At 72.4% G+C, this 57,671-nt stretch carries 45 protein-coding genes and 2 pseudogenes (1 of these 47 cut by a window edge); 27 read left to right on the top strand and 20 right to left on the bottom strand.

Annotated elements, in window-relative coordinates; genetic code table 11:
* The first annotated feature begins 173 nt into the window (after positions 1-173).
* From GQF42_RS40170 to GQF42_RS40155, 4 genes are all read left to right on the top strand, one after another.
* Positions 174-1,982 carry a phospholipase C gene (locus GQF42_RS40170; RefSeq protein WP_233273645.1) on the top strand — a complete coding sequence of 603 codons (1,809 nt, stop codon included), beginning with the start codon at positions 174-176 and terminating at the stop codon, positions 1,980-1,982.
* Positions 1,983-2,095: 113 nt separating this feature from the next.
* Positions 2,096-3,100, top strand: a complete 1,005-nt coding sequence (locus tag GQF42_RS40165; protein WP_158928281.1) for a phosphotransferase — start codon at positions 2,096-2,098, stop codon at positions 3,098-3,100.
* 127 nt (positions 3,101-3,227) lie between these two features.
* Positions 3,228-4,250: a hypothetical protein gene (locus GQF42_RS40160; protein ID WP_158928279.1), complete on the top strand. Its 1,023-nt coding sequence runs from the start codon at positions 3,228-3,230 to the stop codon at positions 4,248-4,250.
* A 120-nt stretch (positions 4,251-4,370) separates the two neighbouring features.
* Positions 4,371-5,933 (top strand): N,N-dimethylformamidase beta subunit family domain-containing protein, encoded by a 1,563-nt coding sequence (locus GQF42_RS40155; RefSeq protein ID WP_233273644.1) that lies wholly within the window; start codon positions 4,371-4,373, stop codon positions 5,931-5,933.
* An 18-nt stretch (positions 5,934-5,951) separates the two neighbouring features.
* Here the strand turns inward: GQF42_RS40155 and GQF42_RS40150 are convergent, their stop codons facing one another.
* Both GQF42_RS40150 and GQF42_RS40145 read right to left on the bottom strand, forming a co-directional pair.
* On the bottom strand, positions 5,952-6,134 hold the full coding sequence (locus GQF42_RS40150; protein WP_158928277.1) for a hypothetical protein: 183 nt from the start codon (positions 6,132-6,134) through the stop codon (positions 5,952-5,954).
* 130 nt (positions 6,135-6,264) lie between these two features.
* On the bottom strand, positions 6,265-6,873 hold the full coding sequence (locus GQF42_RS40145; RefSeq protein WP_158928275.1) for a TetR/AcrR family transcriptional regulator: 609 nt from the start codon (positions 6,871-6,873) through the stop codon (positions 6,265-6,267).
* 234 nt (positions 6,874-7,107) lie between these two features.
* Here GQF42_RS40145 and GQF42_RS40140 point away from each other — a divergent pair, with 234 nt between their 5' ends.
* From GQF42_RS40140 to GQF42_RS40125, 4 genes are all read left to right on the top strand, one after another.
* Complete coding sequence (locus tag GQF42_RS40140) at positions 7,108-8,568, top strand: APC family permease (protein WP_158928273.1); 1,461 nt, start codon at positions 7,108-7,110, stop codon at positions 8,566-8,568.
* Between the two features lie 36 nt (positions 8,569-8,604).
* Complete coding sequence (locus GQF42_RS40135) at positions 8,605-10,176, top strand: amidohydrolase (RefSeq protein WP_158928271.1); 1,572 nt, start codon at positions 8,605-8,607, stop codon at positions 10,174-10,176.
* Between the two features lie 44 nt (positions 10,177-10,220).
* The gene (locus GQF42_RS40130) at positions 10,221-10,949 is read left to right on the top strand and encodes a hypothetical protein (protein ID WP_233273643.1); all 729 of its coding nucleotides are present in this window, start codon (positions 10,221-10,223) and stop codon (positions 10,947-10,949) included.
* 118 nt (positions 10,950-11,067) lie between these two features.
* Positions 11,068-11,457: a VOC family protein gene (locus GQF42_RS40125; RefSeq protein WP_158928269.1), complete on the top strand. Its 390-nt coding sequence runs from the start codon at positions 11,068-11,070 to the stop codon at positions 11,455-11,457.
* Between the two features lie 9 nt (positions 11,458-11,466).
* Here GQF42_RS40125 and GQF42_RS40120 read toward each other — a convergent pair whose 3' ends face one another.
* Positions 11,467-12,159: an NAD(P)-dependent oxidoreductase gene (locus GQF42_RS40120; RefSeq protein WP_158928267.1), complete on the bottom strand. Its 693-nt coding sequence runs from the start codon at positions 12,157-12,159 to the stop codon at positions 11,467-11,469.
* A gap of 170 nt (positions 12,160-12,329) precedes the next feature.
* Between GQF42_RS40120 and sigJ the strand changes: the two genes are divergently transcribed.
* Positions 12,330-13,289, top strand: coding sequence for an RNA polymerase sigma factor SigJ (gene sigJ / locus GQF42_RS40115; RefSeq protein ID WP_158928265.1), 960 nt, complete (start codon positions 12,330-12,332; stop codon positions 13,287-13,289).
* A gap of 26 nt (positions 13,290-13,315) precedes the next feature.
* Here sigJ and GQF42_RS46420 read toward each other — a convergent pair.
* Both GQF42_RS46420 and bla read right to left on the bottom strand, forming a co-directional pair.
* Positions 13,316-13,593 (bottom strand): annotated as a pseudogene (locus tag GQF42_RS46420) (hypothetical protein); the annotation flags it as partial.
* Between the two features lie 215 nt (positions 13,594-13,808).
* The gene (gene bla / locus GQF42_RS40110; RefSeq protein ID WP_158928263.1) at positions 13,809-14,738 is read right to left on the bottom strand and encodes a class A beta-lactamase; all 930 of its coding nucleotides are present in this window, start codon (positions 14,736-14,738) and stop codon (positions 13,809-13,811) included.
* Between the two features lie 130 nt (positions 14,739-14,868).
* Between bla and GQF42_RS40105 the strand changes: the two genes are divergently transcribed.
* Both GQF42_RS40105 and GQF42_RS40100 read left to right on the top strand, forming a co-directional pair.
* Positions 14,869-15,846, top strand: a complete 978-nt coding sequence (locus GQF42_RS40105; RefSeq protein WP_158928261.1) for a LysR family transcriptional regulator — start codon at positions 14,869-14,871, stop codon at positions 15,844-15,846.
* Positions 15,843-16,772: a serine hydrolase gene (locus tag GQF42_RS40100; RefSeq protein WP_158928259.1), complete on the top strand. Its 930-nt coding sequence runs from the start codon at positions 15,843-15,845 to the stop codon at positions 16,770-16,772. Before GQF42_RS40105 ends, GQF42_RS40100 begins: the two co-directional genes overlap by 4 nt.
* Positions 16,773-16,912: 140 nt before the next feature.
* Here GQF42_RS40100 and GQF42_RS40095 read toward each other — a convergent pair whose 3' ends face one another.
* Both GQF42_RS40095 and GQF42_RS40090 read right to left on the bottom strand, forming a co-directional pair.
* Positions 16,913-17,566, bottom strand: a complete 654-nt coding sequence (locus GQF42_RS40095; protein WP_158928257.1) for a response regulator — start codon at positions 17,564-17,566, stop codon at positions 16,913-16,915.
* Positions 17,563-18,699: a sensor histidine kinase gene (locus GQF42_RS40090; RefSeq protein WP_158931158.1), complete on the bottom strand. Its 1,137-nt coding sequence runs from the start codon at positions 18,697-18,699 to the stop codon at positions 17,563-17,565. The genes GQF42_RS40095 and GQF42_RS40090 overlap by 4 nt, the downstream gene beginning before the upstream one ends.
* Before the next feature lie 242 nt (positions 18,700-18,941).
* On the opposite strand from GQF42_RS40090, the gene GQF42_RS40085 reads away from it, so the two are divergent.
* The gene (locus GQF42_RS40085; protein ID WP_158928255.1) at positions 18,942-19,508 is read left to right on the top strand and encodes a GlcG/HbpS family heme-binding protein; all 567 of its coding nucleotides are present in this window, start codon (positions 18,942-18,944) and stop codon (positions 19,506-19,508) included.
* A gap of 110 nt (positions 19,509-19,618) precedes the next feature.
* Here GQF42_RS40085 and katG read toward each other — a convergent pair whose 3' ends face one another.
* From katG to GQF42_RS40070, 3 genes are all read right to left on the bottom strand, one after another.
* Positions 19,619-21,829 (bottom strand): catalase/peroxidase HPI, encoded by a 2,211-nt coding sequence (katG, locus tag GQF42_RS40080; protein WP_158928253.1) that lies wholly within the window; start codon positions 21,827-21,829, stop codon positions 19,619-19,621.
* A gap of 33 nt (positions 21,830-21,862) precedes the next feature.
* Positions 21,863-22,300 (bottom strand): Fur family transcriptional regulator, encoded by a 438-nt coding sequence (locus tag GQF42_RS40075; protein WP_158928251.1) that lies wholly within the window; start codon positions 22,298-22,300, stop codon positions 21,863-21,865.
* 422 nt (positions 22,301-22,722) lie between these two features.
* On the bottom strand, positions 22,723-22,875 hold the full coding sequence (locus GQF42_RS40070) for a hypothetical protein (protein ID WP_158928249.1): 153 nt from the start codon (positions 22,873-22,875) through the stop codon (positions 22,723-22,725).
* A gap of 667 nt (positions 22,876-23,542) precedes the next feature.
* Between GQF42_RS40070 and GQF42_RS40065 the strand changes: the two genes are divergently transcribed.
* Both GQF42_RS40065 and GQF42_RS40060 read left to right on the top strand, forming a co-directional pair.
* Entirely contained in the window at positions 23,543-25,159 is a 1,617-nt protein-coding gene (locus tag GQF42_RS40065) for an amidohydrolase (RefSeq protein ID WP_158928247.1), read from the top strand.
* A 726-nt stretch (positions 25,160-25,885) separates the two neighbouring features.
* Entirely contained in the window at positions 25,886-27,061 is a 1,176-nt protein-coding gene (locus tag GQF42_RS40060) for an acyltransferase family protein (protein ID WP_158928245.1), read from the top strand.
* A gap of 64 nt (positions 27,062-27,125) precedes the next feature.
* Here GQF42_RS40060 and GQF42_RS40055 read toward each other — a convergent pair whose 3' ends face one another.
* From GQF42_RS40055 to GQF42_RS40030, 6 genes are all read right to left on the bottom strand, one after another.
* Complete coding sequence (locus GQF42_RS40055; RefSeq protein ID WP_158928243.1) at positions 27,126-27,365, bottom strand: chaplin; 240 nt, start codon at positions 27,363-27,365, stop codon at positions 27,126-27,128.
* Positions 27,366-27,465: 100 nt separating this feature from the next.
* Positions 27,466-29,640 (bottom strand): discoidin domain-containing protein, encoded by a 2,175-nt coding sequence (locus GQF42_RS40050; RefSeq protein ID WP_158928241.1) that lies wholly within the window; start codon positions 29,638-29,640, stop codon positions 27,466-27,468.
* Positions 29,641-29,801: 161 nt separating this feature from the next.
* Entirely contained in the window at positions 29,802-31,160 is a 1,359-nt protein-coding gene (locus tag GQF42_RS40045) for an FAD-binding protein (RefSeq protein ID WP_158928239.1), read from the bottom strand.
* Positions 31,161-31,204: 44 nt separating this feature from the next.
* Positions 31,205-32,017 carry an inositol monophosphatase family protein gene (locus tag GQF42_RS40040; RefSeq protein WP_407699539.1) on the bottom strand — a complete coding sequence of 271 codons (813 nt, stop codon included), beginning with the start codon at positions 32,015-32,017 and terminating at the stop codon, positions 31,205-31,207.
* Between the two features lie 177 nt (positions 32,018-32,194).
* Positions 32,195-33,997 carry an RICIN domain-containing protein gene (locus tag GQF42_RS40035; RefSeq protein WP_233273642.1) on the bottom strand — a complete coding sequence of 601 codons (1,803 nt, stop codon included), beginning with the start codon at positions 33,995-33,997 and terminating at the stop codon, positions 32,195-32,197.
* A gap of 144 nt (positions 33,998-34,141) precedes the next feature.
* Positions 34,142-35,323 (bottom strand): FAD-dependent oxidoreductase, encoded by a 1,182-nt coding sequence (locus GQF42_RS40030; RefSeq protein WP_407699519.1) that lies wholly within the window; start codon positions 35,321-35,323, stop codon positions 34,142-34,144.
* Positions 35,324-35,528: 205 nt separating this feature from the next.
* Here GQF42_RS40030 and GQF42_RS40025 point away from each other — a divergent pair, with 205 nt between their 5' ends.
* Entirely contained in the window at positions 35,529-36,536 is a 1,008-nt protein-coding gene (locus GQF42_RS40025; protein ID WP_199272961.1) for a Ppx/GppA phosphatase family protein, read from the top strand.
* Positions 36,537-36,689: 153 nt separating this feature from the next.
* Positions 36,690-36,929: a hypothetical protein gene (locus GQF42_RS40020; protein ID WP_158928231.1), complete on the top strand. Its 240-nt coding sequence runs from the start codon at positions 36,690-36,692 to the stop codon at positions 36,927-36,929.
* A 74-nt stretch (positions 36,930-37,003) separates the two neighbouring features.
* On the opposite strand, the gene GQF42_RS40015 is transcribed toward GQF42_RS40020, so the two are convergent.
* A complete protein-coding gene (locus tag GQF42_RS40015; protein WP_158928229.1) occupies positions 37,004-39,643 on the bottom strand; it encodes a WD40/YVTN/BNR-like repeat-containing protein in 2,640 nt (879 codons plus the stop codon).
* 107 nt (positions 39,644-39,750) lie between these two features.
* Positions 39,751-40,884: a GNAT family N-acetyltransferase gene (locus GQF42_RS40010; protein WP_158928227.1), complete on the bottom strand. Its 1,134-nt coding sequence runs from the start codon at positions 40,882-40,884 to the stop codon at positions 39,751-39,753.
* Positions 40,885-41,289: 405 nt separating this feature from the next.
* Here GQF42_RS40010 and GQF42_RS40005 point away from each other — a divergent pair, with 405 nt between their 5' ends.
* The 6 genes and pseudogenes from GQF42_RS40005 to GQF42_RS39980 all read left to right on the top strand — a co-directional run bounded on the left by GQF42_RS40005 (position 41,290) and on the right by GQF42_RS39980 (position 48,544).
* The gene (locus GQF42_RS40005) at positions 41,290-41,727 is read left to right on the top strand and encodes a PaaI family thioesterase (protein WP_158928225.1); all 438 of its coding nucleotides are present in this window, start codon (positions 41,290-41,292) and stop codon (positions 41,725-41,727) included.
* 708 nt (positions 41,728-42,435) lie between these two features.
* Positions 42,436-44,592, top strand: a pseudogene (locus tag GQF42_RS40000) (TIM-barrel domain-containing protein); the annotation flags it as partial.
* Positions 44,593-44,735: 143 nt separating this feature from the next.
* Positions 44,736-45,950, top strand: coding sequence for a carbohydrate-binding protein (locus GQF42_RS39995; RefSeq protein WP_158928223.1), 1,215 nt, complete (start codon positions 44,736-44,738; stop codon positions 45,948-45,950).
* 112 nt (positions 45,951-46,062) lie between these two features.
* Positions 46,063-46,839, top strand: a complete 777-nt coding sequence (locus GQF42_RS39990) for a polysaccharide lyase family 7 protein (protein WP_158928221.1) — start codon at positions 46,063-46,065, stop codon at positions 46,837-46,839.
* 93 nt (positions 46,840-46,932) lie between these two features.
* Positions 46,933-47,394, top strand: a complete 462-nt coding sequence (locus tag GQF42_RS39985; protein ID WP_158928219.1) for a hypothetical protein — start codon at positions 46,933-46,935, stop codon at positions 47,392-47,394.
* Between the two features lie 172 nt (positions 47,395-47,566).
* Complete coding sequence (locus GQF42_RS39980) at positions 47,567-48,544, top strand: SMP-30/gluconolactonase/LRE family protein (protein WP_158928217.1); 978 nt, start codon at positions 47,567-47,569, stop codon at positions 48,542-48,544.
* 58 nt (positions 48,545-48,602) lie between these two features.
* Here GQF42_RS39980 and GQF42_RS39975 read toward each other — a convergent pair whose 3' ends face one another.
* Both GQF42_RS39975 and GQF42_RS39970 read right to left on the bottom strand, forming a co-directional pair.
* Positions 48,603-51,977, bottom strand: a complete 3,375-nt coding sequence (locus GQF42_RS39975; protein ID WP_158928215.1) for a pyruvate carboxylase — start codon at positions 51,975-51,977, stop codon at positions 48,603-48,605.
* Positions 51,978-52,150: 173 nt separating this feature from the next.
* Positions 52,151-53,242 (bottom strand): hypothetical protein, encoded by a 1,092-nt coding sequence (locus GQF42_RS39970; RefSeq protein WP_375994746.1) that lies wholly within the window; start codon positions 53,240-53,242, stop codon positions 52,151-52,153.
* A 644-nt stretch (positions 53,243-53,886) separates the two neighbouring features.
* On the opposite strand from GQF42_RS39970, the gene GQF42_RS39965 reads away from it, so the two are divergent.
* The 5 genes in view from GQF42_RS39965 to GQF42_RS39945 are tightly spaced (at most 14 nt apart) and all read left to right on the top strand, a layout consistent with a single transcriptional unit that may run on beyond the window.
* Positions 53,887-55,968 (top strand): sensor histidine kinase, encoded by a 2,082-nt coding sequence (locus GQF42_RS39965; protein WP_158928207.1) that lies wholly within the window; start codon positions 53,887-53,889, stop codon positions 55,966-55,968.
* Complete coding sequence (locus GQF42_RS39960; RefSeq protein ID WP_158928205.1) at positions 55,965-56,372, top strand: roadblock/LC7 domain-containing protein; 408 nt, start codon at positions 55,965-55,967, stop codon at positions 56,370-56,372. Before GQF42_RS39965 ends, GQF42_RS39960 begins: the two co-directional genes overlap by 4 nt.
* Positions 56,373-56,386: 14 nt before the next feature.
* Positions 56,387-56,734, top strand: coding sequence for a DUF742 domain-containing protein (locus GQF42_RS39955; protein ID WP_158928203.1), 348 nt, complete (start codon positions 56,387-56,389; stop codon positions 56,732-56,734).
* Positions 56,715-57,341: a GTP-binding protein gene (locus GQF42_RS39950; protein WP_375994751.1), complete on the top strand. Its 627-nt coding sequence runs from the start codon at positions 56,715-56,717 to the stop codon at positions 57,339-57,341. The genes GQF42_RS39955 and GQF42_RS39950 overlap by 20 nt, the downstream gene beginning before the upstream one ends.
* Positions 57,338-57,671: the beginning of a cytochrome P450 gene (locus GQF42_RS39945; protein ID WP_158928201.1), read on the top strand. Its footprint extends 878 nt past the window's final position; 334 of the gene's 1,212 nt are visible here — the first part of the coding sequence; the start codon lies at positions 57,338-57,340; the stop codon falls past the right edge of the window. The genes GQF42_RS39950 and GQF42_RS39945 overlap by 4 nt, the downstream gene beginning before the upstream one ends.

The following is a 57,671-nucleotide window of genomic DNA, read 5'->3' as shown; positions in this document are numbered from 1 at the left end:
GTCAACACACAGTCAAGTTTTACCCCAGCATCCATGACTCGGTGTTCACTCGCGCGCCATCATGGCTCCGCACTCACGCCGCGCTGTGGGCACAGCATCCGTGCTCGTACGACGTACAGACGTTCTGTCCGGAGGGGTTGACCAACATGGCCAGCAGAGGAAGACGAGCCGCTATGCGGAGCCTGGGCGCGCTCGCGGGTGCCGCCGCGCTCACGGTGCTCGGCAGCAACGCGCCCGGCTGGGCCGCGGCGCCCGCGGCACACGGCGGGCATTCCTCGACCGCCACGCCGATCAAGCACGTCGTCGTGCTGTTCGACGAGAACATCTCGTTCGACCACTACTTCGCGACCTACCCGAAGGCCGCCAACACCGACGGCACGAAGTTCACGGCGTCGAAGAACACCCCGAAGGACATCGACACCCTCGCCCACGCGGGCCTGCTGAAGCACAACCCGAACCAGTACGCACCCAAGCGGCTCTCCCCCGCGCAGGCCATGACCTGCGACCAGAACCACTCCTACGGGGCCGAGCAGTACGCGTACAACGGCGGCAAGGCCGACCAGTTCGTGCAGAACACCGAGGTCGACAAGTGCAGCGGCGGCCTGTTCGGCGAGCCGGGCCTGGCGATGGACTACTACGACGGCAACACCGTCACCGCGCTGTGGAACTACGCCCAGCACTACACGCTGAGCGACCGCGCCTACAGCTCGACCTACGGCCCGTCCACGCCCGGCGCCCTGAACCTGGTCTCCGGCCAGACGCACGGCGTCATCTCCGTGGACCCGTCCACCGGCACCGAGAACCCCAAGCAGACCTCGAAGCCGGACTCGTACACGGTCCAGTCGCCCGACGCCAAGGGGGTCGGCACGGTCATCAACGACCCCGACCCGGCCTTCGACGACTGCTCGGGCAAGGACCACACCAGCACCAACGCGCTGGCGGAGATGCAGGGCAAGAACATCGGTGACCTGCTCAACAGCAAGCAGGTGACCTGGGGCTGGTTCCAGGGCGGCTTCCGTCCGTCGACCGCGTGGAACGGCACGTCCGGCTCGTACGCCAAGTGCGACACCACGCACCCCAACACGGGCGGCGCGGCCACGGTGGACTACAGCCCGCACCACAACCCGTTCTCGTACTACAAGTCGACGGCCAACCCGCACCACCTGGCGCCCAGGTCCGTCGCGGAGATCGGCCACAACGGGCAGGCCAACCACAACTACGACCTGACCGACTTCTCCGCCGCGCTCAAGGCGGGCAAGCTCCCGGCCGTCAGCTTCCTCAAGGCCGGCGAGTACCAGGACGGCCACGCGGGCTACTCGGACCCGGTGGACGAGCAGCACTTCCTGGTCAACGAGATCAACGCGATCCAGAGTTCGCCGCAGTGGAAGTCCACCGCGATCGTGGTCGCCTACGACGACTCCGACGGCTGGTACGACCACGCCTTCGTCACCCCGAAGAACGGCTCGCAGGACTCCGCGCTCGGCTCCAACGGCAAGGCGACCGACAGCCCGGCCTGCCAGAAGGGCCCGAAGGCGGCGGGCGGCTACGCCGACCGCTGCGGCCCCGGCACCCGTCAGCCGCTGATCGTCGTCTCGCCGTACAGCAAGGTGAACAAGGTCGACCACACGCTGACGAACCAGGCGTCCATCACCCGGTTCATCGAGGACAACTGGCACACCGGCCGGGTCGGTGACCACTCCTTCGACGCGACGGCCGGCTCGCTGTCGGGCATGTTCGACTTCCGGCACCCGAACGACAAGCAGGTGCTGCTGAACGCCGACGGTTCGGTCAAGCACGTCGGCCCGATCAAGCACGTCGCCCCGGTGTCCACGAGCATCACCGGCGGCGCGATGCAGAACACGGCCGCGACGACCGACGCCTCCGGCTTCCCGACCCTGCCGGTGGGCCTCGGCGTGGGTGCCCTGCTGGCCGCGGGCGCGACCGGTACGTACCTGACGATGCGCCGCAAGCAGCGCGCCTGATCCCTGCGCACAGCGACGCGCCCCCGGTCGGTGACCGGGGGCGCGTTCGTTCGTCCGCCGCCGGGGATCGAAATGGACTGGCCACGGGGCGTTCGCGCTGGTGGGATGGTGCGATGCGGCACGATTCGATCACCGTGGACCGGGGCGCCTACCCGGACGCGGTGACCCCATGGGAACAGGAGTCCTGGCGGGCCTCGGCGCTCGGCTGGGTGGCGGAACAACTCGCCGTGCGCGGGCTGCGGGTGGACGGTGCCCTCCGGGTACGGCTGCGGCCGTGGTCCGTACTGGTGCGGGTGCCCGTGCAGGGGCGAAGTGCCCTCTGGTTCAAAGCGAATCCGCCGGCCAGCGCGTTCGAGGGGCCACTGACCGCCGCGCTCGCCCGCTGGGTGCCGGAGCATGTGCTGGAGCCGCTGGCGGTCGACGCCGATCGGGCATGGGTGCTGCTGCCCGACGGAGGGGACCTGTTCCGCACCGTGCTCTGCCGGGAGGTGGTCGAACCGCGCGCCTGGGAGCGGCTGTTGGCCCAGTACGCGGACATGCAGCGGGCGCTGGTCCCGTACGCGGGCGAGATCGAGGGACTCGGGGTGCCGTCCGCCCGGACCCGCGACCTGCCCGAGGTGTTCGACGCACTCCTCGCCGGGTCGGCCGCGCCGGCCCCGCAGGCGCGCGCCCGGCTGGAGCGGCTGCGCCCCCGCCTGGTGGACTGGTGTGCCGAACTCGCGTCCCTGGGCATCGAGGACACGCTCGACCATGCGGACCTGCACGACGGCCAGTTGCTGCGCCCCGCCCCGGACAGGTTCACGTTCTTCGACTGGGGCGATGCCGCCGTCTCGCACCCCTTCTGCAGCCTGCGGATCCCCGCAGACAAGGCCTGCGAGCGGTACGGGCCGGGGGTTCTGCCCCGGCTGCTCGACGCCTATCTGGAGCCGTGGACGGATGCCGGCCGCACCGTGCCGGACCTGCGGCGGGCCGCCCGTCTCGGCTGGCGCCTGAGCGCCCTGAGCCGCGCCGCAGCCTGGGGCCGCACGTTCCCCGACCCGTCGGGCCCACCCCCCATCGGCGCCCGGGGCGCCGAGACCCTGCTGCAGCTCCTCGACGAGCCGCCGTTCACAAGGTGACGCAGGGTTCCGTGCATTGAGCGGCAATCACCGTTCGGCGCACGGACGCCGCATTCGGCCAGGGGCCGCTTCGCCGTCGTTGGCCTCCCACTCGCCTCCCACGTCCTGTGCGGCGGAGACTGGGTTCATGCCCCGCACTCCCGCGCTCTCGGCTCCCCCGCCCGGCCGCCGGGCCGTGCTCGTGTCCCTGGCCGGCCTCGCGCTCGGCACGGCGGGCTGCTCCGGCGGCACAGCGGCCCCGTCCCGCTCCTCCCCGGCCCGGCCTGCCTCGTCCCTGCCCTCCGCGTCCCGCTCCTCCGTCCCGGCATCGCCCTCCTCGGGCCTGCCGCACACCACCCCCTGGCGTCCGACCTCCGCCGAGGTGCAGCCGGCCGCGAAGCTGCGGGCCGTGCAGCTGGTCGAGGCGATCGGTGCCTGGCCCGGCGGGCACGGCGGAACGGCGGCGGCCCGCGCTCGAGTCGCGGCGCTCGGACTGGCGACCGGCCTCGTGAGCCGGGCCGGGCCCTTGCTGCCGACGGCCGACCAGGCGGCGCTGCAGGTCGTGGATGCGCAGTACGGCGGGATCCTCACCCGGACGGCCAGTGTGCTGGTGGTCTACCGGCAGTGGATCCGGCGCGGCGGCGCGGTGGTGTCCGGCGGGACGACGGTCGACGTGCGGCTCTCCCGCTCGGGGGACGGCTGGACGGTCGACGCTCTGCATCCGGCGCAGCCGGGACCGGCCGCGACATCACTCGCCGCGGACGTCCGGGCGGCGCTCGGCGACGAGCGGATCGTGCTGCCGCCCGCCGCCGCGGCGGACCTGCGCAGCGGTCAGGTGCACACCAGCGTGGCGCGGGCGATGCTGGCGCTGGCACGGACGTACCGGCTGGAGGTGAGTGTCGTGCGCTCCGGGCATCCGCTGGACGTGTTCGGCACCAGCCGGCCCAGCGACCATCCGCGCGGCCGGGCCTTCGACGTGTGGCGGATCGACGGCCATGCGGTCGTCGATCCGGCGACCCCGCGCACCCTGATCGAGCGGTTCATGCGGGACGCTGCGGCCGCCGGCTCGTACAACGTGGGCGGTCCGGTGCTGCTGTCGGGCGGCGGCGCCGACCAGTTCTTCAGCGACGCCACGCACCACGACCACGTGCACGCCGGTTTCCGCACCTGACGCCGTCACCCGTTCGGCCGTACCCCGGGCGGCCGTACTCCCGTGCCGTCGCCGCTGTGCGGTTGCGCCGCAGGAGTGGGCGTCGCGACGCTGGAGCACAGAACGCATCCGGGAGGTGACATGGCTGCGGTGCCCGACCCCACGCCATCGCGCGGCGGCCCCGGTCTCGGCCGTCGGCGCTTTGTCACCGTGTGCGCCGGCCTGGGCCTCGGTACGGCCGCCGCCTGCACGGCGGCCCCGTCGCACCCGCACTCCCCCGCCGCCCGCGACGGGCGGCTGCGGCCGGAGTCGGAGCGGGACGCGCCGGGCAGCGCCGACTGGCGGCTGGGCCCGACCGGCCCCGCGGACGCGGTGGCCGGGTACACGGACCGGGTGAGCGTGATCCCGGGCGAGCACTTCGGGCTCCATGTGTCGACCACCGCCGCCTCGTTCCGGGTGTCCGCGTTCCGGGTCGGCTGGTACGGCGGCAGGCAGGCCCGCAGGATCTGGACCTCGCAGCGCGTACCCGGCCGGGCCCGCCCGGCCGCGCGCATCCTGGGCGCCACCCGCACCGTGCGCGCCGACTGGCCGCTGACGCTGACCGTGGACAGCGCCGGCTGGCCCGAGGGCGCCTATCTGCTGCGTCTGGAGGCGGACGGCGGCCACCAGCGGTACGTGCCGCTGATCGTCCGCTCCGCCGAGGGTGCCGGCCGTACCGTGCTGCTGCACGCCCCGGCGACCTGGCAGGCGTACAACCGCTGGGGCGGCAGCAGCCTGTACGCCGGCGCGTCGGGGGCGTACGCGACGCGCTCCCTGGCGGTGAGCTTCGACCGGCCCTACGACGGTGTGGGCGCCGAGAAGTTCCTGGTGTACGAGTGGGCGCTGGTGGTGCTGGCCGAGCGCCTGGGCATCCCTCTCGCCTACAGCACCGGCGTCGACGTCCACCGGGATCCGGGTGTGCTGCGGGGCGCCCGCGCGGTCGTCTGCCTGGGGCACGACGAGTACTGGACGCCGCAGCAGCGCGCCCGGGTGACCGCTGCCCGGGACGCCGGGACGAACATCGCCTTCCTGGGCGCGAACACATGCTTCCGGCGGGTCCGGCTGGAGGACGGTGAGGATGCGGGTGACCGCACGGTGGTCTGCTACAAGTCCGACAGCCGTGCCGACCCCCTGTACGGCTCGCGGCCGGCCCAGGTCACCACCGACTACCGGCTGCCGCCGGCGCCCGACCCCGAGTCCTCCCTGACCGGCGTGCTCTACGAGGGCTATCCGGTGGACGCGCCCCTGGTCGTACGAACCGCCGACCACTGGCTGTACGAGGGCACGGGCGTGCGCTCCGGCGAGGGCTTCGCCCATCTCGTCGGCGTCGAGTACGACCGGGTGACGCCCGGTGCCCCCACCCCCGGCCCGCTGGAGATCACCGCGCACTCCCCGCTGGTGTGCGGCGGACGGCCCGGTCACAGCGACTCGGCGTACTACACGACCCCCGCAGGGGCGGGTGTCTTCGCGACCGGCACCATGCGCTGGGTGGAGGGCCTGGTGGCCGGGACGGGGCTGCTCGGCCGCGACCACGGGATGGACGTCCGTACCCGCGCGTTCGTCACCCGTACCACGGAGAACCTCCTGCGGACCTTCGCCCAGGGGCCGGCGGCCCGGCACGCCCCGCCGGCGCGCGCCAATGTACCTGAGGTGTACGGCACCTGACGGGCCGTCACACCGGATTCAGCCCCTCGTGGCGCCCTGTCCTCCCGACCGCATGTACTCCCTGCGGGCGTTGTTGTAGGCCCGCAGGTGAAGCTTGGCCACGGCACAGGCCGCACCGTCGGCCTGGCACTGACGGCACGTCCGCACGTGCTGCTCGTAGGTGAGGCGCGCGCTTTCCAGCGCTTCGTGGGAAGAAGACATGGAGATCTCCGGGCAGGGCGCGTCGCGACGGACGGCGCCTGGTTGACTGGCTGGTAACATCCGGAGCCAAGGTGATCATGTTACTGGCGGTACTGGGAAACTCGCCGGTAACCGCTCTCCCGGAACCTCCTCAACCGTCCTCGCGCAGCGCCCGCGCGTGGTTCATGAACGCCGTCAGACCCACCTCGAAGGCTCGGTCGGCCCGGCCCTCGCCCACCGCGGCGAGCGCCTGCGCCAGGTGCGGGGTCGGCACACTGTCCGTCAGCTCCCACATGGCCTCGGGGGCGGCGAGGTCGAGGGCGGAGCCGAGCACCAGGTTCTCCAGAGCGATGATCAGCGGCATGATCCCGGCACGCTCGAAGCCGGCCTCGAGCAGCAGGCTCACCGCGCACTCGTACTGCTCCAGGACCCGGGGGGCGCGCACGGGTGAGGTCATCAGCAGCGGGATGACCCGGGGATGGGCGGCGAAGGCGGCGCGGTAGGAGCGGGCCCAGGCCTCCAGGGCCGTGTCCCACGGGGTCAGCTCCAGGGTCCCCGGGTCGATGGCCGCGCAGACACGCTCGCGCAGCAGTTCCACTATGCCGTCGCGGCCCTCCACATGGTGGTACACCGACCCGGTCTGGGCGCCGAGCCGCCGGGCGACCTGCGGGACGCTGAAGTCGCCCGTCTCGTCGATCAGTTGCAGCGCCGTGGTGGTGATGCGCTCGCGGTCGAGGAGCGGTGTGCGCGGCCGTCCCATGGTCGTCGTTTCTCCCTGAGGTCCGCCCGAGGCCTTCCCGGATGCCCAACGGCAGGTTACATTGCCAAAACCGAAAGCCTTTAGGTTTATGGCTCCGGGCACCCGACACCCCGCCTGGGCACCCGGAGGACACCGGCCTGCCCCGCCCACCCCGGCCCGGCCCGCCGGCGCCCGCGCCCCCGGCTGCCCCACCTCCGGGACCCCCTCTCCTCCGCCGCCAGAAGGGCTTCCCGCATGTCCGTGTCCACCTCCGAACTCCCGGAGGAGAAAGTGCCGTCCGGCTCGGCCGGCCTCCGGTCCGGTTCCCTCGGCACCGCCGACATCGCCTTCTTCGTCGTCTCCGCCGCCGCTCCCCTGACCGTCATGGCCGGGGTCGCGCCCCTCGCCATCGTGCTGGGCGGCATCGGCGCGCCCGTCGGCTATCTGCTCGCCGGGGTGACCCTCGCGGTCTTCGCCGTCGGCTTCACCACCATGACCCGCCATGTGACCAGCGGCGGCGCCTTCTACGCCTACATCACCCAGGGCCTGGGCCGGCCGGTCGGCATCGGCGCCGCCCTGCTCGCGCTCATCGGCTACAACGGCATGGAGATCGGCGTCTACGGCCTGCTCGCCACCACCGCCCGCGACACCCTGCACTCCCTCGTCGGCACCGACGTGCCCTGGCTGCCCATCTCGCTGGCCGGTCTGGTGCTGATCGGCTACGGCGGCTACCGGTCGATCGACTTCGGCGCCAAGGTGCTCGGCGTGCTGCTGGTCGCCGAGACCGGGATACTCGTACTGCTCGCCGGCGGGGTGCTGGTGAAGGGCGGCGCGCACGGGCTGTCCCTGGCGTCGCTGGCGCCGTCGCACGTGCTGGTGCCCGGGATGGCGGCCGTGCTCGCCTTCGCCTTCGCGGCGTTCACCGGCTTCGAGTCGACCGTAATCTACCGCCGGGAGGCCCGCGACCCCGCGCGCACGGTCCCGCGCGCCACCTACGTCGCCGTCGGATTCCTCGGCCTGTTCTACGCGTTCGTCGTCTGGATCGCGGTCCAGGCGTTCGGCGACGACCAGGTCGTACGGGCCGCGGGGAAGGACCCGGCCGGGCTGTTCTTCACCGCGATCACCACCTATGCGGGCGGCTGGGCCGCCGACCTGATGCACGTCTTCATCGTCACCAGCGTCATCGCCTCCCTGCTCGCCTTCCACAACGCCATCAACCGCTACGCCCTCGCCCTGGCCGAGGAGGGCGTCCTGCCGCACCGGCTCGGCCGCATCCATCCCCGCCACCGTTCCCCCTACCTCGCAGGCATCGCCCAGACCGTGCTCGGCGCGCTCGTCGTCCTGGCGTTCTGGGCCGCGCACGCCGACCCGTACCAGCAGCTTCTGCTGTGGGTGAACACCCCTGGGATGATCGGCCTGTTGCTGCTCCAGCTGCTCGCCGCACTCGCGGTGCCCTGCTACTTCCGGCGGGTGCGCCACACGGAGGGCAGGGTGCGCACACTGGTGGCGCCGTTGCTCGCCGCCGCCCTGCTGACGACCGCGATCGTGCTGGTGGTGACCCACATCGACCTGTTCACCGGCGCGTCCCCCGCGGTGAACACCCTCCTCGTCGTGGTGGCCCCCGCCGTCTTCGTCCTCGGCCTGCCGCTGGCGTGGTGGCTGCGCCGGTCCCGCCCGGACGTCTACGCCCGGTTCGCCACCGAGCCCACCGACTGACCCCCAACGCCCCTGCTCTGTACAGGAGTTGCCGACATGCCCGCTGCCGACCTCGTCCTCACCGGCGCCCAGGTCCGCACCCTCGATCCCGCGCGCCCCACGGCCTCGGCCGTCGCCGTGCACGACGCAGTGATCACGGCGGTCGGCGAGGCCGACGACGTGCGGGACTGGCGCGGCTCCGGCACCGAGGTCGTGGACCTGCACGGCGCGCACCTCGTGCCCGGCCTGGTCGACTCCCACAGCCACCCGGTGTGGGGGCTGGACATGGCGACGGGCACGGACCTGTCCGGTGTGACGGACCTGGCCGGGCTGCGCGCGGCGCTCGCCGGGGCCGAGCGGATCGAGGGCTGGGTCCTCGGACACGGCCTGGACCACAACGCGTTCGAGGGCCGGCCGGTCCACCACGACCTGATCGCGGACGCGCTCGACGGCGCCCCGGCCTTCCTGCGCCTCTACGACGGCCACTCCGCCCTCGCCGATGCCGCCGCGCTGGCCGCCGCCGGGGTGAGCGGGCCGCGCGCCTTCGCGCAGCACGCGGAGGTGGTGTGCGACGCGGCGGGCCGGCCCACCGGTCACCTGCTCGAGCATGCCGCGATGGACCTGGTGGCGCAGATCGTGCCCCGGCCCACGTACTCCCAACGGCGGGCCCGGCTGCTGGAGTTGCTGGGCTCCATGGCAGCGACCGGCCTCACCGGCGCTCATGTGATGGACGGCTGCGATCTGGATCTGGTGGAGGCGGTGGCACGTGAGACGGTCCTGCCGGTACGGCTGCGCTTTGCGCCCTGGTGCATGCCGGGCGCCGACGCGGACGCGCTGCGTGAACTGGTGCGGCTGCAGGGCAGGGGCGGGCGGCACTGGCAGGTCGGCGGCGTGAAGTTCTTCATGGACGGCACCGTCGAGGGCGGTACGGCCTGGCTGGAGCACCCCGACTGCCACGGCCGGGGCAGCGCCGCGTTCTGGCCGGATCCGCAGCACTACGCCGAGGCCGTCCGTGCCCTGCACGCAGCCGGTGTCCGCACCGCCACGCACGCCATCGGCGACGCGGCCGTACGCCACGTGCTGGACACCGTCGCCTCGCTCGGCCCGAGCGGGCGCGGGGCCCACCGGATCGAGCACATCGAGACCGCTCCGGACGAACTGCTCTTCCGGTTCGCCGAGTTGGGGGTCGCGGCCTCGCTGCAGCCGCCGCACACCGGGTACACGCGTGCCGACGGCAGCGACGAGTGGTCCCGCCGGCTGGGCGGTGAGCGGGCGGCGCGCGCCTGGCGGCTGCGGGACCTGCGGGAGGCGGGCGCGACGGTCGCCCTCGGCTCGGACTGGCCCATCGCGCACTACGACGTCCGGGCCGTACTGGCAACGGCCCGCCGGCCCAAGGGCGCCGCGGCCCACCGGCCGGGCCTGACGCCGCTGCAGGCGCTGGAGGGCTGCACCAGCCATGCGGCAGCGGCGGCCGGCGAGTCGGGCGTCGCCGGCCGCGTCGCGCCCGGCCGGCGCGCCGACCTGACCGCGCTGACCGTGGACCCCGTGCACTGTTCGGGCGACGAACTGGCCGGCGCCCCGGTCGCGTTGACGGTGACCGGCGGACACGTGGTGCACCGGGGCGGGTGAGATGCGTGCGTCATCGGTGTCGCCCCACCCGGCACACCGAGTGCATGAACGACCTCCGGCCGGTGCACCGGCTCCCCGCGCCGACGTGGTACGGACGCCTGCGCGTGTGCGGCGACGACCTCTCCCCCGCCGACTGGCTGACGCCGTGCGCGCCGGGGCACGGAGCCTTCGGCACGGTGGCCGGCGTCGCCGTCGGGGGCTTCGCGGCGTACGCCCGGATCCTGCATCCGGCCTTCCTGGACGAGCGACCGGTGCGCTGGTCGGCGGTGGCCGCCGCACGCGGAACCCGGGTCGTGCCGGGCTCGCGCTGGTACGAGGTCGCCGGCCTGGACAGCGGCTACCACGGCGTGACCGAGTACGGCCTGCCCGGCGTCCGGGACGAGCATCCGGCGGAGGGTCCGACCCCGCCCGACGTCGCCCGCGCCCTCGTCCCCGTGCTGACCCGGCACACGACGACCCCGGACCGGTGCTGGTTCGGGCTGTGGGACGGGTACGGTCGCCGGGACTTCGGCCACGTGCCCGCCTTCGAGACCCCCGGGCCGCAAGGAGGTACTGCTCGGTGGCGCCCTGCCCGACGTGCTCTCGCCGACGTCCCTCGACGAGTTCGCCGAACTGCCCGATCTGTGGTGGCCCGCGGGCCGGGCCTGGATCCTGGGCGGGGACGTGGACCTGACCAGCACCTATGTCGGAGGGTCCGCCGAGTGATCGCCGATCTGCTCGCCGCCGGGGGCCTGGAGGCGCACCCGGTGGCGGCGGGCGCCCTGCTGGCGTGATCCGCTCGGCGGACGTCGACCGCCTTCGCGTCCCGGACTAAGATCGAAAGTGGCATCGCGTGTCGGTCACCGACCGGGTGAGACATGGAGGTGCCAGGAGATGCCCCGGAGGCATTCCTTGTCGGTCCAGCTGAATCACACCATCGTCTACGCCCGGGACAAGCGGGAGTCCGCCGAGTTCTTCACCCAACTGCTCGGCCTCGAGATCACCGGGGAGTGGGGCCCGTTCGTCGCGGTCGCCCTGAGCAACGGAGTCACCCTGGACTTCGCCACCATGCCCGAGGGCCGGATCGCCTCGCAGCACTACGCGTTCCTGGTCTCCGAGGAGGAGTTCGACGCGGCGTACGCGCTCATCAAGGAGCGCGGCATCGAGCACTACGCCGACCCGCACCGCGAGCAGCCGGGCGCGATCAACCACAACGACGGCGGCCGCGGGGTGTACTTCATGGACCCCGCGGGCCACGCCATGGAGCTGATCACCGTCCCCTACGGCGGCTGGCCGGCGTAACGGTCCGGTTCACTTGCCGAAGGCCTCCTTCCTGATGAGATCGACCAGGCTCGGGGTCCCCTCGGTGGTGCGTACGTCGAGAAACGTGCGCGGATGTCCTTCGGTGACGGCCTCGTGCACCAGCGCGTGCGCGAGGTCCGCCCGGGCGGTGAAGCGTCCGGGCAGCCGGGCCGGGGCCAGCCGGTAGTCGCTGACCTCGCCGGTGTCGAAGAGGCCTGCGGGCCGCAGCACCGTCCAGTCGTGGTCGCTCGCGCGGACGATCTCCTCCATGCGGCGCATGTCGTCGTAGACCGTGCGCCCGACGATCCGCGCGAAGAAGGGCTCCAGCACCGTCCGGAACAGGACGCCCTCGCCAGGTGCCGGCACGTCGAACAGGATGGTGGAGGACACGCACACCAGGCGGCGGATGCCCTGGTGGGTCATGGCCCGGGTGATGTGGGTGAGGCCCGTCGAGTACACCGTGACGGGCCTGCGACCGTACGGGACGCCGAGGGCGGAGATCACCGCGTCGTGACCGGCGACGACCCGCTGCACCGCGGGCCCGTCCAGGACGTCGGCCTGCTCGACCCGGAGCCGGGGCCGGCCGGACGGGAAGGCATCGGGGTTGCGGGTCACGGCGGTGACGGTGTGACCGGCGGCGGTCGCCTGCTCGGTGACCTGCCGTCCGGTCGGCCCGTTCGCGCCGAACACGACGAGTCGCATGGGGTTCTCCTTCGCTGCGAAGTGCTGCTGCCGTGGACCGAGAGGGCCCGGACGGCGGCGGGTGTGACGGCGTCGGTCCGGGATGAGAGGTACGGCACACGCCCGCCCCCCGATGTCACACTCCGGGGGTCTCCCACTCTCTGGGTGGCGAGACGTCGTGAGGAGATGCCATGACCGAACACCGGACGCCCGCGGGGACGGCCGCCGCCACCCAGGCGTTCCTCGACCACCGTGAGCTGCTGTTCGCGGTGGCGTACAACATGCTGGGCAGCGTCGCCGATGCCGAGGACGTGCTGCAGGAGACCTGGCTGGCCTGGGCGGGCCGGACCGGAGCCGAAGGTGCCGGGCAGCCGCCGGAGATCCGCCGTCCGCGGGCCTATCTGGTGCGGATCACCGTGCGGCAGGCGCTGGCGCGGCGGGCGCGTATCGCCCGGCGCCGCGAGACCTACACCGGCCCGTGGCTGCCCGAACCCCTCCTCACGGACGGCCCCGACGGCCCGGCGGCCGGTGCGGACGCCGCCGAGCGGGCGCTGCGCACCGAGTCGGTGTCCCTGGCGCTGCTGGTCGTCCTGGAGACCCTGACCCCGCTGGAGCGGGCGGTGTTCGTCCTGCACGAGGTGTTCGGCTACGCGCACACCGAGATCGCGGACGTCCTCGGCCGCAGCCCCGCGGCCGTACGGCAGCTCGCACACCGCGCGCGGGCCCGTGTGCGTGCCCGGCGCCCCCGCTACGAGGCCCGTCCCCGGGTCCGGCGGCAGGCGACGCAGCGGTTCGTGGCCGCGGCCCTCGGCGGGGACCTCGCAGCGCTGCTGGAGATCCTGGCACCGCAGGTGACGCTGTGGACGGACGGCGGCGGCAAGGCTCAGGCGGCGCTCCGTCCGGTCCGCGGCCGGGACAAGGTGGCACGGGCGCTGACCGGCTACGCGACACGCTCGGCGGCGGGCCTGCGGTTCGAGCACCGGGACGTCAACGGCGACGCGGCCGTGGTCGTGTTCGAGGACGGCGCCCCGCACGCGGTGATGGTCATGGACCTCGACCCGGACGGAGAGCGGGTCCGCGAGGTCTACCTCGTCACGAACCCGGACAAGCTCCCGGCGGTGGCGCCGGACGGGACACGCCCGCAGGTCTGACGGCACGCGCGAGCGGGACACCGCCGCTTCGAGGCGAAGCCGTCGGCGTCCTCGCCCGTGGAGTCCTCGTTGTCGTGCGGCTCCGAGCTGACGATGAGGTTGTTCGACGGCCACTGGCTGCTCGGCGTGCTGGAGGAGATGCGCGTGTACGTCCCCCCGCGCAGGTAGATCGTGCCGACCGCGGCGACAGGGCCGATGGCGAGGTGAGCGTGGTCGGCGCCGCCCGGGTGCCGGCCGCGCCGTCGGTGCCGCCCGGCGACACGTACAGCACGGAGGCCGTCGCGGCCCCGGAGGCCGTGGGCGTCGCCTGTGCCGTGGCGCCGCAGAACGCGGCGAGCGTACCGGCGAGCAGACCGGTGCGGGGGGCTGATCCCAGTTGCATCGGCTTGTCTCCTCAAGTCTGCCTCGGTCGTGCGGGGTTCGAGCAGTAGGAGGGGTGAACTCCACTGCCGGGCGTGGCATCGTGAAGGCGAGAGGGGAATGCGCTTTCCAGCTTGCCCTCCGACGCGAGTGGGGCGGCTACTCGCCGGGCGCGAGCACACGGGCCAGGATGCGTGCCGCCTGCGCCACGAGCGCGTCGTCCGCCGACGCGTCCTGGGCGGTCTTGGCCGACAGCACGGTCAGCAGGAGCGGGGTTTCGCGGGTCGTCCAGGCCACGCCGGTGTCGTTGGCGGTGCCGTAGTCACCGGTGCCGGTCTTGTCCGCGAGCACCCAGTCGCGCGGCAGTCCCGCGCCGAACCGCGCGGCGCTGGTGGTGTTGCCCTTCAGCCAGCCGACGAGCCGCGCACGGTCGCCACCGGTCAGCGCCCGGCCCAGGGTCAGCCGCTCGAAACTGCGGCCGAGGGCCCCGGGAGTCGTGGTGTCACGCAGATCGCCCGGGATCGCACTGCTCAGGTCCGTCTCCCACCGGTCGAGCCGGCTCACCTCGTCGCCGAGCGAGCGGAAGAATCGGGTCAGCCCGGCCGGTCCGCCGATCTGGCGCAGCAGCAGGTTGCCCGCCGTGTTGTCGCTGTACTGGATCGCCGCCGCACAGAGGTCCGCGATCGTCATCCCGGTGTCCACGTGCTCCGCCGTGCGCGGCGAGTTGGACAGGATGTCGTGCGGCGGATAGTGGATCACCGCGCCCAGCGGGGCGCAGTCACCGTGATCGCGCAGGACGGCCGCGGCGGCGAACGCCTTGAACGTCGAGCACATCGCGAACCGCTCCCCCGCCCGGTGTGCCACGGTCAGCCCGGTGCGCAGGTTGCGCGCGAACACGCCGATCCGGGCGCCGTGCCGCCGCTCCAGTTCGCTGAACTCGCCATCGGTGGAGGCCTGTTGATCGCGCGGCACCGCCGCCGCGGCGGGCGCGGACAGGGTGCCGGCCGCCACGGCGGCGGTGGTGACGGCGAGGCCCGCCTTGAACAGGCCGCGTCGGGCCAGAGGGTTGGGGCGGTCGGGACTGGTCATGGGCGCGGTCCTTCCGGTCGAGCCGTCGCCGGCTTGCTGGATCTTCGACGCGGACAGCGAAGCAGCCGGGGGTCATTCATGTCCAAGAGGGAACTTTGAACCACTCATGCCTTATTGATATGAGTGCAGGATGGATCTCCTGGCGCACCTCGAGGCATATGTCGCGACGGCCGACGAGGCGGGCTTCTCCCGGGCCGCGGACCGGCTCGGCATCGCCCAGCCGCTGCTGAGCCGCCGCATCAGGACGCTGGAGGACCACCTCGGCGGCCCGCTCTTCGACCGTTCACGGCGGCAGATCACGACCACCGAGCTGGGGATGCTGCTGTTGCCGTACGCGCGCGACGTACTGGACCGGACCCAGCGGCTGCGGCAGGCCGCGGACTCGGCCGGACGGGCCCGTACGCTCGCCGTCGCCGTGCCCGCGCACTGCGCCCCGGCGGCGCTGGCCCGCGCCATCCGGGCGGGCACCGAGCACGGGATCACCCTCGGCGTACGAGAACTTCCGCCCCAGGAACGGGTGTTGGGCCTGGCCGACGGCTCGCTCGGCTATGCGCTGGTGCGCGTGCCGCCGGAGCGGGGCGCGCTGCGGGTGCCCCTGGGACTGGCATCGGCGCCGGACGTCGCGGACCTCGCCTGCGGCGGCCCGCGGCGCTCGGCCCATCTGGAGGACCTGCGGCCCCGCCGCGGTCGTGGTACCCGGTCCGCCGCTGCGCTGCCGGTGCTGACACTGCCGGAGGACCAGGTGCCGCACCACGAGGACCGGCTGGAGCGTGCCGTGGCCCGGGCGGGGCTGCCGCCGGGCCGGTTCCGGCCGGCCGGGCCCGCGGCCGACGCGCTCGCCGCGACCCTGGCGGGGCAGGCTCTGCTGCTGTGCGCCGAGCCGTTCGCGCGGCAGCACGGGGCCCACTGGGCACCGCTGGGCGACCGGACCCTGCACCGGGGCTACGACGTGCGCGCCGCCCCGGACCGGTCCGGTACGGCGTCGGTGCCGGGCTGGCTGGTCGCGCCGCTGGCGTCGGCCGTGGGAGCCGGCGACGGCGAGTGGGGCCCGCCACGATCCGGGGCCGCGGGCGACGATCTCCCGGCGCGGCTGGCGGCGCGCGGATGAACGCGGCAGCGGCACCGGGGTACGTCGGGGACGACGGCGTCCTTCTGGACGCGGCCGAGGCGATCGCCGCGGACTGGGCGGCCCTCGGCATGCGCGGCTCCTTCCTTGCCCAGAACCTCGACACGGGCGAGCAACTTGGCTTTGACATCAAGGAGTTGATGCCTCTCGCCTCTGTGGTGAAAGTCCCGCTCGCCCTCGTCGTGCTGGACCGGATCGCGGCCGGTGAACTCGACCCCGCGCGGCCGGTGACACTCGATCCGGCACAAAGAAGCGTGGGACCGACGGGACTCGCCGCGTTCCGGTACCCGGTCACCGTGGCCGTCGGCGACCTGCTGCTGTCGATGCTGTCGGTGAGCGACAACGCGGCCGCCGACGCCCTGCTCGATCTGGTGCCGGAGGCGGACGTGGATGCCCGGCTGCGCGCCTGGGGGTGCGGGGATCTGCGGATGCGGCACCGGATGAACCACATGTACGAGTGCGCCGCGGGCGCCGCCGGCAACGACTTCTCGCTCGCGCTGGAGCTGGCGATCCGCGACGAGGGCACGGACCGGCACACCATCGCCTCGCTGGACCCGACGCGTGCCAACGTCGGCTCTGCGGCGGCACTCCTCGATCTGTTGCGACGCGTGTGGTGCGATGAGATCTCCGTTCCTGCGGCGACGGCGGAGGTGCGGCGGCTGATGGGGCTGCAGGTCTTCACGCAGCGGCTGGCGAGCGAACTGCGGGCGGACACGTTGCGGTGGAGCGGGAAGACCGGGACGTTTCTGCATCTGCGGCACGAGGTCGGGGTGGTGGAGGCGGAGTCGGGGGACCGGGTGGCCATCGCCGCGTTGACCCGTGCGGGACGCCGGGCGGGGGTCGCCGCGGATGTCGATCTGGCGATCGGGGCGGCGGGGCGGGCGGCGTTCGAAGTGCTGCGGAGATAGAAGGTGTGAAAGGTGTGAAACGTGCGTGACGACGCCGCCACGGCGTCCGGCCGTCGGTCGGCTGCGGGTTCGAGGTAGTTGCTCGCGCCGTTGCCCGTGCCCCCTACGGCACTGCCCCCGAGGTCGCCTGCCGTGGTCCGTCAGGACAGCAGGCGTTGCTCCTTCGCCACCGCCACCGCTCCCGCCCTCGTGTCCACGCCCAGCTTGTCGTAGATGCGGCGCAGGTGGGTCTTGACCGTGGCCTCGCTGATGTAGAGGGCTCGGGCGATGGCGTGGTTGGGCAGGCCCTGGGAGAGGTGGGCGAGGATGTCGCGTTCACGGGGGGTGAGGGTGGGGCGGGGATTGCGCAGGCGGGACATGACGCGGTCGGCCACGGGTGGGGAGAGTGCCGGGCGGCCCTGGGCGGCGGCGTGGATCGCCGTGAAGAGGTCTTCGGCGCGTTCGGCCTTCAGGAGGTAGCCGGTGGCGCCTGCCTCCACGGCTCGGGTGACGTCGGCGTCGGTGTCGTAGGTGGTCAGGACCAGCACGTGCGGGGCGGTGTCCAGGGCGCGCAGGCGCCGGGTGGTCTCCACTCCGTCGATGCCCGGGCCGAGCTGCAGGTCCATCAGGACGACGTCGGGGCAGGTCTTGCGGGCCAGGGCCAGGGCCTCTTCGCCGCTGCCCGCCTCGCCCACGACCTCGATGTCGGGGGCGCTGTGCAGCAGGGCCAGCAGGCCGGCGCGCACAACGGCGTGGTCGTCGCAGACGAGGATGCGCACCGGTGCCGGTCCGGTCGGCTGCGGGGCGGAGCTCATCGGGGCTCCAGGGGGATCGCCGCCGACAGGACGGTGCCCTCGCCCGGTGCCAACTCGATGGTGAGGGTGCCGCCCAGCTGGCGCAGACGGGCGCGGATGGCGGGCAGGCCGTGGCCCCGAGGTTCGCCGGCGTCGGCGGTGGCGGGTGTGTGGAGGTCGAAGCCCTGGCCGTCGTCCGTGATGTCGAGGACGATCTGGTCGTCCAGGCAGGTCAGGGTGAGGGCGGCGGTCGTGGCGTGGGCGTGTTCGCGGACGTTGGCGAGGGCTCCCTGGGCGATGCGCAGCAGGGCCGACTCGACGGGGGCGGGCAGCGGGTCGGGCGGGGTGCCCTCGGCGTGGACCCGGACGGTGAGCCCAGGTGTCGTCTCGCGCTCGGCGACGGCGTGCAGGGCCCGGAGCAGTCCGCCGCCCTCGGCGAGGTCGGCCGGGGTCAGGTCGTGGACGAAGCGACGGGCCTCGGCGAGGCTGCGTTCGGCGATCGCCGCCGCCGTACGGACGTGGTCCCGGGCGGTGCCGGGCGCGGTGTCCCAGAGGCGGTCGGCGGCCTGGAGCAGCATGCGCTGGCTGGACAGCCCCTGGGCGAGGGTGTCGTGGATCTCCCGGGCGAGCCGTTCGCGTTCGGCGAGGGTGCCCTCGCGCCGTTCGGTGGCGGCCAGATCGCGCCGGGTGCGGACCAGGTCCTCGATGAGGGCGTCCCGGCGGGCCGCCTGGCGCTGCATGACGACGAACACGGTGGCGGCGACGGCGGCGACGGCCGGCGGCGCGAGCAGCAGGTTGGGGTCGGGCCAGCCGGCCAGGCTGAGCTGCGCGGCCACCACGAGTGCCGTCAGCAACGCCACCAGCGCAAGCGCGGCGCGCGGCGCAAGGGTGCGCAGTGCGGTGTAGAACAGCGGGACCGCGCACCAGGCGAAGCTCGGGGCGAGGACGACGAGCAGGGCCCAGGCCGTGACGACGAGGCCGAGCCAGGTCAGGCGGCGCGGGGTGGGCCGGGTACCGAGGGCGGGGCCGAGGACGTAGAGCACGGCCAGCAGCACGCAGAGCGCGACGACCCAGGGGGTGTGGGGGCCGCCGGCATGCCGGATCAGGTAGCGGGCGAGGGACGCGGACAGCAGCACGAAGAACGCCGTGTGCATGACGACGGTGAGGGCGCGGGTGTCGTCGCGTTCGGGTACGGGCACCGGTGACTCCTCCCTGGCCGCCTCGCTGAACTGGGAAAACACCCTCCATTGTTCCCTCGGCCGCTGCGTACGGGGTCATCCGATCGGATGACCCGCGAGACAACCGGTCCGGCGACGGGGTGCGGGCGGATCGGGGCCCAGGATCGGTTCCGGGAGCCGTCCGGCCCCCGACTCGCCCGACCGGAAGGTTGTTCGTCATGCCCAGCCGCAAGAAGCCGTCCCGCCGTACCCGGATCCTCGTCGGCGGTGCCGCCCTGGCCGTCGTAGGCGCGGGTGTCGTCGGTACGGTCGCCGCGAACGCTGCCGACTCCACCGGCACCGCGTCCGCCGCCGCCCCCGCGGCGGCCCGTGGCGGCGACCTCACCCAGAGCACGCACCTGACCCTGGCCGCCGCCGAGAAGGCGGCGCGCGCCGCGCTGGACGCCGCCGCGAAGGACGGCCGGCAGGTGTCCGTTGCGGTCGTCGACCGCAACGGCAACACCCTGGTCACGCTGCGCGGGGACGGGGCGGGCCCGCAGTCGTACGAGTCCGCCGAGCGCAAGGCGTTCACCGCCGTCTCCTGGAACGCGCCCACCTCGAAGCTGGCCGAGCAGCTTCAGCAGGCGCCGAACCTGAAGGACATCCCGGGCACGCTCTTCCTCGCGGGCGGGACCCCGGTGACCGCCAAGGGCGCCCCGGTCGCGGGCATCGGGGTCGCGGGTGCCCCGTCCGGCGATCTGGACGAGCGGTACGCGCAGGCGGGCGCGGCGGTCCTCGGCCGCTGACATCGCGGGTGGCGTGCACCCGTGAAACGAGGACGTCCGGGTCCGCCCTGCTGGGCGGGCCCGGACGTCCTGTTCAGCGCATCGGACGATGCGCTGTCAGGCGAGCCGGATCAGCGCAGGTCCCACCGGTCCGCGTTCATGACCTTGACCCACGCGGCGACGAAGTCCTTCACGAACTTCTCCTTCGCGTCGTCGCTGGCGTACACCTCGGCGACGGCACGCAGCTCGGAGTTCGCGCCGAAGACCAGGTCGGCACGGGTGCCGGTCCACTTGACGGCGCCGGAGGAGTCGCGGCCCTCGAACTCGTCCTGCGCGGAGGACGTCGACTTCCACTCGGTGTCCAGGTCGAGCAGGTTGACGAAGAAGTCGTTCGACAGCGTGCCCGGCTTGTCGGTGAAGACGCCGTGCTTGGAGCCGTTGTGGTTGGCGCCCAGGACGCGCAGACCACCGACGAGGACGGTCGTCTCCGGCGCACTCAGGTTGAGCAGGTTCGCCTTGTCGAGCAGCAGGTACTCGGCCGGCAGGCGGTTGCCCTTGCCGACGTAGTTGCGGAAGCCGTCGGCGGCCGGCTCGAGCGCGGCGAACGACTCGACGTCCGTCTGCTCCTGCGAGGCGTCGACGCGACCCGCCGCGAACGGCACCTCGACCGCGAAGCCGCCGTCCTTGGCCGCCTTCTCGACGGCCGCGGAACCCGCGAGCACGACCAGGTCGGCCAGCGAGACCTGCTTGCTGCCCTTGGCGTTGAAGGACTCCTGGATGCCCTCCAGGGTGCGCAGCACGTGCGCCAGCTCGTCCGGGTTGTTGACCTCCCAGCCACGCTGCGGCTCCAGGCGGATGCGGCCGCCGTTGGCGCCGCCGCGCTTGTCGCTGTTGCGGTACGAGGAGGCCGCGGCCCAGGCGGCGGAGACCAGCTGCGAGACCGTCAGGCCCGAGCCGAGGATCTCCTCCTTGAGGGAGGCGATGTCCGCGGCGTCGATCAGCTCACCGGTGCGCTGCGGCAGCGGGTCCTGCCACAGCAGTTCCTCGCTGGGGACCTCCGGGCCGAGGTAGCGGACGATCGGGCCCATGTCGCGGTGCGTCAGCTTGTACCAGGCACGGGCGAAGGCGTCGGCGAACTCCTCCGGGTTCTCGTAGAAGCGTCGGGCGATCGGCTCGTAGATCGGGTCGTAGCGCAGCGAGAGGTCCGTGGTGAGCATCCGCGGGCGGTGCTTCTTCTCGGGGTCGAACGCGTCCGGGATGATCTCCGGGGCGTCCTTGGCGATCCACTGGTTCGCGCCGGCCGGGCTCTGGGTCAGCTCGTACTCGTACTCGAAGAGGTTCCTGAAGAACCCGTTGCCCCACTGCGTCGGCGTGGCGGTCCAGATGACCTCCAGACCGCTGGTGATGGCGTCCTTGCCGACGCCCGTGTTGTAGCTGCTCCTCCAGCCGAGGCCCATCTGCTCCAGCGGGGCGGCCTCGGGGTCGGCGCCGACGTTGTCGGCCGGGCCGGCACCGTGGGTCTTGCCGAAGGTGTGGCCACCGGCGATGAGGGCGACGGTCTCCTCGTCGTTCATCGCCATACGGCGGAAGGTCTCACGGATGTCGCGGGCCGCGGCGATCGGGTCCGGGTTGCCGTTCGGGCCCTCGGGGTTGACGTAGATCAGACCCATCTGAACGGCGGCCAGCGGGGTCTCCAGCTCGCGGTCACCGGTGTAGCGCTGGTCGTCCAGCCAGACGGTCTCGGGACCCCAGTAGACGTCCTCGTCGGGCTCCCACTCGTCGACGCGACCGCCGGCGAAGCCGAAGGTCTTGAAGCCCATCGTCTCCAGCGCCACGTTGCCCGTGAGAACCAGCAGGTCCGCCCAGGAGATGGACTTGCCGTACTTCTTCTTCACCGGCCACAGCAGACGGCGGGCCTTGTCCAGGCTTACGTTGTCCGGCCAGCTGTTGAGCGGGGCGAAGCGCTGCTGACCGCCGCCCGCGCCACCGCGGCCGTCGCTGATGCGGTACGTACCGGCGCTGTGCCAGGCCATACGGATCATGAGCGGGCCGTAGTTGCCGAAGTCGGCGGGCCACCAGTCCTGCGAAGTGGTGAGCACCTCGGCGATGTCGCGCTTCACCGCGGCGAGGTCAAGGGAATTGAAGGCCTCGCGGTAGTCGAAGTCCTCGCCGAGCGGGTTGGCCACGGCCGGGTTCTTGGCAAGGATCTTCAGGTTGAGCCGCTCCGGCCACCACTGGCGGTTGCCGCCGCCCTGGGTCGGGTGCGCGGCGCGGCCATGGGCGACGGGGCAGCCGCCCTCCGCCTTCGCGTCTGCGACGTTCGCGTCGTTGTTCTCAGTCATGGCATTCCTTCCGAACTGTGCGGAACTCGGTGCTCAGGAACTGCGGCCGGTGGAACAGTCGGGGCACATGCCCCAGTAGACGACCTCGGCCTCGTCGATGGTGAAGCCGCGGTCGTCCGATGCGGTCAGGCAGGGCGCGTCGCCGACGGCGCAGTCGACGTCGGCCACGGCACCGCACGACCGGCACACGATGTGGTGGTGGTTGTCCCCCACTCGCCCCTCGAACCGGGCGGGGTGTCCGGCCGGCTCGATACGGCGGACCAGGCCCGCCGCGGTGAGGGCGTGAAGGGCCTCGTAGACGGCTTGCAGGGAAATGTGGCCCACGCGGGCACGGACCCCGGAGGCGATCGCCTCGACGCCGAGGTGGTCGCCGTCCCGGACGGTCTCCAGCAGCGCGACGCGGGCTGCCGTCACGCGCAGGCCGGCACCGCGGAGCTCCTCGGCGGTGGTCGGGGTCGGGGAGGCGGTCATGAGGCCGAACCTACCCGCAAAAACACGAGTGATTCAAGAAAACGAGAGATGCAATTTTTGTGGCTCGTCGTAGCCCGCCGTCCATCTGCCCGCAAGCCGCCGCGTCCGTCCCGGCACTGGTCCAGACGTTTGCCTTCGCCTTTGCCTTTGCGTTGCTACGCATGCCGACCTGCACGTCGATCCGCGCGCCGCCCCTCGCACGGCACCGCCCGGCGCGCGGGGCACGGCCGGTCCGCCGGAGGGTCGGTGCATGCCCGCATCATCCGTCGCCGCCCCGCCCATGGTCCGCACGGCAAGCCGGGAGATCGCCCGAACGGGTGAGCCGGGACGCTGCGTACGGGCGGTCGGCGCCTGTCGCCCGAGGGTGGGCGCAGGCTCTTCGTCCGCGTGCGGTGGCACAGACGCCGGCGCAGGGGGCAGGGTCACTGCTCGCCCTCGGAGCGCAGCCGCGCCGCGCGCACCGGCAACCGGACGGAACCGCGCCGCGTCGGCTCGCCCGTCGGCACAGCGAGGTGATCGGCGCCCTCGGCCGGCAGCCACGGCAGGTCCGGCAGCTTGCCGCGCAGGCCGGGCACCGGGCCGGGCGGGCGAGGGCGTCCGGCGCGAGGTCGGGCAGACCCTGCACGCCGTACGCGCCATCCCGGGGCCGCGCGGGCGTGGGCGGCCGACGGGCTGGTGAAACCGCTCGGTCTCGTCGCCGGGTTTCCGCGGACCGAGGAGAGCCCCGACTGCAGGCCGAGGCCGCAAGGACGCGCGGGAACTGCGCGGCCGGGAGGCGGAGGTCGACGGCGCCGGACGAGTGGCGCAGGCCGGCGCCGCACGGAGGGCCGGGGCGGAGGAGAAGGTCCGTGTGCAGCGGGCGCAGCTGCTGCACGCCGAGGACGTGCCGCTGCGGGCCGCCGGACGGAAGGCATGGGACCGGGCGCGGCAGGCCGAGCGGGCCGTGCGGGAGGTCCGACGCCGGGCCGGGGCAGGCGCCGCGCGGGCACCGGTCCGCCGAGGCGTGACTTCCCGGCGCTCGTCCGCCGGGCGTTCCCCTTGGCCCCTTGGCCCGTTGGCCCGTTGGCCCGTTGGCCCGTTGGCCCCTTGGCCCCTTGGCCCCTTGGCGCATGATCCGCGCCACCTCCCTCCCGATGGCGTGTTTCCTGCAATGTCCGTCGCCATTGTGCGGGATTCGGCACATCACCCGTACAACGTGTCTCGTCACGGCGATTTCGACAACGGTGGTGGAGGAAGAAGACGATGACCGATCATGGAGCCGATCTGCTGGTCCGGGCCGCCGCGGTGCACACGCTGGTGCCCGGCCAGGCCCCGCAGCGGGCGCTCGCCGTGCGGGGCGAGCGCATCGCGGCCCTCTCGCCCGACCCGAACGGTCTGGACCACTGGGTGAGTCCACGGACCAGGGTCCTCGACCTGCCGGGTGCCACGGTGCTGCCCGCGTTCGACGACACCCACACGCACCTGATCTTCGCGGCGCTCGGCGCACACGACGTGCCCGTCCACCAGGCCCGCAGCATCCCCGAGTTCCTGGACCTGATCCGGCAGCGGGCCCAGCTCACTCCCGAGGGCGAGTGGATCCGCACGACCACCAACTGGCAGGAGCTGAACCTGGCCGAGCGGCGCATGCCCACGGCGGCCGAACTCGACCAGGCCACCGACCGGCACCCGGTGCTGGTCAAGCGCGGTGGCCACAACGACGTCGTCAACACCTACGCGTTGCGCCTGGCGGGCATCACCGAGGACACCCCGGTACCGCCGGGCGGTGTCATCGGCCGCGACGCCGACGGCCGGCTCGACGGCCGGCTGATCGACAACGCCCTGCCCCTGGTGGAGCGCCTGGTCCCCGCCCCGGAGCGGGCCCGGCGCATCGACGGACTGCGCCTCGCCAGCCGCGACTACGCCGCCTCCGGCATCGGCACCGTGCGGGACTGTGCGGTCACCCCCGAGGACCACCGGGTGCTCCTGGCCGCCCGCGAGGCGGGAGCGCTGCACACCCGAGTGCGGGCCCTGATCTCGGCGCTCGGCCTGACCAGCGCGAAGCAGGTGGAGGACCTGCTGGACGTCATGGAGGAGCAGTGGGGCACCAACGACCCGTGGCTGCGGGTGTGGGGCGTGAAGTTCGGCCTGGACGGCGGCCTCGAGGCCGGGGCCACCGAGGAACCGTACGCCTGTGACCACGCCTTCTCCGGCACGCTGATGTGGGAGCCCGACGCGCTGGCCGAGGCCGTCGAGGCCGTGGTGCGCCGCGGCCGGCGGGTCGGCACCCACGCCTACGGCGACCGCGCGGTCCGCACCCTTCTGGACGTCTACGAACGCGTCCTCGAGCGCAACCCCGGCCTGCCCGCCGGCACGCTGGTGATGGAGCACGGCGGCCTGGCCGGCCCCGAGCAGCGCACCCGCGCCGTCGCCCTGGGCGTCCCGGTCACCATCCAGCAGCCGCTGCTGCACGACACCGCCGAGGTGGAGGAGGGCTTCTGGGGCCCGGAGCGCGTCGCCCGGCTCTTCCCCGCTCGCGGCTGGATCGACCTGGGCGCCGAGGTGAGCGCCGGATCGGACTTCCCGGTCGGCCAGTTCGGCGCGATGCGCTCGGTGTGGGGGATGACCACCCGGCAGACCGTCATCGGCGTCAAGGGACCCGAGCACGCGATCACCTACGACGAGGCCCTGGCCCTGCACACCACCCGGGCCGTCCGGCTGCTCGGCGAGGAACACCTGCGCGGCACCCTCACCCCCGGCCGCCTGGCCGACCTCACGGTCTGGGACCGGGACCCCGCACACTGCACCGGCGACGCCCTGCGCGATCTCACCCCCACCCACACCTTCGTCGGCGGGCGCGGGGTCGCGCCCGCCGACGAGTGACAGGCAGCAACGCCCCGCGGCGAGTCCCTCAAATCCCCTGCGGGCTCAGGGAGGTGCCGGTCCGGTCGTGCCTCACTGGACGACCTTCGAGTCCAACTCATCCCTTTTATGTCATAGTTCGCGATTCTCCCGGCCAGTACGGCGCTACGGACCGCGGGTTCGACCGTCAGCCGGGCGTCCTGTCGCACGGCCGTCAGGCCTGTCGACGTCAGGGAGCGGGGCACCGCGCCGACACGTCCGGGCAGGTGGGCTCGGACCCGGGTCCCGGCACGGCCGGCGCCCCGCTGCGATGACTCGGCAGGGCCTCGGTCGCCTTGGCCGACCATCGGCGGTCCGGAAGTGGACGCTGCCCCGGTGCGGCTCGCAGCGGGGCTCGCGCCGGACGGCCGGGCGGCGGCTGCCGCCGGTTCTCCGTCCCCCGCGCAGCAACTCGAGCTTGATGGCGTGGAGTTGGGCAGGCGCTCGGAGAGCCCGGGGACCTCGCACCCCACCTCGGCGTCCGTGCAGGTCCGGGTCCCCGGGGGTCGTGCGGCGGCCCGGGACCCGCCGATCAAGGCGGGGTGCGTCGTCACTCGTAAGGGTGTACCCGGTCCGGCTGTCCGTGGCATACAGAGGGGTGCGTCGTTCGGCAGCAGTGTGATGTTTGCCATGTGACGCCATGGAATGGTGAGAACGGGCAACGTTCCCCTTCATGCCCCACGCCAATCCTCTGCGGCAGGTGATTCGATGACCACGGCGACGACCCGGACGCTCCGGACGACGCCGCATGCCCGTGACGGTGAAACGACCGCCAGGGACTCCCCACACACAGCCCACTCCTCACTGCCGTCCCTGACGGGACTGCGGTGGATGGCGGCGCTGCTGGTGTTCGGACTGCATGTGAACAATTTCGGCTACTTCGGCGGTACCGGTGGCCGCCTCGTGTTCTGGGGGTTCAGCTCCGGAGCCACCGGAGTGTCGTTCTTCTTTGTGTTGTCCGGATTCGTCCTGACCTGGTCGGCCAGACCCCACGACCGCGTGCCCGCCTTCTGGCGGCGGCGCATCGCACGGATCTATCCGGTGCACCTGGTCACCGTGGCCCTCGCCTTCCTCCTGGCGGTCACGCTGGAACACAACGCCCAACCGACGCCCAAGGAGGCGGCAGCGAACGTGCTGCTGCTCCACTCCTGGTGGCGGCCGTGGTGGCAGACACTGAACCCGGTCAGCTGGTCCCTGGCGTGCGAGGCGTTCTTCTACGCCTCCTTCCCGCTGCTGCTCCTGCTGCTGCGCCGGCTCGGCGTGCGCGGATCGGTCGTGCTCGGCGGGCTGTCGATGGCGGCCGTGGTGGTGCTGGCCTGGTCGGACGCCCACCACTGGTGGACGTACGCGCTGTACTCGTTCCCCGCCGCCCGGCTGCCCGAGTTCGTGCTCGGCGCGGTCGGCGCCCGGCTGGTGCGGCTGGGCCGCTGGCGCGGGCCCGGGCTGGAGGCCTCGCTCGCCCTGGCGATCATCGGATACTTCCTGGTCCCGCAGGTCGCGCCCGGATACTCCGCAACCATGTGCACGATCGTCGGATTCACCCTGCTGATCCCCGCGGCGGCGAACGCGGACCTCCAGGGACAGCCGTCGATGTGGCGCAGCCGGCGGATGGTGCGGCTCGGGGAGCTGTCCTTCGCCTTCTACATGGTGCATCTGCTCGTGCTGCGCGCCGGGACGCACCTGCTCGGCATCAAGCCGCACTTCGGTGTCCTCATGGGCTCGATCGTCACCGCGACCGTGTTCGCCCTGGCGCTGGGCCTGTCCTGGGTGCTGTACGAGGCGGTGGAGTGCCCGGCGCGCCGCCTGCTGCTGCGGCGCCGCCGGGCCACGGCCCCGGCCCACCCCGAGCCCCAGCCCCAGCCCCAGCCGGCGACGAAGGACTGAGCCGCCGGGCGCGCTGGGTGGACAGCCGTACGCCGGCTCCGCGAGAGCCGGCGTACGGGCGGTGTCACTTGATGCTGCAGCTGTTGTTGGAGGCCGGGTTGAGCAGGCCGATGATGTCGATGCTGTCGCCACATACGTTGGCGTTGACGTCGATCGGGAGCTGAATGACGTCGCCCGAGACGACGCCCGGGCTGTTGGTGGCGGTACCGACCGGGTTCGGGTCGGCCGCGAAAGCCGTCACCGAGCCTCCCATGGCAAGGAAACCTGCGAGCACGGCCGTTGTGGCGAAGCTGCGAAGACGCATGATCTGCCTCACTGGTTGACGATGGAGCGCTTCCATCACACCCACGCCCCGCGCCGTTCGCCTCTCCGGCTACTCCGTACGGGGAGCCGCCCTGCCCGGGTCACGGGAAGGACGTCACCTTGGAGGGGACGGTGCTGGTCCCCGAGGTGGGTGCGCCCGTCCCGTTCACGACGTGGGCGTACTGGCCGTTTCCGCCGAGCGAGATCACCAGCAGGTCGTGCATCTTGATGCCGCTGGTCACCGGGGTCTCGAAGCCGTCGGCCTGGACGATCGAGGGATCGGCCGTGTAGTTGCAGTAGCTGCCCAGACCCCAGGCCTCGTGACTGGTGACGGAGTCGGCGACCTTGTAGGCCGCGTAGCCGACGACGCCGTCATGGGTGATGGCGGCGGCGTTCGGGGCGTCGTACGCCTTCTCGTTCTGGAAGAAGATCGTCCGGCCGCGCTCTCCGCTCCAGTACACGTCGTACTTGTTGAAGTGCTCGACGAACAGGCCCGTGGCAAGCACGTCGTTGCCGTTGACGGTGAGGCCGTAGTCGGCGCGGTTGGTGTCCCAGCCGACACCGCTGCCGTGGTCGGCGCGCCATAGCCAGGTGTGGTCGATGAGGACGTTGTTGCTGTTCACGACCACGGAGTTGGTGGCGAGGCCGGGACCCGCGCCTCCGATACGGACGAAGACGTCCTGCATCGTCGTGGGGTCGGCGGAGTGGTCGGCAGTGGACCCGGGGGTGCCGATCCGCAGCAGCGTGTCCGAGTTGACCGTGCCCGCGTCGATGAGGAAGCCCGCGAGCCGTACGCCGTCGACGTCGGCGACGTGCATCGCGTCGATGCCGCCGTCCGGGACCAGCGTGGCGAGGCCGAGTCCGAGGACGACGGTGTCGGGTCGGGTCACGTTGATCGTCTGGTCGAGGTGGTAAATGCCGGGCGTGAACAGGAGGTTGAGGCCCTGGGCGAGGGCCGCGTTGATGGTGGCGGCGGTGGCGCCCGGCTTCACGACGTAGAACTGGTCGAGGGACAGGGATGTGCCCGGGGTGTTCGGCCAGGAGACGCCCCGGGCATTGGTGCGCTTGCCGGGGACGAAGACCTTGTAGTCGTTGCCGTCCAGGTAGAGGTACGGCTTCTCGCGCGAGACGGGCGTGGTGTCCAGCGTGGTGTACGGGCCGCTGTCGAAGTTGGTCGCCGGCGCGCCCTGGACTCCGGAGAAGGTCATGTTCCAGACCCCGTTGGTCCAGCCGCCGACCGAGCTGTCCCGGGTGTACCACTGCTGCTGGGAGTACGGGCCCACCGTGCCGTCGATCTTCGAGTCGGCGATGTAACCACCCGAGGCCCAGCCGTAGCCGCTCGGGGCGAGGTTGAGCCCGCCCTTGACGTGGATGCGGCGGAAGGGTGCCGCCTGGGCGACGGCCCAGCGGTCGGTGCCGCTCGACGGCGTGATGGCGAGGTTCTCGGCCGAGCGCCAGAAGTTCTGCGTGGCGTTGCCGTTGAACCAGCCGGCGTCGACCGTGACATCACCGTTGATCTGGGTGTCGTCGGGGTTCGGGCCGAGCCCGGAGATGGAGGTGTAGAAGCCGATCTGGGCGTTGATGCCGTTGTAGGTGCCCGGCTTGAGCAGGAACTGGTAGCGCCCGGTGCCGAACTGGGCCGACTCCTGCTGCTGGAAGACGTCGTCGAACTTCTGCTGGAGGTTCGGGGTGGAGGGGTCGACGACGATGACGTTCGGGCCGAGGTCACCGCCGCCCTGGACCGGCCCCGTCGTCCCCGTGGCCGTGGTGTGTACGGCCATCTCCCACAGGGAGTAGCCGTAGCCGGTGCCGCGTGCGGTGCCGTACATGCGCACGTACCGGCCGGAGCCGCTGACGTCGTACGACGTGGTGCCGCCGGTTGCGCCGGTGACGGTCTTGAGGGTGGTCCAGTTCTGGCCGTCGGCGGAGGCCTGGAGCTGGAAGTCCTTGCCGTAGGCGGTCTCCCAGTTCAGGTCGATCGAGCACAGGTCCTCGGTCGCGCCGAGGTCGACCTGGATCCACTGCGGGTCGGAGAACTGGCTGGACCAACGGGTCGAGGTGGCGCCGTCGAAGGCGGCGGAGGCGGACGTGCCGGAGTTCTCGGCGGAGGAGGCCGTGGCGGGCCTGCCCTGGGCGGCGTCGGCCGGGTTGCAGGCCGCCTGGGTCGCGGCGACGGCCGGGGCGTGGGCGAGGGGCAGGGTGATCAGCGCGGCCAGGGCGGCGAGCGCAACCCCCGGGCATCTCGCTCTCGTACGACTTCTCGTGCCACTTCTCATCCGGTCTCTCATCGGGCGGCTCCCAAGGGAAACGGGGTCAATCGACTGACCCCACGGCTTAGTTCAGGTTTTGATTTAAGTAGTGAGGCAAGCGGGTCACAAGCCTTCGGGAGCCAAAACCTTGGGAAGCCGGTGCGTCCCTTCCGCAACCGGTGGGTCCCTCAGAACCGCAGACCGTGCCCGCGGGCCAGGACGAGACAGGGGTCGTGGCGCCGTTTGGCGTCCGCGAGGGCCGACCAGCGGCTGCCGTAGTGGTCCCGCCAGTCGGCGTCCGACATGGGCAGGGCGTTGACGGGATAGGCGACGGCACCGCGGGACCGGGCCAGCTCGTAGGCGGCTCGGTTGGCGGCCACCATCGCCGCGGCCGTCTCCGGGCTGCCGGGCGCGGCCGTGCGCAACAGGGCGAAAAGGTAGGGGACTTGGCCGGGCGGACGAGTGAAGAGCGGAGCGCGCAGCCGAGCGGAGAGCAGTGGGTACAGCAGCACCAGACCGGTGTCCCGCAGGTCCTGGAAGGCCGGGTCGGCGAGCACGGCACGCACGACGGACTCGGCGCTGTCGTGCGGCAGGAGCAGGTTGAGCCACGGGTGCGGGTGCAGCCACTCCCCCGTCGCGGTGAGGATCTCCTCGTCCGTGTCCACGCGGTGGGCGAACTGCGGGTAGTCGAGGTCCTCCGTCTCCAGGGCGGCGGGGTCGTGCCCGAGTCCGGCGAGGAGCGCACCGTCGTCGGGAGGGCACGGGCCGTCGTACGGGACCACGGCCTCGATCATGTACTGCCACCCCTGGCCGTCGGCCGGCCGGGCCTGGCCCTCCAGATGGCCGAAGCGCTGCTCCTCGGCGAGCATCCGCTGGTCGGCGAGGTAGCGGGTGAGGTCGGTGTAGTACAGGCAGTGGCGGCGGACCCGGTCGGGTGCGGGGGCCAGGCGCAGGGTGGCGGCGACGATGACGGCGCACTGGCCGAGTCCGGCGAGCACGGCACCCCAGAGCGCGGGGTCCCGGTCGGGCGAGCAGACGCGGTGGTCCCCGGCGCCGGTGACCACCTCCAGCTCCAGGACCTGGTCCGCGACCAGGCCGTGCCGGTGGGTGGCGCCGCCGAGGCCGCCCGCCGACAGGACACCGCCGACGCTCGCGCCGAGGTAGTCGGTGAGGACCGGGGGCGTGAGCCCGTGCGGCAGCGTGGCGGCCAGCACCTCCCGCCACAGGGCCCCGGCCTGTACCGTCACCTGCCGGTCCGTCACAGGACCGATCCGGCGCATTCCCCGCAGGTCGAGCACGATCCCGTCGCCGGCCTGCCCCTGCCCGTACATCGAGTGGCCGCCGCCGCGCACGCTCACCGCGATGCCCCGGGGGCCGGCGAACTCCAGTACGTCCTTGATCTCGGCGGCGGATCCCGGGCGCAGCACGCCGAGCGGTGTGGCGCGCACGAGGTGGCCGAAGTCCTGCGCGGATGCGTCCAGGCTCGCCCAGCGGGTGTCCAGGGCCGGTCCGAAGCGGGCGGCGAGGTCGTGGGCCTGCGTCGTCATGCCGGAATCACATCAGACGGCACGCGGCCGCGTCGAGATCGCCGTCAACTCCCGCCCGAGGCCTGCTTCTTGACGAGGGCCAGCAGGGCAGCATGGGTCTGGGCGTCGGCCGCCGCGACGAGCCCGTCGGCGCCGGTGAGGACGGGCTCGCCGCGCAGGCCGGTCACCGTGCAGCCGGCCGCCCGGCACAGCGCGATCCCGGCCGCGAAGTGCACACGGTCGCGCAGGTCGCCGTCGGTGACATAGGCGGCCCTGCGCCCGGCGGCGACCCAGGCCACCGCGAGCGTGCTGGAGATCACCCGGGGCCGGAACCGCTCGGCGAAGCCGGGGTCGGCCAGGAGGCGGACGGCCTGGAATCCGGGGGCGCCCGGAAAAGGCGGGTCGAGGTTGACGTCCACCAGCGCGGAACCGGCGTGGGGCGTCAGCCGCTCGTCGGTGCCGTCCGGCGAGCGGAGCCGGGCGGCGGCGCCGTCGGTCCAGAACACCTCGCCGCTGAACGGGTCGGCCGTGGCGGCGGCCGTGACCCGGTCCCCTTCCCGCAGGGCGACGTTCACGCCGACGAGCATGGTGCGCACGGCGTAGTTGAGGGTGCCGCACAGGGGGTCGACCAGCCAGCGGCGGTGGGCGTCGGCGGCGCCGGAGCGTCCGCTCTCCTCCCCGGTGACGGCGTCGTCGGGGCGGGCAGCACGCAGCACGTCCACGATGGCCTGCTCGGCGGCCAGGTCCGCCTCGGTCGCGAAGTCACCGGCCGACTTGTCGTAGCGTGCGAGCCGGCTGCCGTAGAGGTCTTGGACCACGCTCGCGCCCGCCCGGGCCGCCGTCACGGCCAGGTGGGCGTCGGATCCCCCGTTGATCATCGACATGAGTGCAGAGTAGTGGAAAGTCCCCCACGTCCTCGAGATGTTGGGCCCGGCCCTGGGTCGTGCGGGCCGGGCCCCGGCCCCGGGTCGGCCAGGCCCTGTCGTCGAACTCCCGCCTGTCTCGCGACGCCATGCACGCCCTGCGGGCGGACGACGGGAGTTGGACGACAGGACCTAGCGGCGCGCGGGGCCGGTCGCGGTGAGGGACAGGGTCTGTTCGGCCGCGGTGCGGCCGGCGCCCGCAGGACTGCCTGCGGTGGCCGCCCAGGTGCGTGCCGGTGTGGTCTCGGCGAGGCGGCCGGAGGCCGTGGAGAGTCCGAGAACCAGGCCGCTGTAGCGGTTGACCAGACGGTAGCCGCCGTGGCCGGCGTCCGGGATCACGAACCACTGCTGTCCGACGGCCGGCCCCTCGGCCGGTGCCTTCGTCGCCGTGGGCCGGGCGCCCCAGGCGCGGCCCGCGGTGGACGAGGAGTCGACGCCGAGCAGCCGGCCGCTCGCCGCGTTGGCGATGGTGAAGGCGCCGTCGCCGGTCGGCGTGAACACCCAGGTGTCCCGGCCGGATCCGGTGGGCCCGGCCAGCGAGGTGACGGCGGATCCACGGGCCGCCTGGGCGAGGACCCGGCCCGCGCCGCTGGCGATGCGGTAGCCGCGGTGCGTGTCCATGGGCGCGGCGGCCGGGGTGGTGGAGTCGACGGTGATGTCGACGTACTCCCCGGAGGCGTCGTGCGAGCAGCCGAAGGAGCAGTAGGAGCGGAAGGACTTGCCGACGATGGCGGAGCTGGTGCGGTTGGCCGAGTCCAGGAACCAGCGGTACCAGGAGGCGTTGGTGTAGCTGCCGGTGTCCCCGATGAGGTGCCACTTCTGGGTCGCGAGGTCGTCGGTGGCGTACAGGTACTGCGGTGAACTGCCGCTCTGGTCGACGGCCTGCGGTTCGCCAATGTAGAGGCCGAGGTAGGCGTCGTAGGCGATGTTCATGACGAACAGCGGCGAGGTCGGGGGCATTTTGCCGGCTGCGATCTGCTGGGCGGCGGTACCGGTGTTGGCCGGGTCGTACTCGGCGGAGGCAGGGGTGTAGCCGGTGGGATGGCCTGCGTCGACAGGGACGATGTTGCTCTCCTTGCCGCCGGTGCCGGGCTGGGACCAGGCGCCGTCGTACCACTTCTGCCAGGAGCCGGGTGCCATCTTGGCCGAGATGGGTGCGCGGGCCACGTGCTCGTAGAACGCCTTCCAGCCACCGCTCTTGTCGATGATCCGGGAGCCGTAATAGACGTAGAAGTAGCCGGAGGCCGTGTCCACGAACAGGCGCTGGTCGCCGTCGCCGTAGGAGTACGTCTGGTTCGGGAAGGCCGTGGTGTCCCCGCGCTCGGTGCTGTACGGCGAGGTGATCGCATGGTCCTTGATGGTCCAGGTGCGGCCCCGGTCGGTGGAGACGGCGTAGTCGATGGCGTCGTAGTGCAGTCCGTCGCCGAAGGGCTGCGGGGTGAACTCGTTGTGCACCAGGCCGTACCAGTCGCCGGTGTCGGGGTCGACCCACACCCCGGACAGATCGCAGTAGTTCTTCTGGGCGTAGCCCGAGCCGCTGGGCGCGTAGGTGGCGTTGCGGCCGGTGGGGCTGTTGTTGCACCGCCAGGTGGTGTCGTCGTTGCGGTCGGCGGAGTTGGCGGGGTTGACCGCCTTGCTGAGTGTCTTGTCGAAGGTGGCGGTGTCGAAGTCCTTGCCGGTGTAGAAGTCCCAGGTGCGCGGGTCCTTGGCGCCGTAGAGCGCGGCGGACTGCTGGTAGTGGAAGGTGCCGTCCCGGTCCAGATACGGGGTGGCGGGGGTGTCGGTGGGGTGGGTGAAGGGCACCGGGGTCCCCACGGTCACCCTGTAGGCGGCGTCGGCGGGTGCTGCGGCCGACACCGGGGAGGCGAGGCCGCCGCCCAGGACCAGGGCGACGGCCGTCGAGGTCACCGCGGCGGCGCCACCTGTTCTGTTCAAGAGTCGCAACTGTGCTCCTTGTTGCCTAGGGCCGGTTGCACGGAACGATCCGGCCCGGCGGTTGCCCCGGCAATGGACTCCAGTACGCCGCCTCTTGCACTTTCGCGAACGGGAGCGCGCGCTGTGACGTGGTGGTCCGGGCGGTCAGGATTCCTTGGGCGGTGCCGCGGACAGCGGGGTGTCCCAGGCCAGTTGGCGGATGAGGGCCGCGTCGGGCTCGGCGGGGCGGGCCACGGCCAGGCCCGGGCGGGCCGAACCGTGGCCGGCGCGCGACATGCCGCCGCTGACGGTGATGTTGCGCTCCACCCGCGGGCGGCGGTGCCCCTCGTAGGCGGCGAACGCGGCGGGCACATCGGGCAGGTCGCGCAGCGCCTTGGCGAGGACCACCGCGTCCTCCAGCGCCATCGAGGCTCCCTGGCCGGTCGCGGGGGAGGCGGCGTGGGCCGCGTCGCCGATGAGCAGCGCACGCCCGCGGTGCCAGACGGTGCCGAGCGGCAGGTCGGTGGCGTTGGTGGCCAGGACCGGACCGACGGAGCCCGCGACGATGTCGGCGGCCGGTGTGGCGTCACCCCGCAGCAGCGGCAGCAGTTCCTCGCGCCGGTCGGCTTCGTGCACGGCCCCGTCGGCGGGCAGGGCCTCGGTGTTCACGCGGGCGAACCAGTAGGTCTGCCCCGCCGGGGACACCGCGTACCCGAAGGTGGACTCGCCGCCCCGCACAAAGGTGATGAGGCCGGTCGGGTCCCCCTCGGGAGCGGCAGCGCTGTAGCCGTAGTAGATCCGCTGGCCCGCGTAACCGGGCCGCGCCTCGGGGACGAGGCGGGTGCGCACGGTGGAGTTGAGGCCGTCGGCGCCGAGGAGGAGGTCCGCGTCGGCGGTGGTGCCGTCGGCGAAGTGCGCGGTGACGCCGTCCGGGCCGTTGCTGACGTCGGCCAGCCGGACGCCGTGGCGCACCGGGATGCCGCGCCGGGCCGCCTCGCGCTGGAGCGCGCTGTTCAGCTCGCCACGGCGCAGGCAGCGGTAGTGCAGGGCGGGGTCGGTCACCTCGCCCAGCGAGCCGCGCGCCTGCTCCGTGCCCTGGCTGTCGAGCAGCCGGAGCGAGGTCAGCGCGAATCCGGTCGCCGTGACCGCGTCCGTGGCGCCGAGCTGGGCCAGGGCGCGCATGCCGTTGCTGCCGAGGGTCAGAAAGGCGCCGATGTCCGCCGCGGTGTCGGGGTGCGCCTCGTACACGGTGACGTCGTAGCCGGCCCTCTGCAGTGCGAGCGCGGCGGCGGTCCCCGCGATGCCGCCGCCGATCACCACTACCTTCGTCACGTCCGTCCCGCTCACGCGCCTGCTCCCCGCTCCGACAGTGTTCATGACCATCTCCGACGGTGGTCGTGACCATCTAACGGCAGGGCCGGGCGCGTTGGGAGGACGCAGGCGGGATCCGGACAGGATTCGTTCCGGGCGGCCACGCCGGGTCGGCTGTGTGTGCGCACGAGCGCCCCCCGGTATGACGGGTTTTTGACGGGGAACTGGGTACGTCCCGGCCATGCGGCTGAGCGTGGTGGATGCGGGGTCGAACACGGTCCGGTTGGTGATCGCGGATGTGGAGGGGGGCGTACCGCTCCCGGTGCACACCGTCAAGTGGAAGCTGCGCCTGTCCGAACACGTCGGGCCGGACGGCGCCATCTGCGAGGAGGCGGTGGAGAGCCTGGTGAACGCGGTCGCCGCGGCCGGGGCCACCGCCCGGCGCTGGCATGCGACGGGGCCACTGGCCTTCGCCACGGCGGTGGTCCGCGGCGCCCCGAACCGGCAGGAGGTGCTGCGGCGGGTGTCCTGCGGGACCGGTATCCGGATGTGCACCCTGCCCGGCGAGACCGAGGCCGAGCTGACCTTTCTGGCGGCGCGCCGCTGGCTCGGCTGGCATGCGGGCCCCCTCGCGCTGCTCGACATCGGCGGCGGCTCGCTCGAGGTGGCTTTCGGCCGCGGCCGACTGCCCGACTTCGCCGCCTCTCTCCCGCTCGGCGCCGCCCGGCTGACCCGCGAGTATCTGCGCGTCCAGGATCCGCCGGGTCCGGCCGAGCTGAAGGAACTGCGCCGGCGGATCCGGCACGAGTTGCGGGACGTGGCCGCGCGGATCCGCTGGGAGGCGCCGCGCACCGCCGCGGTCAGTTCCCGTACGTTCCAGCAGCTGGCCCGGCTGTGCGGGGCGGCACCGGGGCGCCACGGCCCGTTCGTACAGCGGGATATGCACGGTGCGGACCTGCGTGAGGCGGTCCGCACGCTGGCCGCGCTGCCCGCCGCCGAGCGCGCCCAGCTGCCCGGCATCTCCGCGCCGCGCGCCGAGCAGAGCCTGGCCGGTGCGGTCGTGGGGCACACGGCGTTGAAGCTCATGGGGCTGCGCGGGGCCGTCGTGTGTCCCTGGGCGATCCGCGAGGGCGTGCTGCTCCGCTACCTCGAGGAGGGCGCCGACTGGTGGACCGACGTCACCGGCACCGCCGACAGCGCGGGCCCGTCGCCCGGGGCGACCCTGCGTATCGCGGGCCCGTCGGTGTAGCGCCGGCCCCTCGGGCAGGTCCCACAGAACCGGCGTGCCCAGTGCGTGGCGTCCCGCACGGCGCACACCGCGTTCACGGCCCCTGGGTGTTCTCGGCGCGCTCGCCACCCGGCTGGACTCCTGCGCCCGCCCGGCGCGCGTGGCCGGGCGGGCGTGGACGACGAGGGCGCGGTGGAGCAGGTGCGGGTGCCGGCCGCGCGGCTGCGGGGCCGGGTGGGGGTCTGCCCACGCGTCGTGGTCCTCTCCTGCGGCCCCGGCTCCCGCGTCGCCCGTGACCTCGCGGCCGACCCGGCCCTGACGCGCGATCGGACCACCGCGCGATGCCTGCCCGGTTGCGTGGCGCTGCGCACGCAACCGGGACGGGCCGTACTGGGCGACGGCCAAGAGGTGTGATCCCCGGGATCACGGGATCACGGGATCCGGAGACCGCGGGATCACGGGGATCAGCCCTCGCTTTCGTCGGGCGCTCAGCGCAGGTCGTGCACCTTCACGGTGTAGATCCCGCGGCCGTGCGTGGCGGCGTACAGCGTGCTGCCGTCGGGGCTCGCCTTGAGCTGGAGGACGGCGACAGCGGGCAGGGTGCCGATCCGCTGCCAGGCGGTGCCGCCCGGAGCCCGGTAGACGACGCCCAGGTCGGTGGCGACGGCGAGGCCGCCGTCGGCCGTCAGCAGCGCGGAGTCGGTCGGCACGTCGGGCAGGTTGGCCGAGATGTCCTTCCAGGTGGTGCCGCCGTCGGTGGACTCGAAGACATGGCCGACGCCCGCGCCGGGGCCCTCGGTCCAGGCCCGGGAGAAACCGCTGACCGTGAGGTACACGTGGTCGGCGTTGTGCGGGTCGACGGCGAAGCCGCTCAGGTAGCGGTTCGGCACGGTGCCGTCGACGGGCAGGTTGATGTCGTGCCAGCCGGTGCCGTCCGCGTTGCCCACGGCGATGCCACGGGCGAAGCCCTGGTTGTTGCAGGGCCCGCACCAGGCGGCGTAGATCTTGCCGCCGGACGCGGCGACGGCGGTGGCGGTGCGGCCGACGCCGAGGTCGTGCACGCTGGTCCACTCGGCGCCGCTGCGGATGGCGTAACCGTGGGTCTGCACCCAGATGTGCCGGCCGCCGGCGATCCACGTGTTGCCGTTCTTCAGGTCCGTGCTGAGCGGGGCGATGAAGCGGGCCTCGCTGGTCGCGTTGTCGGGCGGGGCGACCGAGTACGAGGTGGCCTTGGTCGGGTCGGTTGACCAACTGCCGTCGTTCACGGCGCAGTTCTGCGTCACCTGGACGGCGAGGTACACGTACTCCTGGGCGATGTCGCACCCGTTGGCGGGATCGGTGAGCGTGTCGCCGCCGTCGCCGCCGAAGTCCGAGCCCATGACGGTGTCGTTGCCGCGCAGGACGGACTGGCCGTTGTCCTGCAGCCCACCGGTGACGGACACGCCGCCGTGCTCGAGGTCCTTGCCGATGCCGACCGAGTAGTACTGGAGGGTGTCGATGGTGCCGTCGTTGAGGGAGGTCCAGTCGGTGGCGTGGCCGGAGGCGTCCTGAGTGCCGTTCACCGGGCGCTTGTAGACACCCCCGTCGTTGCCGACGTAGACGTAGGACCTGCCGTGGTAGCTGCCGATGGCGACGCCGTGCTGGTCGGAGTGGGTGGTCTGGTGGCAGTCACCGGTCTGCTCGGCCGGGTCGATCTTCCAGCAGGAGAAGGGGAAGTTCCAGTAGGGGCCGACGGTCGACCAGGTGGTGCCGCCGTCCTTGGTCTCGTAGACCTCCTCGAGACCGGCGTACACGTGCTGCGGGTCGGCCGGGTCGACGGCGAGGAACTGGTTGTACCAGGCCTGGACGCCGGGCATGTAACCGGCCGTCGTCAGCGCCGAGTTGTCGGCGGCCAGGCCCTTGTAGTCGGCGATCTTCGTCCAGGGGCCGGATGGGGACCCGGACTTGGAGACGTAGATGCCCTCCAGGCCGCTGTCGGGGTTGGTGCTGAGCTGCTTCGGCGACTGGTCGATGGCGTAGTAGCGCGATCCGTCGGCGGAGCGGGCGAAGGTGACGCTGCCGACGTCGTCGGCGTCGGCCGGCAGATCGCCGAGGCCGCTGCTGATCCGGGTCCAGGTGCCGCGCACCCGGGTGTAGAAGCCGTTGTAGTCGTCGCCGCTGCGCCAGCCGACGGCCAGGACCACCTTGGACGGGTCCTTGGGGTCGACGGCGATGTCGTTGGCGATGTTCTTGTACGGGGCGGCCGGGTCGTCGGCCTGTGAACCGCCGGGCAGGTAGCCGGGGTTGGGCGCGAACTCCAGCTTCCAGGGGCCGTTCAGCTGCCGTGTGGAGTGGCTCCACACACCCTTGCTGGTGGCCGCCCACACCGTGCCGCCGGCGAAGCGCAGCTCGTGGATGGTGGTGCTCTCCAGTTCGTCGCCGCCGACCCGGCGGCGTGGCGAGAAGGTGCCCTGGTGGGGGTGGTCCAGGACGTACACGCCGCTGCCGAGGTGGGCGTCGGAGTTGGTGGTGGCCTCGCCGGTGCCCAGCCACAGCCGGCCCGTGCCGTCGAGGGCCAGGGCGCCGGTGGACTGGGCGGGCAGCCGGTCACTGATGGGCTGCCAGTGGCCGCCTCCTGAGCGCGAGCGCCACACCCCGCCGCCGGCGCTGCCCGCGTAGACGTAGCCGTCGTCGTCGGCGGCGATCGCGGCCATCCGGCCGGTGACGTCGCCGGATCCGCCGCTGGAGTTGGAGTCGATGTCGCGGTAGCGCGGGTCGTCGGAGTTGTACGGCAGGTCGGTGATGTTGCGCCAACTGCCGCCCGCGCTGCGAAGAGTGGTGAGGTTCTTCCAGGCCGCGCCGTAGGCGCCCGGTGCGACGACACCGGGCGAGGTGCGGGCCTCGGCGTACTGGTCGGCGCCCTCGGCGATCTCGTCCGCCTCGTTGCCGCCGCGGTCGTCCCCCGCCTCGTGCGGGGACACGGCACCCACCGACTGCTCGCGTTCCTTGGCCAGGTGGCCGAGGACGCGGGCGCCGAAAGGGCTCGGCGGACGCCCGGACGCGCCGGACGCAGGGATCGCGACGAGCGCGGCGGATGCGGTGAGTGCGCAGACGGTGAACCACCGTCTTCTGCGGGGTGGCACGGGCACCGGGGGCCTCCTTGGAAGGCATCGACACTGCCGACGCAGGAGACCCGACCACGCACGCACGGAAACATCCGCCGCTTGGCCAAATCTTGACGAGAACCTGTCAGTAACTACCGTTTCGGAAGGCGCTCCGTCCGGCCGGCCGGGGAGGCGATCCGAGCGGCCCGGCCCTGGGTGCGCAGCCTGCCCGCAGCCTTGAGCAGGTGGTCGGCCGGATCACGCAGCCCGGGATGGGCCAGCACCGTGTTGCGCAGGCCACGGACCGGCCTGCGCCACAGCCGCTGGGCCAGGGCCACCGGGTGGGCACGGGCGGCGAAGCCCTCGCCGACGCGCAGTTCCCGGGTCTTGAGCCAGTCCTTGTACTCCTTGTCGCCCCGGCCCAGGTCCACCAGGGTCACTCCGGCCCGGGCGGCCCCCTCGGCGGTTCGCAGGTGCATCATCAAACCCGGTGAGTAGTAGTGCAGTTCGGGGTCGTACGCGGTGAACCAGGCCGCCAGTACGGTGCTCGACCGAGGTCCGAAGTGCGCGGCCACCGGCCGGTCGCCCGCGTACAGCACGGACAGCACGCCGGTGAAGTGCTCCTCGCGGACGCGGAAGAGATGCTCGGCCAGAGCGACGATCCACGGCCGGGAGAACCGGTCCATGCGGCCGGTCCTGCGGTACTGCGCGGACTTCCAGCGCATCAGGGTGCGCAGCATCTCCGGGTCGCGCTCGTCGAACACGAACCGCACCTCGCCGACGTCCCGGCCTAGCCGCCGCTCCTTCTTCAGCGTCGTCTTGGCCAGCCCCGGATAGGTGGCGCGCAACCACTCGGGGTAGCCGCCGTCGCCGGGCTTCACATCGATCACCGGAGAGGCGAAGGTACCGGTGACATGCGGCGCGAACGGCCGCTGCTCCTGGACGAGATGGTCGAACTCGAAGATGCTGAGCCCGCAGGCCCGCAGCAGTTCCCCGGCGTCCCAGGTGACCCCGGGCCGGTGCACGAGCGCCTGGCAGTCGGACAACCCGAGCCCGATGGCCCGGCCGGTGCCGAACGGCCCGCGCTCGTAGGGGAAGAAGCCGGCCGGCACCCCGCCCTGGCGCAGGACCGCCACCCGCGCCCCGCCCCTGAAGAGCCCGACTCCGGCCGTGAACTCCGGCGCGAGAAAGGGATTGGCGTACTCCGGCGACTCGTCCATCGCCCGATGCCAGGCCGCGCGCAGTTCGGACGTCAGCTCGCCCGGTCTGTGGATGGTGATCTCCACCTCAGCTCGACCGCCCTTCCACCGGCGGCGCAAGCGGTGTGCCCCGCACGGCACGGGCCGCTGCGGCGTACGGATCACCGCCTGCCGATCGTGGATCAGGGCTGACGGACCGTGGATCACGGCTCGTGGATCGTGGATCACAACTGATGGATCGCATGCGCGACCGCTCCCCCCATGACGCGCCGAGCGCGTCCTGCCATTCGTACCGATGTCTGGCGTCCCCACCGTGCGCGACTGCTCAAACGCCGCGAAACAGTACGCACACCCTCAAGGGTGCCCCAGGCGACGGAAAGTCCGCCATGGGTCTGCGGACATCGGCGCGCAGTCCGGTCGTCCGGCCGTCGCCGGGCGTGCGGAACTGGCACACTGCCCGGTGATCGTGACTCTCACGAAAGGCGGTGGCCCATGTCGTCCCCTTCCCCGCGCAGCCTCCCCGAGCCCGCCGAACTGCTGGCCGCCATGCCGTTCGCGGCCGGTCTGGGCATCGAGCTGAAGGAAGCCACCGCCGAGCGTGCGGTCGGCACGCTGGCCTGGTCCCCCGAAGCCTGTACCGCCGGGGGCGCGCTGCACGGCGGTGCGCTGATGGCGCTTGCGGACAGCGTGGGGGCGGTGTGCGCCCATCTGAATCTGCCCAAGGGGGCGTCCGGCACGTCGACGGTGGAGTCCAAGACCAACTTCCTGCGCGCGGTCACCTCCGGGCACGTCCACGCCACCGCCCGGCCGCTCCACCTCGGCGGCACGCTCATCGTGGTGCAGACCGACCTGCGCGACGACCGGGACCGGCTGGTCGGCCAGACCACGCAGACCCAGATCGTGCTCCGGAAGGCCACCGACGCCGGCTGAGCAGGGCGCACACCGAAGGCCGGTCCCCCTCCCCGGGGACCGGCCTTCGGCGTGTCCGGCCCGGCCCGCACGTTCCGCGGTCTTGACATGAACCTGTGCCAACCCTGAGTCTGCGTGCGTGAAGTTGCTCGATTGGAGCCTATTTCGAGCGTGTACGAGCAACATCCCGCAAGAACAGTCAGTCCGCAGTGCTGCGAGGGGAGCTGTTCCGCCGTGCGAAGAGTGACAGGACCGCGAAGACTGCGTCACCGTGTGCCCTGGCCGGCCTGGGTACCGCTGGGGCTGGCGACCGCCCTGGCGGCGACCGCGCTCGCCATCCCGGCACCGGCCCGGGCCGCCGACGCGGCCGGTGCCGGCGGTGCCGTGCTGGATTCCGCCCACAGCAGCGTCAGCTGGCAGAGCCCGGTCTACGCCAAGGGCACCGGCGGCGGCACCGAGAGCTGCCCGGCCACCGGCGCCGACCCGGGCAACAAGGTCTGCGACCGCTTCGACCTGACCGTCTCGGTCCCGGACGGCTACTGGAACGACAACCCCGAGGGCGGCGTCCCGCTGTCCATCAAGTGGGACAAGCCGTCCGACGACTTCGACCTGTACGTCTACGACGACCAGGGCAAGCAGGTGGCGTCCAGTGCGGGCACCGCCGACCCCGAGGCGACGGTGATCCCACGGGCGTCGGGGACGTACCACGTGCTGGTCGTGCCGTACGACGTGCACGACAACTCCTTCACGGGCACGGCGTACCTGCCCGCGACCACGGACGCCGGCGACCTCACGTCCTTCGCAGGCGGCGACGGCAGCTACACCGTCAGGGCCGGGCAGTTGACGGCACGGGCCGACTTCCTGGCGGACGGCCAACTCCGCCTCCAGGCGGATCCGTCCGGGTCGCTGAGCGATCCCGCGGGCACCGCGATCGTGCGCAAGGAGCCCGCCGTCCAGCGGCACACCTCGTCCTTCGACGCGGGCGACTACTACGGCGTCCGCTCTGCTCAGGCCGTGCTGCGCGTGTACAAGAAGCCGCTGCGCTTCGGCTTGTACAGGCCCGACAACCGCACCCGGATCTGGCAGGAGGACAAGCCGCTGCGCTGGTCGACCGGCGGGATGCGGCAGAGCCTGCAGCGGGGCGCGGACGAGCAGTTCTTCGGCGGCGGCGAGCAGAACGGCAGCTTCTCGCACCGCGGACAGACGATGTACGTGTCCAACAGCTTCGACTGGGACGAGGGCGGCTACAACAACTCCCAGCCGTTCTACCTCTCCAGCGCGGGCTACGGCGTCTTCCGCAACACCTTCGCGCCCGGCGTGTACACCTTCGGCGAGCCGGTCACCACGGGCCAGCAGGAACGGCGCCTGGACGCCTACTACTTCCTGGGTGACGCCAAGCAAGTGATCGACAAGTACACGGCGTTGGTCGGCAAACCGTTCATGCCGCCGGTGTACGGCCTGGAACCCGGCGACTCCGACTGCTATCTGCACAACGCCAACCGGGGCGAGCGGCACACCCTGGACGCGCTCAAGGTCGCCGACGGGTACACACAGAACCAGATGCCGCTCGGCTGGATGCTGGTCAACGACGGGTACGGCTGCGGGTACGAGAACCTGGAACAGACCGCGAAGGGCCTGCAGGACCACCACGCCCAGCTCGGCCTGTGGACGCAGGACGGCATCGACAAGCTCGCCGACCAGGTCAAGGCAGGCCAGCGCGTGGCCAAGCTGGACGTGGCCTGGGTCGGCAACGGGTACAAGTTCGCACTGGACGCCTGCGATGCCGCGAAGAAGGGCATCGAGGACAACAGCGACGCACGCGGTTTCGTCTGGCTGCCGGTGTCCTGGGCGGGCGCGCAGCGCTGCGGCGTGCTGTGGAGCGGCGACCAGAAGCTGTCCTGGGACTACATCCGCTGGCAGATCCCGACGTATGCCGGGGCGACCATGTCCGGCATCGCGTACAACACCGGTGACGTGGGCAGCATCTACCGTCACGACCCCAAGATGTACGCCCGTGACCTGCAGTGGAAGGCGTTCCTGCCGACCATCATGACCATGGACGGCTGGGCCACCGACCTCACCACCGGCAAGCCGGCCGACCAGCAGCCCTGGCTGGACGGCGAGCCCTACACCTCGATCAACCGCACGTACCTGCAGCTCAAGGAGCGGCTGCTGCCGTACATGTACACCCTGTCCGCCGAGGCCGCGAAGACCGGGGTGGGCGCGGTGCGTCCGCTGTGGCTGGAGTATCCGGGGGATCCGGGCGCACTCACGGACCAGGCGAAGTACGAGTTCCTGTCGGGCCCGGACTTCCTCGTCGCCCCGGTGTACCAGGACTCCGACACCCGTGACGGCATCCATCTGCCCAAGGGCACCTGGACCGACTACTGGACGGGCCGCACCTACCAGGGCCCGACCACGATCAACGGCTACCACGCCCCGCTCGACACGCTCCCGCTGTTCGTGCGCGAGGGCGCGATCGTACCGATGTGGCCCAAGGGAACCACGAGTTGGCAGACCCGGGACCGGCACGAGCTGGACTGGGACCTCTATCCGGCCGCCCACGGCACGAGTCACTACACGCTGTACGAGGACGACGGGGTGACCCGGGACTTCACCAAGGGCGCGGCGGCCACCCAGCAGGTGTCCCTGCACGCCGACGGCGGCGGGACGACCCTGTCGGTGGGCGCGAGCAGGGGCGAGTACGCCGGGAAGGTGGATGCCCGCTCCTACCGGTTCACCGTGCACGGCAGCACGGCACCTGCGCGGGTTCTGCTCGGCGGCCGTCAACTGCCGTCCTCCGCCTGGTCGTTCGACCCGGGCGCGCACGTCACGACGATCACCGTGCCGAGCCTGCCGCTCGACCGCGGGTTCACTGTGCGCCTGGTCGACGGAAGGTAAAGGGATCGTATGGTCTAGTCCAAAGAGCGCGCTGGTCTAGTCCAACTCATTGACGTGACCGCAACAGCTCCCGGAGGGTGGGGCTCCCCGCACGGGAACTCCCCACCCCCACCCTCTGGAGGCACGCAGTGAGACGTCTTCGGGCATGTCTGGGCGCGGCGGCGGCCGTCACGCTCGCCGCCGCCGGCACGACCGCGCTCGTCGCGGGCAATGCCTCGGGCGCGACCACCGCGCTGAGCAACCGCTGGTACGCCGCCGCCCCCTATCTGATGCCGCTGGACAACGACCCGCCGGACCCGTCCGCCATCATGGACGCGACGGGACTCAAGGCCTTCCAGCTGGCCTTCGTCCTGGCCCCCAACGGCGGCGGCTGCTCGCCGACCTGGGGCGGCACCGCACCCGTCTCCTCGGACACGGCCGTACAGTCGATGATCAACACCATCCGCGGCAAGGGCGGTGACGTCTCGGTCTCCATCGGCGGCTACGGCGGCACGAAGCTCGGCCAGGCCTGCGCGGACGCGGCGTCCACGGCGGCGGCGTACCAGCAGGTCATCACCAAGTACGGCCTGCACGCCATCGACTTCGACCTGGAGGAGCCGGAGTACGAGAACACGGCAGCGATCCACAACGAGATCGGCGCGGCCAAGATCCTCCAGCAGAACAACCCGGGACTGTACGTCTCGGTGACGACGGCCGGCACCGCGGACGGCACCGGCTGGTTCGGCAAGCAGATGCTGCTCGAGGCCAAGTCCCAGGGCTTCACCCCGAACAACTTCTCCATCATGCCGTTCGACGGCGGGTTCAACGGGGCGGCGAGCCAGACCAGCGCGCTGACCAACTTCAACTCGATCCTGCAGTCCACCTTCGGCTGGGACCAGGCGACCGCGTACGCCCACGAGGGCTTCTCCGGCATGAACGGCCGCAGCGACTCGGGGGAGTACTTCACCCAGTCCGACTTCCAGACCGTGCTGGACTACGCCACGAGCCACAACATGGACCGCTTCACGTTCTGGTCCTTGAACCGCGACCGCCAGTGCTCCCCGCCCGACAACGGCGGTCGCACCTCTGGAACCTGCTCGAGCGTGACGCAGAACGACTGGGACTTCGCCAAGTACTCGGTGGAGTTCGCCGGGGTCACCCCGCCGACCACCACGCCCACCCCGACTCCGACCCCGACACCCACTCCCACCTCGTGCAAGACCGCCTGGAGTGCGACGTCCGTGTACACGGCCGGAGACGAGGTCTCCTACGGCGAGCACAACTGGAAGGCCAAGTGGTGGACCCAGAACGAGGTGCCCGGCGCCTCGCAGTGGGGACCGTGGCAGGACGAGGGCACCTGCTGAACCTCTTGACGTGCTTGGTTCAGACCTCTAGCTTCTCGGGTCACCGAACGGACAAGGATGCGTTCAGCGTTCAGAATGCTGAACGCATCCTGGCTCGACGAAGGGACCCCCCATGAACCGATCACGGCTCCTCGCGCTGCCGGCCACCGCAGGCCTCGCCCTCGCGCTCGCTCTCCTCGGCAGCCCCAGCGCGATCGCCGCCGACCCGCATGTCGCGCCCGGCGGCAACTTCGACCTCTCGGTGTGGGAGCTGCAGGAGCCCGTCGGCTCCCCCGGCAGCCCCACCACCATCCCGTCGTCCCGTCTCCAGGGCGCGGGCGGCTACCAGGACGCGTACTTCTACACCGACACCCGCGACGGGGCCATGACCTTCTGGGCTCCCGAGAAGGGGGTCACCACGCCGAACTCCAACTACGCCCGCTCCGAGCTGCGCGAGATGAACGGCAACGGCAGCGCCGCCGACTGGTCACTGTCCGGCTCGCACAAGATGAGCGCGACCCTGCGCGTGGTGTCGGTGACGAAGAACGTGTGCGTCGGCCAGATCCACCTGGGCAGCGGCGGTTCGTCCACCAAGCCGCTGCTGGAGCTGTACTACCACGCCAACGGCGACATCGTGCTCGGCACCGAGAACTCGCCGTCCGGCGGCCAGACCTCGCACCCCGTCGGTCATGTTGCGATCGGCAAGACCTGGAGTTATACGATCGCGGTCTCCGGCGGCAACACCATCGACCTGACGGTGAACGGCACCACCACCCACTACGCCATCCCGTCGTCCTTCCAGCAGTACAAGCAGTACTTCAAGGCCGGTTCCTACAACCAGTCCTCCTCCGACAGCACCACCAACGGCGCCCGTGTCGCGTTCTACGGCCTGACCGTCAAGCACGGCTGACACACGGCCCGACCTGCGCGAGTGGTGCAAATGGCCGCACGGTCGTAGCGTCGAGTGAACGCGGTCGAACACAGCACAACGGTGGGAGCGGCCATGCGCGGATCAGTGGTGGGAACGGTGGTGACCCTGACGGCAGGAACGCTGCTGACAGCGGCGATGACGACGGCGTCGGCCAGTCCGCCGACCGGGACCACGGCACCGGTCACGAGCGCCTCGGCACGGCCTGTGCTCGTCGACTGCTACTTCCACCGGAACATCCGCCCCGGCGACTTCATCCTGGCCTGCGGCGACGGCAACAGCCGGCTCACCGCACTGCGCTGGAGCCAGTGGGGCCCGGACGGGGCCAAGGGGGTGGGGGTGAACTGGGTCAACGACTGCACCCCGTACTGCGCGGCCGGCACCTTCCACTCGTACCCCGTCGTGATCCGGCTCAGCGGCGAGCAGGCGTGGAAGAAGCATCCGTACTTCCAGCGCTTCACGAACCTCAGCCTGACCTACACCGGAGCACGGCCGGACACCTTCAAGCAGGTCATGACCTACTCCCTGTGGGACTGACGCCCCGGGTGACGGCCGCTACGGCCGTCACCCGGGCGCACGGCGTACGGCGCCGGGTGCTGGGCCGCGCGGGCGATCCCGCGGCCCGGCTCCCGGCCGAGGCAGCCGGTGGAGCCGCATGTTGGTGTGGCCCCGCACGCCGGCGCCCGCGCGCCGTCCCGAGAGAGGTCACATGCCCCGACTCCCCCGCCTGGCCGGTGCCGCCACGGCCGCGCTCGCGCTCGGCCTGATCGCGGCGTCGCCCGCTCCCGGCACCGGACCGGTCGTCACCGACGCCCGCATCGCCGCCCGTTTCGGCCTGGCCGCCGGACAGACACCCGAGAACATCGCACTCGAACGCGACGGCTCCGCCGACCTGACCCTCGCCTACGCCCGGCAGATCGCCCATGTCACGCCCGACGGGCAGACCCGCATCCGCGCGACCCTGCCGGCCGTCCCGCATCCCAGCACCCCTGTCGTGCACAGCGCCCTCGTCACCGGTATCGCCCGCGCCCACGACGACACGCTGTACGTCAACTACGCGACCGGCACCGGCAAGACGGGCATCTGGCGCCTCGCTCCCGGCGAGGAACCCGAGCAGATCGCCCAGTTGCCCAAGGACGGCTATCCCAACGGCCTGGCCCTCGACGAACGCGCAGGCATGCTCTACGCGGCCGACTCGGTGCTCGGCACCGTCTGGCGCGTCCCACTGCAGGGCGGCCCGGCCACGGCATGGGCCCGCGAGACAGCGCTCGAACCGCTGACCACGGCCTCGGCGAGCGGTGTCGGTGCCAATGGCATCAAGGTGCACCGCGGTGCCGTCTGGGTGTCGAACACCGACCGCGGAACGCTGCTGCGCATCCCCATCGGACCGGACGGTTCCGCGGGCCGGACCGAGACACCGGCCCGCGGACTCACCGGCATCGACGACTTCGCCTTCACGGGGTCCGGCCGCACGGTGGTGGCCGCCCTGAACAAGCCCAACCAGGTGGTCCTGGTGCGCCGCGACGGGTCGCCCACGGTCGCCCTCGACCGGCGCGACGGGCTGTCCAACCCGACCTCGGTCGCCGTACTCGGCCGGATCGTCTACGTGCCGAGCGCCGCGTACACCACGCGCAAGGACCCCAACCTGCTGCTCGCGCGGCTCCGGGAGCGCGGCGACCGGCTGTAGCCGCGGAGCGGGAGCAGCGTGCGCCGCGACCGGACGCCGGTCGCGGCGCACCGGTGTGTCAGGCCAGCTCGACCAGCAGGTCACCGCCCTCCACCTGCTGGATGCGGTTGATGGCCAGCCGGGAGACCCGGCCCGCCTTCGGCGCGGTGATCGTGGCCTCCATCTTCATGGCCTCGATGGTGGCGATCGTGGCACCGGCGGCGACCTCGTCGCCCTCGGCCACCGCGAGGGTGACCACACCGGCGAACGGGGCCGCCACATGGCCCACGTTGGTACGGTCGGCCTTCTCCGTGACCGGCACGTCCGAGGCCGCCGCGTGGTCGCGGACCTGGATCGGGCGCAACTGGCCGTTGAGCGAGGACATCACGGTGCGCATGCCGCGCTCGTCCGCCTCGCCGACCGCCTGCAGTTCGATGAGCAGCCGGACACCGGGCTCCAGGTCCACGGCGTACTCCTTCGCGGGACGCAGACCGTAGAAGAAGGCCTTGCTGTCCAGCACGCTGGTGTCGCCGAAGGCCTGACGGTGCGTGTCGAACTCGCGCGTCGGGCCGGGGAACAGCAGCCGGTTGAGGGTCGCCCGGGTGTCCTTCGCGAGGCCCTCGCGGTCCTCGGCGGACAGGTCGGGCGCGGGCTTGGCCTCGCCGCGGCCCTTGAGGGCCTTGGTGCGGAACGGCTCGGGCCAGCCACCGGGCGGGGTGCCCAGCTCGCCCCGCAGGAAGCCGATGACCGAGTCGGGGATGTCGAAGCGGTCCGGCGTCTCCTCGAAGGCCTTCGGGGACACCCCGGCGCCGACCAGGTGCAGGGCGAGGTCGCCGACCACCTTGGACGACGGGGTGACCTTCACCAGGCGGCCGAGGATCCGGTCGGCGGCGGCGTACATCGCCTCGATGTCCTCGAAGCGGTCGCCGAGGCCGAGGGCGACGGCCTGGGTACGCAGGTTGGACAGCTGGCCGCCGGGGATCTCGTGGTGGTAGACCCGGCCGGTCGGGGAGGCGAGGCCCGCCTCGAACGGGGCGTAGATCCTGCGCACGCCCTCCCAGTACGGCTCCAGGTCGCCGACCGCCTGCAGGTCGAGACCGGTGGGGCGTTCGGAGTGGTCGGTGGCGGCGACGAGCGCCGACAGCGACGGCTGCGAGGTGGTCCCGGCCATGGAGGCCACCGCGCCGTCCACCGCGTCGGCGCCCGCCTGGATCGCGGCGAGGTAGGTGGCGAGCTGCCCGCCGGCCGTGTCGTGGGTGTGCAGATGCACGGGCAGGTCGAACTCGCTGCGCAGCGCGGAGACGAGCTTGGCCGCGGCCGGTGCGCGCAGCAGTCCGGCCATGTCCTTGACGGCGAGGACGTGGGCGCCGGCCTCGACGATCTGCTCGGCCAGGCGCAGGTAGTAGTCGAGGGTGTAGAGCCGCTCGGACGGGTCGTTGAGGTCGGCGGTGTAGCAGAGGGCGACCTCGGCGATCGCGGTGCCGGTCTCGCGTACGGCCTCGATGGCGGGGCGCATCTGGCCGACGTCGTTGAGGGCGTCGAAGATGCGGAAGATGTCGATGCCGGTGGCGGCGGCCTCCTGCACGAAGGCATCGGTGACCTCGGTCGGGTACGGGGTGTAGCCGACGGTGTTGCGGCCGCGCAGCAGCATCTGCAGACAGATGTTGGGCACGGCCTCGCGCAGGGCGGCCAGCCGCTCCCAGGGGTCCTCGGCGAGGAAGCGCAGCGCGACGTCGTACGTCGCGCCGCCCCAGCACTCCAGGGACAGCAGCTCGGGCAGAGTACGGGCGACGACCGGGGCGACCGCGAGGAGGTCCTTGGTGCGCACCCGGGTGGCGAGCAGGGACTGGTGGGCGTCGCGGAAGGTGGTGTCGGTGACGCCGATCGTCGGCGACTCGCGCAGCCGGCGGGCGAAGCCCTCGGGGCCGAGGGCGACCAGCCGCTGCCGGGAGCCGGCCGGGGGCTCACCGGCCGGGAGCGGCGGCAGCTTGGTGACCGGGTCGAGCAGATCGGGGCGTTCGCCGTGCGGCTTGTTGACCGTCACGTCGGCGAGATAGGTGAGCAGCTTGGTGCCGCGGTCGGCGGAGTGCCGGGAGGTCAGCAGATGAGGGCGCTGCTCGATGAAGGAGGTGGTGATCCGGCCCGCCTGGAAGTCGGGGTCGTCCAGAACGGCCTGCAGGAAGGGGATGTTGGTGGCCACGCCGCGGATGCGGAACTCGGCCACGGCACGCCGGGCTCGGCCGACGGCGGCCTTGAAGTCGCGGCCCCGGCAGGTGAGCTTGACCAGCATCGAGTCGAAGTGCGCGCTGATCTCCGTACCGGCGTGCGTGGTGCCGCCGTCCAGGCGGATGCCGGAGCCGCCCGGCGAGCGGTAGGCGCTGATCCGGCCGGTGTCCGGGCGGAAGCCGTTGGCGGGGTCCTCTGTGGTGATACGGCACTGCAGGGCGGCGCCGCGCAGGGTGATGGTGTCCTGGGCGAGGCCGAGGTCGGCGAGCGTCTCGCCGGCGGCGATGCGCAACTGGGCCTGGACCAGGTCGACGTCGGTGACCTCCTCGGTCACGGTGTGCTCGACCTGGATGCGCGGGTTCATCTCGATGAAGACGTGGTTGCCCTCGGGGTCGAGCAGGAACTCCACGGTGCCCGCGTTGCGGTAGCCGATCTCACGGGCGAAGCGGACGGCGTCGTCGCAGATGCGCCGGCGCAGCGCCGGGTCGAGGTTGGGCGCGGGCGCCAGCTCGATGACCTTCTGGTGGCGGCGCTGGAGCGAGCAGTCGCGCTCGTACAGGTGGATGACGTTGCCCTCGCCGTCGGCGAGGATCTGCACCTCGATGTGGCGCGGGTCCACGACGGCCTTCTCCAGGAAGACGGTCGGGTCGCCGAACGCGGAGGCGGCCTCGCGGGAGGCGGCCTCGATGGACTCGCGCAGCTGGGCGGGGTCCTCCACACGGCGCATACCGCGACCGCCGCCGCCCGCGACGGCCTTGACGAAGACCGGGAAGCCGATCTCCTCGGCGGCGCGGACGAGTTCGTCGACGTCGGTGGAGGGCTGGGACGAGCCGAGCACGGGTACGCCGGCTGCCCGGGCGGCTGCGACCGCACGGGCCTTGTTCCCGGTCAGCTCCAGCGTCTGGACACTGGGGCCGACGAAGGTGATGCCCGCCTCCTCGCAGGCGCGGGCCAGTTCGGGGTTCTCGGACAGGAAGCCGTAGCCGGGGTAGACGGCGTCGGCGCCCGCCCGGCGGGCCGCGCCCACGATCTCCTCGACGGAGAGATAGGCCCGCACGGGGTGCCCCGGCTCCCCGATCTCGTACGCCTCGTCGGCCTTCAGCCGGTGCAGCGAGTTGCGGTCCTCGTGCGGGAACACGGCGACGGTGCGCGCCCCGAGTTCGTAGCCCGCCCGGAACGCGCGGATCGCGATCTCTCCACGGTTGGCGACCAGCACCTTGCGGAACATCCTGGATTCCCTTCAGCTGCCTGCCGGCGACGAACACCATGGTGTCAGCCACGCCCTGCCGTATCTCGCGGCAACCCTAGGGGGTTCCCCCGGTGTCGACGTGCGGAAACCGTCACACCACCGGGGTGGCCGACGCCACAGGCGGGCGTCGGCCGCTCAGCGTTCCAGGGAGGTCATCGCCGCGTCCCACACCGGTCGGCCCGCACCGGGGCAGGCACCGTCCGGGGCTGCGCGGGCGCGGCAGCGGGGGCGGCAGCCGGGGCCACCGGGGTGCTGGGTGCGGAGGGCGGCGCCGCCGAAGTGGCGGGTGCGGAGAGCGACGCCGCCACGGAAGACGGTGCAGAGGGCGGCGCCGCCGCGGAAGCGGGTGCAGAGGGCGGTGCCGCCGAGGTGGTCGCAGGAGCTTCCGACGCCGGAGCAGATGCGGGCGCCTGCGCCGTCGGGGCGGGCACGGGAGGCTGCGCCGCCGGAGCAGGCTCGGGAGTCGCTGTTGCGGCAGGCTCGGGAGTCGCTGTCGGGGCGAACGCGGAGGCGGGTAGCAGGGAGCGGACGAGCGCGCGCAGCCGCTCGCGTCGGCCGTGCAGCAGCCCGAGGACGATCGCCGAGCCCACCGCGATCAGGTGCTCACGGCCGGCCAGATTGGGGATGGCGATGGACTCCCACACCATCGAGCCGCCGGTCAGGGTGAACACCACGGGCGCCCGCTTGATCACCGCGAGATACGTGAACAGGCCGACGACGGCCGCGGACGGCCCGGTGTCCAGCACATGGGCGCACTCCGGCGGCAGCCCGAAGCCCCACCCCCAGCCGGGCCCCGCCGCGATCATCGCACGGGCGGTGAGCGTGCCGGCCAGGGTGGTGGCGTACGAGATCGCCAGCGTCCGGGCCCGGCCCAGGGTCAGTTCGGCCCAGGCGAAGGCGAGGAAGAGCTGGGTGATGCCGGCCCACACGGGCAGGTCGAGCGCCGGGACGTAGAGCGACACGGGTGTGCGCAGCAGCGACAGCCACAGCGGCAGGTCGGCCTTGACACCGCCGAGCCTGGTCACCCAGAGCCGGCCGAGGGGGTGCTGGGCGATGCCCTGGAAGAAGATGACGCCGAACGCGGCGACGAACGCCAGCAGCAGTCCGGACAGTCCGCGGCGCGCGAGCCGCTGCACCGGCTCGACGACGATCGCGTGCCACTCGCCGCGCAGCGTGCGCCCGGTGAACCGGGCGAGCCGTGCGAGCAGGGAGCGGCATGCCTCGATGCGCCCTTCAGTGGTCATGAGGCACGGCAGCCCATCGCCTTCGACTCCCCCGTCATGCACATCGCCCCCTTCGTCGCGCTCCCGGCTTTCCGGCCACGCGAGGCGGTTTTCCGACATTGCGCCTTTTCAGGCGCCATCGTATAGATGTGCGGTTCTCCCCCTGTCGGCCTACCCCCTCCGTACGGGTCGCGCCGCGCATGCCCGGTCCCTCCCCCGGTGTGGGCCTCTGTGGTGGTGAGGCCCGGTCGGTGACAGTTCAGCGACCCAGGGGGCGGGCGTCAAGATCCATTGCGGATGCACAGGGGTGTTAGAAGACCCACAGGTCCTGGGCGCGGAAAACCGGGGCCGGGAGGCAACCTCACCCCCACCGGATCCGTCCTTTCATTCAAGGTCTCGTACACCCGCCCCGTCGCTTCGCCGGGTGCGCGGATCCGGAGCGTCGGGCCGCGGATGCCGGGCCCGGAGTGCCCCGGTCATCCACTTCGTACCCGACATGCGGATATGACCGCCGACTTCATGGGACGACTACGGAACCTTTCTTTTCCGATCACGAACTCTCGTATAGTGACCGCCAGTTCACCGCCGTGTGTCACGCCTCCCCAGCCGTACGTCCCAGCCAGCCCCCACCTGACCGTCTCCGCCGCGAGGACCAGACCGGACCGATGACCCCGCCCACGCATCCCGGCGACCGACCGTCCCTCCGTACCTTCTTCTCCGTCCTCGCCGTGGCCGGCGCCGTCTCGGCGCTCGTCGTCTGCGCGGCCGTGGCGGTGGCGCCGGACTCGGTGCGCACCCCGCTGGCCTGCGGCGCGGGCGTGGCGGCGGTCGTGCTCAGCACGGCGGTGGCCACGGCCGTGCACGCCCTGCGCACCACGCGCGACGTCCGGCACCGGCTGCGGACCGTGACCCAGGACCTCGGGCGGCTTCTGCAGCAGCAGGCCCGCACGACCGAGGAGTCCCGCCAGGAGCAGCAGCGGCTCATCGACGAACTCGCCCGGCAGCGCACCGAACTCACCGAGACGTTCGAGGCCGAGCGGGCGCGGCTGGAGCGCGAGAGCGAGCAGGAGACGAACCGGCTCCTGAGCGAGAACGACCGGCTCGGGGCCGAACTGGAGCGTGCCCGGCGCGACCGGGCCGCGGCGGTCTCCGCGACCTCCAACGCCGCCGGCCGCATGCAGGCCCTGGCCACGGCCACGCTCGCCGACCTGCGCGCGATGGAGGACCGGCACTCCGACGAGGACGTCCTCGCCGACCTGCTCCAGCTCGATCACCGCACCGCCCAGGCGGGCCGGCTCGCCGACTCCATCGCCGTACTGACCGGGGCGCGTTCGGGGCGCCGGTGGGCCCGGCCGATCGCGATGGAGTCGATCCTGCGCGGCGCGATGGGACGGATCGCCGGCTATCAGCGGGTGCGGACGCACTCGGTCAGCGAGGCCGCCGTGGCCGGGCATGCCGCCGAGGGTGTGATGCACGCGCTCGCCGAACTCCTCGACAACGCCGCGAACTTCTCGCCGCCGGCCGCCGAAGTGCACGTCTACGTCGAGGAGGTGCCGGCCGGGGTCATCGTCTCCGTGGAGGACAGCGGCCTGGTGATGGGCGATGTGCAGCTGCGCCGGGCCGAGCGGGCGGTCTCCGGCGACGTCTCCGGACTGGGCGGCCTGACCGGCACCCGGCTCGGGCTCGCCGTGGTCGGCCGGATCGCTCGCAAGCACGGCCTGAAGGTGTCGTTCCGGCCGTCCGCACGGGGCGGCACGGGCGTGTTGATGCTGATCCCGCAGGACATCCTCGCCAACCCCGCCCTGGCCGCGGCTCCGGCCGTGACACCGCCGGAGCAGACCCCGGTTCCGCGGCGGCCCAAGGCTCCGGCCGCCGTGGAGAGCGCTCCCGTCCACTCGACCGCCGCAACGGCCCCGGAGCAGGGTCCGCAGCAGGGCGCGGCCGGGCTGCCCAAGCGACGCCGGGGCCGCACACTCGCCGAGGCCGAACGCTCCCGCTCCGCGCCACGCCCCGGCACGACGCGGTCGGCGACCGGCACCGACACGCCCGGGCCCGCGTCCGGCACCGACGCCGGCAAGGCCCGAGCGGCCCGCTTCAGCAGCTTCCGCCGGGCGGTCCGCCCCTCCGCGCCGGAGGCCCCGGACACGGACCGCGCCGACGATCCGGCCACACCGGACACCCGGCGGGCCGGCAACCCGGCCACGCCGGACACCCACCGCGCCGAGCGCCCCGGCACGCCGGACACCCTCCCAGCCGGTACCGCCCCGGCCGCGCCGGAGGCCGGTCGGACGGCCTCCGCTCCTGGCACCCCTGGCACCGAGGGGAGCACCCCGGCACCCGACGCCTCGACGGGTACGACCGCCTCCGGCCGCCTCGCCCGGGACGGGGCGCGCGACGGCTTGCCCGACGACCGGGCCGGCGGCTTCCCGTCCGCCCCCGCGCGGTCCACCGGCAGCACTTCGGCCGGTGAGCGGGACGCCTGCACCCCCGCCACCGCGCCGGCAGGCCACCCGGCCGACGCCACCCGGGCCCCGGCGCCCGCAGGCCACCCGGTCGGCGACGCGCACGCCACGCCACGGGACGGCCACGGATCCGGCGTCCCGGCAGCCACCGCGATGCCCGGTGGACCCGCGCCGGACGGCGCGGCAGGCGGTCGGGCCGGTGTGCCGCAGGGCCGCCCCGGTGAGCACCGCTCCCCCGCATCCTCCACACCGCATGCGCACCCGGAAGGCGACACCACTTCATGACCGGCCCGACCACCGCGGACGACAAGCTCACCTGGCTCCTGGAGGGCCTGCTGGAAAGGACCCCGGGGGCGCGGCACGCGCTCGTGCTCTCCCGGGACGGGCTGAGGCTGTGCCGTACCCCGGAGCTGAGCGTCGACCAGGCCGACCAGCTCGCCGCGATCGCCGCCGGGATCCAGTCGCTGTCGCACGGGGCGTCCGTCGAGTTCGGCGACGGCAGCGGAGGCGTGCGCTCGGCGATGGCCGAGTTCTACGGCGGCGTGCTGTTCATCGTGGAGGCCGGCACCGGCGCCCATCTGTCCGTCGTCACCACCGAGGACGCGGACGCGGGGGTCGTCGGACACAACATGAGCGAACTCGTGGAACAGCTCGGCGAGCACCTGACCGCGCCGCCCCGGACCTCATGAGCGGCGGTCCCGGCATGAGCCGGCCAGGGCGGGACGACGCTCCCGACCGGCTGTACACCATCACCCAGGGGCGCAGCCGTACCGGCCCCGACAGCCCCTTCGACCTGGTCACCCTCGTCGTGGCCGAGTCGGACCCGGTGGCCGGCATGCAGTCCGAGCACGTGGCGATCCTGCGGATGACCGAGCTGCCCGCCTCGGTGGTGGAGATCGCCGCCGAGCTGCAGCTGCCCGTGAGCATCACCAAGGTGCTGCTGTGCGACCTGCTGGCCGCCGGCCGCGTCAGTGCCCGGCACCCGCGCAGACCGGCCATAACCGATCCCGACATCCTGGAGCAGGTGCTCGTTGGACTCCGCAACCTCTGACGTGCGCACCCCGTTGGGTGCCTCCGTCGACCACGGTTTCAAGATCGTGGTCGTGGGCGGCTTCGGGGTCGGCAAGACCACCCTGGTCCGCTCGGTCAGCGAGATCCGTCCCCTCAACACCGAGGAGACGATGACGCAGGCCGGCGAGGCGGTCGACGACATCCGGCAGGTGCGCGGAAAGGCCGCCACCACCGTCGCCTTCGACTTCGGCCGGATCACCCTGGACGCGCGCAATGTGCTCTACCTGTTCGGGGCGCCGGGCCAGGAGCGGTTCTGGTTCCTGTGGGACCGGTTGTTCTCCGGCACGCTCGGCGCGGTCGTGCTGGTGGACACCCGCCGGATCGACGACTCCTGGTACGCCATCGACCGCCTGGAGCACCACGGCACGCCGTTCATCGTGGCCTGCAACGACTTCGGCGGGCCCGTCCGCGCGGGCGAGGACGTCCGCGAGGCCCTCGACCTCGACCCGCATGTGCCGCTGATCGACTGTGACGCCCGCTCCCGTGCCTCCGCCAAGCAGGCGCTGATCACGCTGGTGGGGCACGTGAAGAACCGGTACGCCGACCCGTCCGCGCGGGCGGGCCTGCCCCGACAGGAGTTCGTGTGACCACGCCCGACGCCGTCCCGATCGGCGGACCCCGGTTCCAGACCGAACCCGCCCGCCTGTACCGGGAGATGCGGCGCGACCACGGCGCCGTGGTGCCTGTGCTCCTCGACGGCGACGTCCCGGCCTGGCTGGTGCTGGGCTACCGTGAGCTGCATCAAGTCACCGGCGATCCGGTGCTGTTCAGCCGGGACTCCGACCTGTGGAACCAGTGGGAGAACATCCCCGCCGACTGGCCGCTGCTGCCGATGATCGGCCGCAAGCAGCCCTCGATCCTCTACACCGTCGGCGAACGGCACCGGCAGCGGGCCGCGATGGTCGGCAACGCCCTGG

It is taken from the genome of Streptomyces broussonetiae, assembly GCF_009796285.1.
Taxonomy (GTDB): Bacteria; Actinomycetota; Actinomycetes; order Streptomycetales; family Streptomycetaceae; genus Streptomyces; species Streptomyces broussonetiae.
Note: the sequence above shows the minus strand (reverse complement) of the source record. Positions and strands in the feature narration are given on the sequence as shown.

Coding starts and splice junctions, on each gene's coding strand:
- GQF42_RS40170 (WP_233273645.1), top strand. CDS start 174: ATGCGGAGCCTGGGCGCGCTCGCGGGTGCCGCCGCGCTCACGGTGCTC.
- GQF42_RS40165 (WP_158928281.1), top strand. CDS start 2,096: ATGCGGCACGATTCGATCACCGTGGACCGGGGCGCCTACCCGGACGCG.
- GQF42_RS40160 (WP_158928279.1), top strand. CDS start 3,228: ATGCCCCGCACTCCCGCGCTCTCGGCTCCCCCGCCCGGCCGCCGGGCC.
- GQF42_RS40155 (WP_233273644.1), top strand. CDS start 4,371: ATGGCTGCGGTGCCCGACCCCACGCCATCGCGCGGCGGCCCCGGTCTC.
- GQF42_RS40150 (WP_158928277.1), bottom strand. CDS start 6,134: ATGTCTTCTTCCCACGAAGCGCTGGAAAGCGCGCGCCTCACCTACGAG.
- GQF42_RS40145 (WP_158928275.1), bottom strand. CDS start 6,873: ATGGGACGGCCGCGCACACCGCTCCTCGACCGCGAGCGCATCACCACC.
- GQF42_RS40140 (WP_158928273.1), top strand. CDS start 7,108: ATGTCCGTGTCCACCTCCGAACTCCCGGAGGAGAAAGTGCCGTCCGGC.
- GQF42_RS40135 (WP_158928271.1), top strand. CDS start 8,605: ATGCCCGCTGCCGACCTCGTCCTCACCGGCGCCCAGGTCCGCACCCTC.
- GQF42_RS40130 (WP_233273643.1), top strand. CDS start 10,221: ATGAACGACCTCCGGCCGGTGCACCGGCTCCCCGCGCCGACGTGGTAC.
- GQF42_RS40120 (WP_158928267.1), bottom strand. CDS start 12,159: ATGCGACTCGTCGTGTTCGGCGCGAACGGGCCGACCGGACGGCAGGTC.
- sigJ (WP_158928265.1), top strand. CDS start 12,330: ATGACCGAACACCGGACGCCCGCGGGGACGGCCGCCGCCACCCAGGCG.
- bla (WP_158928263.1), bottom strand. CDS start 14,738: ATGACCAGTCCCGACCGCCCCAACCCTCTGGCCCGACGCGGCCTGTTC.
- GQF42_RS40105 (WP_158928261.1), top strand. CDS start 14,869: ATGGATCTCCTGGCGCACCTCGAGGCATATGTCGCGACGGCCGACGAG.
- GQF42_RS40100 (WP_158928259.1), top strand. CDS start 15,843: ATGAACGCGGCAGCGGCACCGGGGTACGTCGGGGACGACGGCGTCCTT.
- GQF42_RS40095 (WP_158928257.1), bottom strand. CDS start 17,566: ATGAGCTCCGCCCCGCAGCCGACCGGACCGGCACCGGTGCGCATCCTC.
- GQF42_RS40090 (WP_158931158.1), bottom strand. CDS start 18,699: ATGCACACGGCGTTCTTCGTGCTGCTGTCCGCGTCCCTCGCCCGCTAC.
- GQF42_RS40085 (WP_158928255.1), top strand. CDS start 18,942: ATGCCCAGCCGCAAGAAGCCGTCCCGCCGTACCCGGATCCTCGTCGGC.
- katG (WP_158928253.1), bottom strand. CDS start 21,829: ATGACTGAGAACAACGACGCGAACGTCGCAGACGCGAAGGCGGAGGGC.
- GQF42_RS40075 (WP_158928251.1), bottom strand. CDS start 22,300: ATGACCGCCTCCCCGACCCCGACCACCGCCGAGGAGCTCCGCGGTGCC.
- GQF42_RS40065 (WP_158928247.1), top strand. CDS start 23,543: ATGACCGATCATGGAGCCGATCTGCTGGTCCGGGCCGCCGCGGTGCAC.
- GQF42_RS40060 (WP_158928245.1), top strand. CDS start 25,886: ATGACCACGGCGACGACCCGGACGCTCCGGACGACGCCGCATGCCCGT.
- GQF42_RS40055 (WP_158928243.1), bottom strand. CDS start 27,365: ATGCGTCTTCGCAGCTTCGCCACAACGGCCGTGCTCGCAGGTTTCCTT.
- GQF42_RS40050 (WP_158928241.1), bottom strand. CDS start 29,640: ATGAGAAGTGGCACGAGAAGTCGTACGAGAGCGAGATGCCCGGGGGTT.
- GQF42_RS40045 (WP_158928239.1), bottom strand. CDS start 31,160: ATGACGACGCAGGCCCACGACCTCGCCGCCCGCTTCGGACCGGCCCTG.
- GQF42_RS40040 (WP_407699539.1), bottom strand. CDS start 32,017: ATGATCAACGGGGGATCCGACGCCCACCTGGCCGTGACGGCGGCCCGG.
- GQF42_RS40025 (WP_199272961.1), top strand. CDS start 35,529: ATGCGGCTGAGCGTGGTGGATGCGGGGTCGAACACGGTCCGGTTGGTG.
- GQF42_RS40005 (WP_158928225.1), top strand. CDS start 41,290: ATGTCGTCCCCTTCCCCGCGCAGCCTCCCCGAGCCCGCCGAACTGCTG.
- GQF42_RS39990 (WP_158928221.1), top strand. CDS start 46,063: ATGAACCGATCACGGCTCCTCGCGCTGCCGGCCACCGCAGGCCTCGCC.
- GQF42_RS39985 (WP_158928219.1), top strand. CDS start 46,933: ATGCGCGGATCAGTGGTGGGAACGGTGGTGACCCTGACGGCAGGAACG.
- GQF42_RS39980 (WP_158928217.1), top strand. CDS start 47,567: ATGCCCCGACTCCCCCGCCTGGCCGGTGCCGCCACGGCCGCGCTCGCG.
- GQF42_RS39975 (WP_158928215.1), bottom strand. CDS start 51,977: ATGTTCCGCAAGGTGCTGGTCGCCAACCGTGGAGAGATCGCGATCCGC.
- GQF42_RS39970 (WP_375994746.1), bottom strand. CDS start 53,242: ATGACCACTGAAGGGCGCATCGAGGCATGCCGCTCCCTGCTCGCACGG.
- GQF42_RS39965 (WP_158928207.1), top strand. CDS start 53,887: ATGACCCCGCCCACGCATCCCGGCGACCGACCGTCCCTCCGTACCTTC.
- GQF42_RS39960 (WP_158928205.1), top strand. CDS start 55,965: ATGACCGGCCCGACCACCGCGGACGACAAGCTCACCTGGCTCCTGGAG.
- GQF42_RS39955 (WP_158928203.1), top strand. CDS start 56,387: ATGAGCCGGCCAGGGCGGGACGACGCTCCCGACCGGCTGTACACCATC.